The sequence below is a fragment of the Pseudonocardia sp. OZ21 genome, from assembly GCF_059359135.1.
In genome coordinates this window covers 1-55,763 of sequence record NZ_JCADBN010000021.1, presented here as the reverse complement: position 1 = coordinate 55,763, position 55,763 = coordinate 1, and the positions used below count along the sequence as shown (strand labels likewise).

Genomic DNA, 55,763 nt, shown 5'->3' with positions numbered 1-55,763 from the left:
GTTCGACCGCACCGACGAGACGGAGATCATCCAGCTGGCGGCCGATTCTGTCACTGCTTTGGGCGCAGCTCGTACCGAAGGTGCCTACCTGCTCCGTGACGATCTGAAGCGCGTCGGCGACGGCAGCACCGGTCTCCAGCTTGGGCTGCGCTCCCTGGCAGGGTCGGACGGCTCGGTCCACGTCGCGGGCGCCCGGTGGGCCTGGGCCTACGCGCTGCGTGCCGTCGGCGGCCATGCCGGCTACCTCGTCGTCACCGCGGACGATGAGCTGGTCGCCGACCAGCAGTACCTCCTCAGGACGCTCGCCCAGCAGGCCGGTGCCGCTCTGAACGTTGCGCGGTTCACCCGGCGCGAGCGGTTCAACATGACCGAGCTGCGGAACCTCAACAACCGACTCATCGAGCTGAACGAGCAGCTCACCAGCGCCGTGGCCGACCTCGAGCGACGACGCCGCGCCTACGAACGGCTCACTGCCGTGGCTGCCTCCGGCGCGGGCGAGGCGGGGATCTGCAGCACGCTGCACGACCTGACCGGCCTGCCGGTCGCGATCGAGGACAACTTCGGCAACCTGATGGAGTGGTGCGGGCCGGGCCGACCGACGCCCTATCCGCGAACGTCGCCACGCCGTCGGTCCGAGCTGCTCACCGCCGCCCGACGTAACGGACGTCCGATCCGCCAGCGCGACCGGCTCATCGCGCTGGCTCAGCCCCGCAACGAGGTGCTCGGCGTACTCGTGCTGATCGACCCGGATCACCGGGCCGAGGAACACGATCTGTTCGCTCTCGAACACGCGTCGATCGTCCTCGCCATGGAACTGGCCCATCGTCGCGGTATGGCCGAAACCGAGCTGCGTCTTCGCGGCGACCTCGTCCATGATCTACTCACCGGCACCGACGACGACAGCGCTCGGTTCCGCTCCAGTGCGCTGGGGCACGATCTGTCCCCACCGCATCAAGTGCTGGTCATCCAGTGGCCAGGGGCCACGAGCAGCGAGGTGGTAGCCCGCGCCGTCGAGCGCGTGGCGGCCACGATGCTGGAGAGTGGCGTGCTGTTGAGCCAGCGGGGCGGAGCGGTGGTCGTACTCACCCCAAGCCCGGAATGGGACGGAACGGGGCGGTGGCAGGAGATGTACCGCTCGATGAGTACGAGGCTTCAGAACGGGCACGGTGCGATCGGTGTGGGCGGGCCGGCCGACGTGCCGTCCAAGCTCCCTCGCGGTTACTCCGAGGCCATTCGAGCCCTTCGCATCCGGCAGCACTCGATGGAGCCGAACGGCGTCACCGTCTTCGACAACCTCGGCATCTACCGTCTGCTGGCCACCGGCGACGGCGAGCACGACCGTGAGCTCCGCGAGTTCGTTCGCGAGTGGCTCGGCGCGTTGGTCGACTACGACGCGGCCAACCGCTCCGACCTCGTCACCACGCTGTGGCAGTACTACGAATGCGGCGGGAACTACGACAATACGGCTCGCGCACTCACGATCCACCGGAGCACATTGCGGTACCGGCTCCGGCGGATCCGTGAGCTCACCGGCCTCGAGCTCAGCGATGTGGAGAACCGGCTGAACCTGCATGTCGCGACGAGGGCATGGCAGATCCTGCGAGGGTCGGAGTGAATTGAGCCTGATGAGGTGTGCACACCGCGCCACCTGACGGAACGTCCCCACGGACGGGACCGCGTGAGCCGTCGGTCGAGGAACCGCACCTGGACAGACGCTGTCAGATAGCGTGCAGAAGCCGGCCGACCGGCACCAGGGGGACCGATGGGTCTGGGCCCCGCGGGTCCAACGCCGGCGGGTCGCCGTATGCGCCGAGGGTCGGGAGGGCCCGGGATGTGCGGGCGCCGCGGGAGCGGGTATGTGTCGCCCAGACAACACACCGATCCAAGGAGCTGGGCAATGGGCCTCGATGTCGGAGGGTCGGACGCGGGAAACACCGACTGGGGCCCTGCGCCCGCGCTGTCGCCGTCGGTGAACCACCGGTCGATGCGCTTCGTGGAACGCTGGCAGGCCGGGAACGATCTCATGACCGTTGTCGACTTCGACGGGCACTTCGTCTGGCAGAACAGTATGTGCGCGAGCTGGATGGGCTGGTCCCGGGCAACCATGGGCTGCGTGGACTGGTGGGAGTTCATCCACCCCGACCACCAGGACAGCCTGGTCACCATCGCCGAAGCCCTGATGAACGACGCAGAGTTCAGGAGCGTGCCGGTCCTCGCGCTCCGTGCCAACGGTCGGTTCGACTGGCTGATGTTCGATCTCATCGGTGACCGTGGAAATGAGCGAATGTTCGGGCTCGCCAGGCCGATCGACCTGGACGGGCGACAGACCGAGCAGATCGCCGTGGGCGAATGGTGCCTGACCTCGGGGTTCACGGCAGATGACCGGGCTGCCGAGCTTCTCGGGCTGCCTCCCCACACGCCGGTCCCAGTGAAAGACCTGCTCGAGCGCGTGGCAGCGAGAGACCGGACCCAGCTGCGGCGGGCGCTGCAGGTCGACCTGGCAGGTGCCGAGCCCATCGGTGAGACCGTGCGCATCGCCGATCACGAACACGATCGAGAACGGCTCGTTCGAGTTGCGGGCGGCCCGACGAGGACTCCCGACTCAGGCCCCCCCGCGCTGTCACGGCCTCGTGCGGCAGGCCCGAGGCAATGTCGGCACGAGTCCTCCCACAACAGATGATCAGCTGAGTCATCCCGTGCACGGGCCGCATCCGAACCATGACGGTCGGTGATTCGCCCCGGCGGGCTCGTATACGTGGTCGCAGCGCGACACGTACGTTTGGTTGATGCTCTTCAGCCGTCGAGTTCCCCTTTGGAGCCGGACCCGGCCGTAGCTCACGGCTGTGGGTAGTGGAGGCTCGCGTGACCGTCGCAGGCAGCAGGTCCGATCTTCCCGCCGTGTACAACGCTCCCAACGCCGAACCCGTGGCCGACATCGGCGGAATACCCGTCGCCCGCCATGGACATCTCTGCGTCCTGTATCGAGAGCAGGCCGAACGTGACCGGCTCGTGCTCGGCCTCGTGGAGAAGGGGCTCCGGGCCGGGGAGAACTGCCTCTACGTCGCGACAGAAGCCGGAGATGCGGCGCTGCGGGAGAAGCTGGCCGCCGATAACCCGGAAGTCGACACGACCTGGTTGGACGTACGTGAACCGGCCGGGAGGTCTCGAGGTGACGCCGGGTTCACCCCTGACGGCATGTTGGACATGATGGGCGACTGGTCGGAGGACACGTTCGAGCGGAAAGGAACCCGATTCGCACGAGCCGTCGCCGACATGAGCATCGCCGTGCCGCATGTCGGCGGGGCCTCCGCCGGTGGCGTCGCCGGCTACGAGGCTCGAGTCGCCCGATGGTCCCAGGCATACCCGCAGATCGGCGTCTTCTTCTTCGACCTGAACACCCTCAGCGGCGACACCCTCGTGTCGATGGTTCGCTCACACCGCCAGCTCTGGGTGGGCGGGGTCGTTCTCGACAGCCCGTACTTCGTCGACCCCAACCAGAGGGATGACGCTCGCGGTCGTGGCGGGCCGGCAGAGTAGGCCGAACCGAGCACTGCTCCACGGACGCGGGCCGGCATGGTCACGCCGTCATCGAACAACCGCCCGCCCGTCCCGGCGGGTGCAGTCCGTGCACCGTACGTCGGCCTCTGAGGCCCATGCCCCGGGCACACGTGCGGTCGCATGATCTGTTCGCCGGGTGTCTGCCCGAGCCCCTGCTCAGCTCCAGGAGGTCTGCCATGCACGCGAACCGTCAGTCCGCGCTGCTCGACGACCCGGCCACCGACCCGCTGGTGCTGGGGGTCCGCACCGTACGCACGGTCATCGTCGTCCGCGCCGTCCTGGCGCTGGCGTTCGGCCTCGTCGCGCTGCTCTGGCCCGACCTGACGGTGTTGGCCCTGGCCATCGCGTTCGGCGTCTACGCGATCCTCGAAGGCGTGGCCGGCGTGATCGACGCGGTCCGTAACCGCGAACGGTCCCGTTGGTGGCTGGGCCTTCTCAGTGGCCTCGCGAGCGTCATCGCGGGTGTGCTGGCGCTCATCTGGCCGGGCATCACCGCGCTCATCCTCGCCGTCATCGTGGGCATCTGGGCGGTGGTGGCGGGGGCGGCACAGATCGCCACGGCGTTCCGGCTGCGGATGGTCGGTGGCCGCACCTGGCTGCTCGCGCTGGCCGGTGTTCTCTCGGTGATTGCGGGCATCGCCATCCTGGTCTGGCCGTCGGCAGGTGTGATCGGGCTGACGGTGCTGCTCGGGGTGTTCGCGGTGGTCTACGGCGCGGCGCTCGGTGCTCTGGCCGTGGCGCTGCGCTCGCCGGTTCCGTGACAGAGCCGGAACTGGAGGGCCCGACCTCGGTCTTCCGGTTGGACCCGGAGCTGCTGGACGCCGTGGCGGCGAGGCCGACCGGCGGGCCGACGCGGCTCTGGCCGAGCAGGTGTCCACAGTGCTGCCGTGGCATGCGGCGCTGCCGACGGACATCGCCGCCCGTCTGACCCGGCTTGTCCGGCATCTCGGAGGGGACGACGCCCTGCTCCGGTGGCTCGACGAGCACCCGGGCCGGCCGCGGGTCGTGGCGCGGGCCTACCGCGTGATCGGGCTGCTCGACCAGATCAGCGCCTCGCCGGCGGTCGTCACCGCAGTGCAGGAGCTGCGCGAGCGCACGCCGTACCCGCGGGGCTCGAGGACTACCTCGTGCCCGACACCGACTCGGGAACACTCGCCTCGCTCGCCCAGCAGATCGAGAGCCTGCTCGGTGACGACCGCGCCGACGACGCCGTGGCGCTCTCAGCCGCGACGATCGACGTAGTGCGGGACGTGGTGCCACGCGCGGTCGAGCTCGACCCGGAGCTGCGGGGGCTGGAGGAGGTGCTGGGTCAGCTCCGGTGCGAGATCGTGAGCCTGGTGGGCGGGCCCTCGCACAGACAGACCTCAGGGGCAGCGAGGGGTGTGATGACTGGGGGGAAGTGGTTCTACTGCCTCAGGCACCGCACGGTCGAGCCGCTCTATGGCTGCCGCACTCTCGACCCGCCTCCGGCCCTACCCGGATCGGGAGACCGCGGCGCGCGCCCTGGAGATCGCCCGGGAGCGCACCGAGGCGGCCGACCGTTACGACCTCGAGTGGTGGGAGGGCGAGGACAATGAGCCCTTTCCACTTGCGGTCGGACGAGGACGGCCTTGGCCAGGTCCGTGACTCGGTGAGGACCGCAGCGGATCTTGCGGAGAATTTTTCAGCTCTTGAGCTGGGCGTTGGCCCGTTCACCGGGTCCGCGTTGCCGAGCGTGCGCGGAGTTCACCGCCTTCTGATTGCGCGAGAGGCGCTGACGCCGGCCGCTCTCGGGGGCGGCGGGTCGGCGTCGCTGAGGAACCTCGAACCCGGAGCTGCGGTAGCCGTTGTCGGCGATCGTCCGCACCCCAGCGGCGGTGAGAGCGTCGAAGAGACCGTGCTCACGGGCCGCCCCCATGTCGTGGCAAGCGCCGGGTAGCGCTGGCGAGGCCCAGATCAGCTGGCCGGCGGGGTCGGCGAGCACCTGCCCGTTGACCCCATGGGCCTTGTGTTTGCCGGAGAAGTACGTGCGGTCGGGGCCGGAGGCGATCTCCAACGACCTACGTCGAGGCGCGCCGCCTATAGCCGTCAAGAATCGCATAGGCCAGCAGCTGGATCCTGTTTATCGCGATGTTCAGGTCGTCTCCGGTGCCGGCGGACGAGCCCGGCCAAATTGTTCAGGGCTAGGGTGGACAGCGGAATCGCGGCGGGTAAGACAACACAGCGACACCAGCGAGCTGACCCAGCTAGGCAAGTCAACTTGCCCGTGGGTGGCCTCCAGGCCGACCGCGTCGATGCACTTGTCCGGTCCCCGCCCACCGGTCAGCTCCAGCAATGTCGACCGGACGTCGACCTCCTCGAAGTTCATCGGGGTGTGGCCGGCCTGTTCGGCCATCTGCAGCCGGTAGGGCTCCTTGTCGATGGCGATGACTCTCGCGGCGCCGAGGACCCGGGCGCTGTCCATGGCGAACTGGCCGACCGGGCCGGTGCCCCACACCGCCACCACGTCGCTGGGCTGGATGTCGCACATCTCGGCACCCATGTAGCCGGTGGGCAGGATGTCGGATAGGAACAACACCTGCTCGTCGGTCAGATCGGACTCGATCTTCAACGGACCGACGTCGGCGAACGGCACCCGCGCGTACTGTGCCTGACCGCCCGCGAAGCCGCCGGTCAGATGTGAGTAGCCGAAGAGCCCGGCGACCGGGTGACCGAACATCTTCTCCGCGATCCCCGCGTTGGGGTTGGAGGCCTCGTGTGTCCCGACGAACGGGAGTCGTCCACGTCGCTGATCGGCGCACCGTGTTCCACGCCCGCCGGCTGTGCCACACCCGGACCGGGACTCGTCCAACCGAGCCTCGGCGGCCGCCGGCTGCACCTCGTCCTGCCTGGCCTTCACCGCCTCCCGGCTCGAGTCACGGGCAGCCTCCGTATCCGAGCGCACCCTGTCGGACGTCCCGGTGTACTGCGAACCGCAACCTGAGCCGGGTACCCAGCCGGAATCCGCCTATGCCGTCGATCGACGAGTGCCGGGGGCGACGACACCGCCGACCGCGTTCGGCGTCCGAGCGGCACCAAACGGACCTTTCGATTGACCGGAGGAGCGTCCTGGGTAGACCGAGGCATGAACGCTTGGACTGAAGAACGCCGGTGCGGCGATTGGGCCCGGCTACCGGTGATGAGCTCATGACCCACGATGAAGAGCACCGCTCGGAGATCGTCGTCGGGCTGGTGGCGACCCCGCCGGACCACCCGGCCCAGGTCGCCGCGCGGCTCACCGCCGAACTGGCCGACCGGCTCGCCGAGCGGGTGGACGCCGACGTGCGGTGGACCGTCCAGCAAGGCTGGGGCGACGTGGCGCCGCGCCGCGACGGCGGCGCTGAGGCGCTGCTGGACGATCTTGCCCGCCGGCGCGCCGACGAGAAGTGGGACGTCGCGGTCTGCCTGACCGACCTGCCGCTGCACACCGACCGGATGCCGCTGGTCGCGCAGATCTCCGCCCAGCGCGGAGTCGCGATGGTGTCTCTGCCCGCCCTGGGGCTGCGCCAGCTACGAGCCGTCCGCACGATCGTGCCTGATCTTGTCGGTCGGTTGCTCACCGACTCTTCCGACCAGCGGGTGCCCCCGGCCGGTCGGGAACCGGCCGGGTTGACAAGCCGGGTGCCCGCCATCGGCAGGATGCTCGGCGAGGGCGACGCCGGGGAACTGCGCTACGTCGCCTCGCGGTTGATCGGCCGGGTGCGGCTGCTGATCGGGATGGTCCGTGCGAACCGCCCGGGACGCGCCTTGCTGGGCCTGTCCAAGCTGCTGGTCGGCGTGCTCGGCACGGCCGCGTTCTCGCTCACCACCGCCACCATCTGGCAGGTGGGCGATGCGCTCGGCGGACTCCGCCTCACCGTGATCATGCTGCTCGGGTTGACCGCGCTGGTGGCCTGGCTGATCGTCGCGCACGATCTGTGGGAAAAACCGGACCGGGAGACACCGGCCGAGCTGGCCCGGCTGTTCAACGTGGGCACGATCCTCACCCTCACCCTGGCCACGGCGGTGTCCTATGTGGTGCTGTTCGTCGGGACGCTGCTCGTCGCAGCGCTGCTGATCGACACATCCGTGCTGGAACAGACCCTGCGGCGGCCGGTCGATGTCACCGACTACCTGACACTCGCCTGGATCATCAGCTCGCTGGCCACCGTCGGGGGCGCGATCGGCTCTGGGCTGGAGGACGAGGAGACGGTGCGGGCCGCTGCCTACGGATACCACCCCGAACCCGATGGCTGGCAGGACCAGAAAGACCGGTAACCCGACCGCAGGGTAGGCACACCCCCCGAGCCACGACCGAACCGCTGGCCGGGCTGTTCGTCGGCGCCCTTCCACCGCGATCTTGCAGACCATCCTCGCCCCGAACCACGTCGAGGGAACCCACTACGCAGGATGGAAATGGCTCAAGGAGGAGAACGCTTGACCCTGCCACTCGGGATCGACGATCACTCCATGGTCGGGGTCACCGCCATCTGCTGGCGGCGCTGGGGCGCCCGACCGCGCCACGAGCAGCCGGGTGCTCTTCGCGTTCTGCGGCAAGGGAAGCGCCGCGAACCCAATGTTGGCCCCACCCGTCGTGGCGACCTACTTCGAACTCGGATCGCGGCCGCGCCGCCGCGCGAGTTCCCGCCTGCCGTACGTCGCGTCTTGGACGGCCTCCTCGCTCTCGAGGCTGGAGCCGAGCGCCCCAGCCACGATGCCGACCGAGCTCGCCAGCCACACCAGCTTCAGGTAGGCGCCGAACGAGGCGGGCTGGTGCAACTGCGCGGAGAAGTAGCCGGGATCGATCAGCGCTAGCGCCGCGACCAGCCCGGCGAGGTAGAGGAGTGCGTACATGCACGTCACCCCGAAGACGATCGTGACGGCGGTGGCGGCGTTGTAGAGCACCGCCACCGCCCGGTCGTCTGCGCGGTCCCAGAAGTGGTTGTAGATGATCAGCCAGGTCGCCATGGCCAGGATCGCGACAAGGGAGATGACCAGCAGCCGCAGCGGCGCCAGCGAGGCCGCCATCTCCCAGAAGTCCGTGGTCATGATGGAGTATGCGGCCACAGCGGCGGCCGCCGCGGTGGCAGTGGACAGGTGGGGGACGAGCCGCCACGGGCGGTTGTCCCGCACCATCCCGGCGAGCAGCCGCAACCTGCCGCGCAACCCGACCAAGGCGAGATGTGCGTCGGCGTCATCCTCAGCGCTCATGTAACGCAGCGAGCTGAACCGCGGGATGCCCGGTGGGCATCCCCCCTTGGACCTGCACTCGTGCCCGGTGAGTGCCCGCACGAGGTGAACAGTGGCCTGGCGCGCCCGTCGGTGCACGCCCAGGGCTCCGAGCCCGGGCAGCGAGACCATCCCGCTGCGCGCGCGTGCGATCAGGACGGTGGCGACGGGGCGAGTCCCAATGCGGCGAGGCAGGTCGGTCAACACGATCATGACGTCCCACCCTTGCCGCGTGCGATGCTCCTGCGCGAGCGACTCCACCGGGACTAGGCCCTGGTCGTTGAGCGGGATCTCGCGGGTCTCGGTGCTCACGACCCACTCGGTCGCGTCGTCGACCTCTGCAGCCAGCACGCCGGGCAGGCCGGACACAAGGGCGGCGGCGAGATGGGTAGACACACCGGGATCGGCCAACAGGCCGACCCGGACCCGGTTGCCGCGTTGTCGACCCTCCCGGGTGGATCCGCCGCCGCCCGCCGAGTCGTGTGAACGGTCATGTGCTCGGTCGTCCATGGCCGCCCCTCCCCAAGCTAACCCGGCTGCGATCACCGCAGCGTTCGAAACCACCCAATGGGACGGCGCGCCCTTGGCTCTGTCAACGCCGGGTTGGGACTGAGCAGTTGTTGGCGCAGGCCAGGGCGTGAGGCATCGAGCTGGTCGGCCCGAAACGGGCTGCACGAACAGTTGATCAAGAACGTGCTCGAGACCGCCCTGGGGGCGGAGATGAGCGAGCACCGGGGCTATGACAAGCACGACCCGGCCGGGCGCGACGGCGGAGACTCCCGCAACGGCTCTGCTGCTCTTCATCGTCGCCGAGCTGCTGCACACCGTCGCGATCGCAGTAGAACACCGGGGTGCCCTGGACCCCCTGCCCTTCCTGGCTCGTCGCCGCCATCAGAAGCGTCCTCATCCTGACCGCAGCCGCCGAGAAGTCGTTCCGGTGGAACCCGCAAGGGATCGAACTACTCATCCTGATCTCGTCGTGGCCCTTACCGCTTTGGTGTGGCGGCACTCCATTCGTCTCGACGCCGAGCTTCCCCCGGTAGCGCCGACATCGCCGACGGGAAAGAGCACGGACGATCGTCCAGGTGCTCCCCGCCGCCCCACTGCTCCGCCAGGAGCGCGCCGCAGCGGCGGACCAGGGTGACCAACGTGGTACGGCACAACCCGAACCGGTCCACCTCGTCGAGGTGGCAACCGCGACGCCCGCGGGCCGGGCGTCGTCGGGCACTGTGTTGCCCACGGCCACGCCACCCGACCCCCGCCTCCGATACCGCGCTCGAGCAGGTCCGGGCTGCGCAGGTGTTCCCGCCGCCGCATGTACCAACGACGTTGCGGCTCGTGGACATCGTGTCCGAGGACCACGGTGTGGGCGCAGACGGCGGTCCAAAACGGCCGCGGCGCGGCGACCCGGATGCAGGGATTTCTGCCCGGGATGGCATACCTCAGGCGGCGTTGGCGGGAGTGGTCCGGACGGCGGTGGCCGGGTACGGCGTGGAGCTGATCGAGGGCCAGGGGGTCTCGGCGCCGCGGCCGACCACCACGGCCGACGCCGACCTGCCCTCCCGGGCCGACTCCCGGCAACGGTGTTCGTGCCGCCGGCACCGTGCATGCGAGCGATACCAGGGCAGACCATCGTCCTACGGGAAGCCGCTCGCTACGAGGAGAGCACATGACGAGGACCGCTCCCACCCGCCAGGACTCGGGCTTCTCCGATTCCTTCGCCGCCACCGTCGAGAAGGAACGCGTGCTCCTGGTGCGTTGCGTCGAGACGGCCTACGAGTCGTTGCGACTGATGCCGGGGGTGGACACCTCCGGGCGCACCCTCGTGTGGTTCGCCGGCCACCTGCTGCAGGCCCACCGCCGGGCGACCAGCACCGACTGAGTCCGTCGCCCGGCCGTAACCCCCAGCACAGGAGGTGGTGCCACCGCCGTCACGCTGCATAGCCTGAGGTTTCTCCGCGGACCGGTGGCCCGGTGCTCCCCGCCCCGCCCGGCCCGCGCGGATCGTCGAGGAGAACGCGTGACCGCTCGTTACCCGCTGGTGCCGGTGCCGTGCAAGCACTGCCCTGCCACCCGGCGCATCGGTGCCGTCCACCACCAGCCCGGCTGCCCCGCCGACAGCGGGAACCTCGCCTTCTTCGGGCACCCGGACCTGATGGAGCTCGACCTGCACCTCGCCGACTTCTACCCCGAGCTGTAGGCGGAGCCGGGCCCTTTCGTGGTCCGGGCGCCTGCCAGGTCGACAGCCGGAGGGGTGCGGAGCGCGATGCCGCCATCGGGCGTCGATCCGGCCTGATCACGCAGTGCGTGGTCCAGCCAGCTGCGCAGGGCCGGCGCCTGCACCTCACCGTATCGCCGGGCCACCACCACGCCTCTGCGCAGCACCATCAGTGTCGGGATGCCGCACACGTGGAAGCGCCCTGACATCCGGGGCGCCGCCGCAACCTCCACCTCCACCACTTTGATCTCCCCGGCCCGTTCGGCGGCCAGCCGTTGCACGACCGGTCGCACCATGCAGCTCAGCCCGCACCAGCTCGCCCACAGGTCCACGAGCACCGGCATCGACACCTGCTCCGCCACGTCGCCGAACTCGTCGTCGCCGGCGCCGGCGATCCACGGCAGGGCCTGGTGGCACTTCCCGCATCTCGGGACACCCGCGGCAACAGCGGCCACCCGGTTGCGCTGCCCGCAGTGCCGGCAGGTGACGATGCGCCTGCCGTGCGCTCCTCCCGCGTCGTCGTCCAGGTGGAGCGCCGGGACCACCCACTGGAAGGCGTCCTTCAGGCGCACCAGCCAGGGATCGTGGGACACGTCGAGGACCTCGCGGTCGTCCCGGGCCATCGGCTGATCCTCCCCACAGGTTCTCTGCGGCGAACAGTCGCACGACCGGGGCACTCGTGCACCGGTCCGCAGGCTGCAATCTCGCCCTCCGTTCTCGGCCCGGCAGGTCCGTCCCGGAGGTCACCCGGGGGCCTCTCCGCCGAGCCCCGCTCACCCCGGCTGGCTCCGCCGGGTGGACTGCGGCTGGGTTTCTGGTCCCGTCAGGCCGACGAGCGCCGCTGCCCGGCTCCGGGAAGGTCGCGGTGCCGGCGCAGTGAGCGCCGCGGCGACCGCAACGGGAACAGACGGAACGGGGAGCGACTCATGGGCTCGGAGCTGCAGGGCAAGACGATCGCCATCCTGGCGACCGACGGGGTCGAGCGCGTGGAGCTCGAACAGCCACGGGGAGCCCTCTACGGCGCAGGCGCGCGGAGCGACCTGCTCTCGATACACCCGGGCGAGATCCAGGCCCGCCAGTTCGACATGGTGTCCGCCGGGACGTTCCCGGTGGACCGGCAGGTGTCCGACGCGAACGTCGACGACTACGACGCCCTGCTGCTCCCGGGCGGGACCGTGAACCCGGACCAGCTGCGCATGAACCCCGGCGCCGTGGAGTTCGTCAAGGCCTTCGTCGCCACGGGCAAGCCGGTGGCTGCGATCTGCCACGGCCCCTGGACGCTGGTGGAGGCCGATGTCGTCCGCGGGCGCCGGTTCACCTCGTGGCCGAGCGTGCGGACCGACCTGCGCAATGCGGGGGCCGAGGTCGTCGACGAGGAGGTGGTGATCGACGGCCAGTTCACCACCACCCGCTCGCCTGCCGACCTTCCGGCGTTCTGCCGGGCGATCGTCGAGCAGTTCGCCGGCGCACGGGTGTCGCGCTGACGTCACTCCGGGCAGCCGCCACCCTCCCGGTGCGTCAGCCGGCCGGGAGGGGCGGCAGCGGGAAGCGGAGCGTCGCGGCGCTCAGATGATCGCGCAGCGGCGTCTCCGCACCCACATGCTCGACGCTCCCGCCCTCGTCGATGACTGCCTGTACGAGCTCGTCGACGACGTCCGGAGTCCTGCGCAGCGGGTTGCCGCAGATCGGGCACCGGTCGCCCGACGTCGCCATCCAGCCATCGTCGGCACAGACCACGCCTGGCCGCATGACCTCGTCGTGGACCAGGAGCAGCTCGACCGCGGCAGTGGCGCCGGCCCACAAGCAGTCGTCGAGACCGACGGCGGCGAGCCCACCAGCGGCGTGCTTCTCCAGGGCCTCCGCCACCAGCCGCTCCTCCTCCGCCCGCTCGTAGCGGTCGACGACCTCCTGCGCGAGGTCCCGGATCGTCCCGAGGTCCTCCTCACGGGGGTGCACCTGGAACGTCCCGGCGACGCGGTCACGTACCTCTCGCGGCAGGTGGTCCAGGACCTCCGGGATCTCGTGCTCGTGGCCGCCGACGGCGACGATGTCGAACTCGCGCCGGCGGAGATCCTCGGCCAGCCGCTGCGCGACGGCGCGATAGTGCCGCTTCGCCAGTAGTTCGGCCTTGTTCCTCGTGGCGACCTCGCGCATGCCGTACGCGTAGTCGGGCTTGCGCAGCGCGCGGTCCCGCAGCTTGCCGCGCTCGACCATCTCGTCCTGGTAGAGGTCCCAGAAGCGGGCATGCGCGCGGTCGACCACCACGACACGGCAGCGGTGGTACTCGTCGAGCACCGCCACCAGCGGACGGACCCACGGCGTCGCGTCGACCACGAGGCGGTCGCGAACCGGGCGCGGCAGCTCGACGACCTCGAACAACCCCCGCCCGGAGCACGAGAAGAACGCGACGGCACGCGGGCGGAGGTGCTCCTCCGCCACGGCCTCCATGATTCGTTCAATGTCCCCGCGCAGGGACAACCGGGCCTCCCGGTCCAGGTCGGGGTCCTTGGTGAGCAGGCGGGCCTCGTGGAGCACCCCGTCCACAGCGCTCGGAAAGGCGCGGCGGTCGTCGGGGTCGATGCTGACGTACACCGACAGCACCGGCAGACCGTCGCCGTCCATCCCCAGGATGCGGTTGACCGTCTCGATCTCGAGCATCTCCGTCCTCCTCAGGCGATCGGAAGCTCGCCGAGCGTGACCGTGATCGTGAAGGGTTCTGCCGTCGGCGGCCGTGTCCCCGTCAGCCGAACGGCGTCACCCGGCCGACGTGAGGCGATCTGCGTCTGCAGGTCCTGCGCGGTCCGGATCTCGTCGCCCTCGAAGCGGGTGATGAGGTCGCCGACACGCACGCCGGCCTTCGCGGCAGGCCCGTTCGGATCAAGGGCGGCGACGCCGACCCCGACCGGCTGCCCCTGGTCGTTCGTGACGGTCAGCCCGGTGATCCCGAGGGCCGCGCGTCCTGAGTTGATCACGCGCCCGTGGTCGATGATCTGCTGGGCGAGGTCGCTCGCGATGTCGCCGGGGATCGCGAACCCGATCCCGGCTGCCACCCCGCCGATGCCCTCGTTCACGGCGGCGACCGAGGGGATGCCGACGACCTTGCGGTCGAGGCTGACGAGCGCGCCACCGCTGTTGCCGGGGTTGATCGGGGCACTCGTCTGGATCGTCTGACGGAGCACGGTCCCGGGGAAGCCGATCTGCGGCTCCGGTGGCTCCGAGACGGTCCGGCCCAGTGCCGAGACCACACCCTGCGTCACGCTGCTCTCCAACCCGAGCGGGCTGCCCATCGCCATGACGATGTCGCCCACCTGCAGGTCACGAGCCGCGCCGAACTGCGCGGGCACCAGGCCGCCGGTGTCCTGCACCTTGATCACCGCGATGTCCTCGGGCGGCCAGGAGTACACGAGCGTCGCTGTCCGCACGGCGCTGCTGTTCGCGAACCTGACCTCGAACGTCTTCCCCGAACCGACGACGTGCGCGTTGGTCACGATGTGCCCGTCGCGGTCGAAGACGACGCCGGACCCCACCGATCCCGGCTGGCTGATCTCCACCACCGAGGGCAGGACGGCCTGGACGACCCCGGCGAACTCCTCCGACAGCCCCTCCGCGAACTGCGGGGCGGGTGCCGTGTCATCGCGGCCGGCGCACCCGGCGAGGGCGGCCGTGGCCGTCAGGAGCAGCGTGAGAAGGAGGGCCCACGCCGAGCTCGTACCCGGATCCCCACGTCGAACAGGTCGCATCGGTCCGCCTCCTCGATCTCGGGACGAGTGTCGGTTCCTGCTCGTCAGCAGCACGGACGTTGCCAGCACCAGCAGGGCTTAGTGCACAGCCCGGCAGGACGAACTACGGGCTTTTCGCCGTCCCGGCAGGGCAGCGCGGGACGCTCCACCGCGGCGCACAGGCACCGGCCGGTCATGAGCATTCAGGCCGTCGTGTCACGCGTGCGGCCCTGACCGAGGCCCGCGCCTGCCTCACGGTGGACGCGGGGAGCCCACGAGCCGGGCGATGATCGGGCCGGCTGTCGCGAGGGCCATGACGTAGGCGGCGACGAGTGCGCCGAGCCCATGATCCGCGGGCGAGGCGACCAACCCGACGACGACGATCGAGAACTCACCGCGGGCGATCAGCGCGCAGCCCGCGCGCAGCTGCCCGCGGCGGTCCACTCCGTCCCGTCTCGCCGCGTAGGCGCCGGCGAACACCTTCGTGAGCGCAGTCACGGCCGCAAGGACCAGGGCAACCGGCAGGACCGGCACGAGATCGGCAGGATCGATCGAAAGGCCGATAGCGAGGAAGAACGCTGCGGCGAACATGTCGCGGATCGGCGTGAGCACCTCGCGCGCCCGTTCGGTGATCTCGCCCGTCAGGCTGAGTCCTACGAGGAACGCCCCGACGGCCGCGGAGATGTTGATCAGCTCGGCAAGGGCGGCCACGAGCAGGGTGACGCCCACGATCCGCAGCAGGAGCTGCTCGGGCTCCAGATGGGTCAGGAAGCCGCCGATCCGGTGCTTCCAGCGCCGCGACGCCAGCAACGCCATGAACAGCGCTGCCAACGCGACGAACACGCCGAGCAGCGCTTGCCACCAGGTCCCACCGGCCGCCACGACCGTCAGCACGGGAAGGTAGATCGCCATCGCAAAGTCTTCGAGCACGAGCACTGCGAGGACGGCCGGGGTCTCCGGGTTCCGCAGTCGTCGCAGGTCGCCGAGAAGCCGGGCAACGATGCCGGACGACGACACCCACGTGACCGCGGCCAGCGCAAGGACCCCGACGGGGTCGAGACCGAGGAGCAGCCCGGCGATCGCGCCGGGGGTGGCGTTGAGAACGGCGTCGACCACGACGGATGGCAGATGGCGCCGCAAGCTCTCGGCGAACTCGTCGCTCGAGAACTCCAGCCCGAGCATGAGCAGTAGCAGCACGAGGCCGATCTGGGCGCTGGACTCGATGTAGGCGCCCGAGCTCGGGACGAGCGAAAGGCCGCCCTCGCCGATGGCGAGTCCGGCCAGGAGGTACAGCGGCACAGGAGTCAGCGACAGCCGGCGCGCGATCGTGCCGAGCACGCTCAGCACGATCAGCAGGATGCCCAGCTCGAGCAACAGCGCGACCGACGCGGACACGCCGGGTCACCGAGCGCGGGCCTTCGCCCGCGGGCACAGGTGCGCGCGGAACCAGTCTCGGCACATCTCCGCCAGGACCACTTGCGCCCTCGGTTTGTCGATCACGTGGCCTACGTCGTCGAGCACGGCGATTCGGGTGGGCCCGGCGATGCGGTCAGAGGCGTCCTCGTTGCGGGCGCGTAACTGCGCGTCGTACTCGCCCACGACGAGCAGGGTCGGCGCCCGCGCGATGAGGAGGAACTCGCCTGCGAGGTCCGGCCGGCCCGACGGCGAGGCGACCGCCCGCACCCAATGCGGCCTTGCCGCCGCGGCGATCAGGCATGCGGCTGCGGCGGCGTGGGCGCCCAGGACGCCGCCGGGAAGGCTCGCGGTCGCGTGATCGGACGCCAACCGGTCGATCATCGCGATCACGCGCACGCCGAGGAGGTGTGCATCGAACCGCAGCTGTGCTGTCGCGGCATCGATCCGCTGCTCCGCTTCGGTGAGCAGGTCCACCCGGACAGTGGCAATCCGCGCCGCGTTGAGCTCGTTCGCCACACGCACATCCCGCTCGTCGTCATGGCTGCCCCCTGGCCCCCGCGCGAAGAGCACGAGCCCGGTCGGGTTCGGCGGCACCGCGACGTATCCGTCGAGGTCGAGGCCGAGAATGTCGAAGGTGCGGGACTGCGGTACGGCCGTCATCGCAGGGACTGTCCTCGACCGGACCGGTCCTGGCACGGACCTGGCATGGCCAGGACGGGCGCTCGGTTCCCCCTGCGAGCACCGTTGCGGTCTCGATCGCGCCACGGGGTGCAGGACAGCCCGGAGCGCGCTGTATGACCCCAGGGAACCGGCTGATGACTGCTCCTGCGGGACCGAAGCAGGCGGAGAAGTCCGTCCTGGCGGGCCAACGCGCCGGGCGGCCGGCGATGCGACGGTGATGTATGAACGTCGCCGCGCACGATGAGCGCCACGCGCTGCTCGAGGAGCTGGAGCTGCTGCGGAGGCGCAGGCGCGAGCTCGAGGAGAGTCTCGTGTCCGACGATCACCGGCCGCACGACTTCGGGGATCAGGGGGAGACCACCGAACTGCGGGATGAGATCGACTGGCTCGACCGCCGCATCCGCGACCTCGCGCACTACCTCTGGGAGGCGGGGCGGCCCGACGGGGACGCGTCCGAGCGGGTCGGCCTCTACAGCGTGGTGACGGTCCGCTTCCCCGACGGCTCCTGCGAGACCGTGCAGGTCAGCTGCTTTCCCGACGAGGACGTCCCGGTCGTCACGCCCGAGAGCCCACTGGGGCGGGCGCTATTCGGGGCGCAGCCGGCGAAGAGGTCGCCTGGACGGCGCCAGAAGGGCGTCTGCATGCCCGTGTCGAGCGGATCAGCCGTCCGCTGTAGCTGCCCTCCGGACGACCGCCGGTGCGCCTGGTCACGGCGGCTGGTGGCCCGCGCTCAGGATCACCGCGTCGACCGGACCGGCACGTCGGCGGCATCGGATCGGCCCAGGAGGGTGACGGCGTTCCCCGAGGTTGGCCCCGCGGGACCCGTTCAGCGTTCCGACCGCGCTGAGATGGTGAGACGAGGCGTGCTCGGTCGACGAGCCCTCGCGTAACGGGGACCCAGCATCGGGAGGTGCCGTGCGACCGCAGGACATGATGTCGTTCGAGGAGGCACGAGACCGGTCGTACGAGCTGCTCGGTGACGTCCGTGACCTCCTCACCGCCGAGTTCGAGCCCGACAGGATCCCGACCGGACTCGCCGCAGCAGCCGCGGCGGAAGCGCTGCGGCACATCAGCGCCGCCGAGGACGCGCTGGACCGGACAGGACTCGGATGAGGACGCACCGGGAATCCGCTGCTCGGGGCCTGCCACTGACCGAGGCGGCCGACGAGGGGCCGCTCGCCCCGCATGTCCTCGTCGTCATGGGTGCGACCGGCGACCTCGCCCGGCGCAAGCTGTTCCCGGCGTTGTTCCACCTCTGGCAGCTTCACCTGCTGCCCGAGCGTTTCCGCCTCATCTGCTCCAGCCACACCGCACCGGCGACCGAGGATGCCTTCCTGCCGATGGTCCACGCGGCCGTGGAGGTCTACCGGGGGACGATCGACGACGCCGCGTGGGAGGAGTTCGCACGCCGGATCAGCTTCGTGTCCACGTCCGAGGACGACGGAGCCGCATTGGAAACAGCGGTGGTGGAGGCGGCCAAGGAGACGGGCAACGACTGCGAGATCTTGTACTACCTCGCGGTTCCGCCGACGGCGACGGCGAGCGTGGTCCGTATGCTCGGCACGTTCGATGTGCCCGGTTCGACGAAGATCGTCCTCGAGAAGCCGTTCGGCAAAGACGTCGAATCGGCCCGCAGGCTCAACGAGACCCTGCATGAGTTCTTCGAAGAGCGCCAGATCTATCGAATCGATCACTTCCTCGGCAAGGAAGCCGTGCAGAACATCCTCGCGCTGCGCTTCGCCAACGGAATCTTTCAGCCGGTGTGGAACTATCAGCACATCTGCTACGTCCAGATCGACGTGCCGGAACAGATCGACATTCAGGGTCGGGCGGACTTCATGGAATCGACCGGCACGTTCCGGGACATGATCTCCACCCACCTGTTCCAACTGCTCGGCTTCGTGGCGCTGGCCCCGCCGGCACGCATGGACGCGGACTCGTTGCATCACGAGATGATCAAGGTTTTCCGCGCGATCCGCCCCATCGATCCGGAGCGCGTCGTGTTCGGCCAGTACGACGGGTATCGAGACGAAGCCGGTGTCGACGAGGCCTCGACTGTGGAGACGTTCGTCGCCATGGAGGTCTACGTCGACGACTGGTACTGGATCGGTGTCCCTTTCTACCTGCGAACGGGAAAAGCGCTCGCCGAGAGCCGGCGCACGATCACGATCGGCTTCCGGGAGCCGCCATTGAAGATCTTCCCCGGGGACGTGAACGACACCTGCAACGAACTGGTCCTCGAGCTCACCGACGACCCGACGATCTTCGCCGACGTCCGGGCGAAGGTGCCCGGCAGCGCGTTCAGGCTCGGTCGAGGCAGAATGCGGCTGGACCTCGTCGAGGCGTTCCCGGAAGCCGAGCCGCTAGAGGCCTACGAGCGCCTGCTCCTTGATGTCATGCGCGGCGACTCGATGTTGTTCATCAGCACGGAACAGGTCGAGTTGCTATGGCTCCTGTGCGACCCGTTGCTGCGGAACCCCCCGCGGCCGGTGCATTACCCACGCGGCTCGTGGGGGCCGAGCGAGGCCCTGCGTCTTCCCACCGAGCAGGGGTGGCGGTTGCCCGACTCGTAGCGACCGGGTGCGTTGGCGTAGAGCACGAACCGCCGGCCTGGCCAGCAGCACCACCCTCGACGCCTAAGGCGCCCCGCTGACCCGAGCCGGCAGGACCGCCACCCCGGCCCCCGGCGCCGCTGGGCTTCCACGGCCAGTACCGGCTTGCACGAAGCGGTCGACGCATCGTTGCGGCCGCGCCGCAGAATGCAACGACTGGCGAGCGTGGAGCAGATGTGGAGCGCGGTGTTGTGTGGGGGAGCCCTGGGCGTGCCTGACATGCGCTGTGCTGCACCAGGCCGACCAGCCGAATCTCGATTCCGCTGGCCAGAGGGCTACCGCGATCGTACTGGGGTCAAGGGGTCGCGGGTTCAAATCCTGTCGTCCCGACGGCATGATGGGCGGTTCCCTTTCGTCGGGGGCGCCCATCAGCATTTCTACCTGCGGAAATGCTGTGCAGGTGGGATCGCTGCCGGCCTTGGACGGAAGCCGGGCGCGGCTGGCTTTCGATCATGCTCTCTTGCTGAGTGACTATGCGAGTGACTGTCGGGCTCGTTGTGCGGGAACAGGTCGTCCATCGCGGTGGTGCCCTCGTCGAGCACGGCCTGCAACTGATGGCGGTAGACCCGCTCGGTGACCGCGGTGCCGCTGTGTCCGACGAGACGGGAGATGTCCTCGATCCGGACTCCTGACGCCGAGAGCAGGGACACGAAACTGTGGCGGAGTTCGCGGGGCGTCCAGGCTGTGGGGTCAAGGCTGGTTGTGGCGATCACGCGGCGGAACGACCGACGCACGTTGTGGGCGTCGAGTGGGGTGGCGTTGGCGGTGGCAAACACCAGTGCGTCGGCTGGTGGTGGGTGTGGCAAGCGGTCGCGGTGGCGGCGCAGGGCATCCACGCAGCGTTGCGGCATCGCGAGTCGCCGGCGTGATGTGACGGTCTTGGTGTCGCTGCCGGCGCGGACGGAGCGGTAGACCGCCACCGAGGGGGGTATCGGCGGGCTGGCGTCCGGACGCCCCTCGAGGTCGACCTCGCGCCAGCGCAGCGCGCGCAATTCTTCGGTTCGGGCGCCGGTCAGCAGCGACATCACGATGTACGCGTGGAGGGGGGAGTCCTCCGCTGCGGCCAGGACAGCTTCGGCTTGCTCGAAGGTCAGCGACTTCGACGGCCGCCCCTGGAGCCCGGTCGGTACGTCGCACAGGGACACCACGTTCCGCTTCACCTTGTCGCCTGCCATCGCGTGTCGCATCGTGCGGTTGAGCAGCGAGTGCATGAGCCGGAGCGTGCGCGTGCTGACCCTGCGAGATTCCGCGCTCAACCAACGGTCGACATCGTCCGCCGAGAGGTCGCGGAGCCGGCGTGCCCCGAGCGGCGCAATGATGTGCGTCTCGGCGATGGTGTGGTAGTTCGCGGTCGTGCTCTCCGATCGGCCCACAAGTCCGAACGCGAGCCAGTCCCGCACGGCGGCGGCGACGGTGTAGTTCTGGGCTCCTGTGACAGTGAGGCCGTCCTCCTGCTCGCGGAGGATGGTGCGGAGCTTGTTCTTGGCATCCGTTTTGGTGTGGCCACTGGCCTTACGTGTGATTCGCTTGCTGCGGGAGTCGAACCCGAGGCTGGCTGTTGCGATCCATCGCTGCCGTTGCTCATCCCAGTGCAGCCCGCCCTCGCCCCGGCCTCGACGAGACGTCATGACGCCGCGCCGAAACCATTGGCATCGGCCTCTCGTTCGAGAAGTGCAACGTAGTCGGTGATCGCGGAGGCCGGGATCAGGCGTGTTCGTCCTTCGCGGACCGATCGGAGTCGTCCGCTTCGGAGGAGCTCGTATATGACGCTGCGCCCAAGCGACAGCAGGTCCATCGCCTCACTGACTCGGTAAAGTTCCTTCTGACTCATTCCTGTTTCCGCGCCTTCGGCGGTGCTCAAACGGCGCTCGTTTGCCTTCATCGATTTCTCCAGCAGGTACGATGGACGGAGCAGGGAAAGTCGCCCATTAGCCTGCCGATGCGAGTGCTCGCCACGTGGTCTGTTCGTGGCGATCTGGTGGTGGCTCGCAGCCTTCACGAGGTCGAAGCATGGTCGCTGTGACCACGCATCGGTACTGACGTTGATCAACTGTGGATAACTGTCGTCAAACCGCCTGGGAGGGGGCTGGCATCGAAGGTGCCGTGACGAGCCCGCATCTCGGCGCGGATCAGAAGGAACTGCAGACGTAGAGCAACCGGTTCGCCACCGCCGTAACCACAGCCGGTCCGGCAGCTCGAACCCACCGTGACCTGCTTACTGTCCCCGGGTGAGCGAAGGGATGGGTATAGCAGGTGTCGAGTACCCGGTGCGCCCGATGATCGCGGTGCCGGCACTGCGACTCCCCACAAGCCACCCTGGCGGCTGGGCCGTGGAACCGAAGATGGACGGTTTCCGGTGCATCGCCCACCGCGGTATGAATCGGGTTGCTCTGCAGTCGCGCCAGCAGCGCCCGCTGGGCCGGTACTTTCCCGAGATCGTCTGTGCCGTCGGCGAGTTGGGCGTCGACGTGGTGCTGGATGGTGAACTGGTCCTGTGGCACGAGGCCCGGATGGACTTCACCGCGCTGCAAGGGCGGCTGCACCCCGCTGAGTCCCGAGCCCGGGAGCTGTCCCTCACCATGCCGGCGTCTTACGTGGTCTTCGACGTCCTGGCCCTCGACGGCAAGGACGTCCGTTCCCGGCCCTACAGCGTGCGTCGGGCACTGCTCGAGGAGCTGCTCACCCGCCGGCTCCCGCATGGCCTGGTCCTCATGCCGATGTCGACCGAGCCGGCCGTCGCGCGGGCGTGGCTGCTCAACCACTCCGACGCCGGCATCGAGGGCGTCGTGGCGAAACGGCTGGACCACCCCTATCGCGCGGGCGGCAGGATGTGGCGCAAGGTCCGCACCCGCTTCACCGCGGAAGCCGTCGTCGGCGGCGTCCTGGGCACGCTGGTACAGCCTGAGGCGCTCATCGTCGGTCGGACTGATCATCGTGGACGGCTACGGGTCGCCGGCCGGACCACCCCGTTGTCCCGCGCTGCCCGCGACGACATCGCCGCGGTGGTGACCGCGGCCGGTGCCGAGCATCCGTGGCCCCCGACCATCGCTTCCAGCCGGTTCGGGCAGCGACCCGCTGAACCGGTGACCTACGTGCAGGTCGAGCCGACGACCGTCGTGGAGCTCGATGTCGACACGGCGTTCGAGGATCATCGGTGGCGCCACCCACCCAAGTTCATCCGCGTCCGACGGGACCTGCGGCCGAGCGACGTGTCCATGGCGCTACCCGTGTCCCGACACCGGTCGGCCTAGCTCAGCTGTCGAGGCGCGGTGCCACGGCTGATCTGTCGGCGGCGCTGTCCGCTGATTTCGGTCCGGTGGTCCTTGTTGTGGGCCGACGCAGTGTGGCATCGCCGCCCGGTCTGGTGGCCGATGAACCCTGGCCGGCCTGCGCCGGGTGAACCCGCAGCTTGGCCCGACCAGACGAATCTGCGTTCTCGAGTGCTGGTCCACGCCGGGCAGGCCAGCCGGAACCCCCGGCCGACCCGGGTGAGCGCTGCCAGGCGGATGCGTCCCACCCCGGGACCCACCGACGCCGCACCCGCAGGGCACGCGGCCACCACGAAGGAGCCCGTCCATGACCGACGACCACCAGCACGACGAGCACGACCAGCACGACCAGCACGAGGCGAACGAAGGCATCAGCGCCGAGCACGACGGCAACGAGACGGCCCCCGCTGCTCCGCTCGGGGAGCTGCTGCAGGTCGACCCACGCCAGCTGATCATCGGCGCGAACGTCCGCGGCGCGGTTGTCCTTGACCGGGACTTCGTGCGGTCGATCCGTGACCGCGGTGTCCGGGAGCCGATCCAGGTCCGCCGCCGCCCCGGCGACGGGGCGTTGGTGGTGCGGAAGGGCAAGCGCCGCACCTTGGGTGCGATCGAGGCCGGCCAGTCCCTGGTGCGGGTCCTGGTCGAACCGGAGGTCGATCCAGCTGAGGAGGACGGCGCTGGGCAGATCGAGCGGATCGTGGACCAGCTCGAGGAGAACCTGCATCGGTCGAGCAACTCGGAGGCCGAGGAGGTGGCGGCCCATCAGCAGCTGCTGGACCTGGGGTTGACGGCCGGGCAGATCGCCCGCCGGACGCACACCGCGGTGAAGCGGGTCAAGGTCACCACGTCGGTGGCGCGCAGCGAGCTCGCCGCCGCGGTCCTCGCCCGCTACGACATCCCGCTGGACCGTGTCGCGGTGATCGCCGAGTTCGACGACGGCACCGAACACGGGGTCGAGGCGGTCAAGGCGCTGACGGTCACAGCACAGAGTGATCCGGCTCAGTTCGACCACGTGGCGCAGCGGCTGCGCGACCTGCGCGAGGAGAAGCGCCTGGTGACCGAGCGGGTCGCCGAACTGACCGCCGCCGGTGTCCCGGTGGTCACCGAGCACACCGACCAGGCCGTGCACCTCGCCGGGCTGCGGCCCACCGTGGAGGATCCCAGCGGAACCGAGCTGACCCTCGATGCTCACCAGGACTGCCCGGGACACGCCGCCCTCGTCGAGCTGCGACGCGCCTGGGGCACGCAGGAAGCCACCGTCACGACCGCGTATGTCTGCACCGACCCGGACGGGAACGGGCACATCCCACGGTGGGACCGCTCGGGCACCGCCACTGAATCGCGCACCCGGCAAGCCGGCCCGATGAGCGAGGCCGAGAAGGCCGAACGCCGCCGGGTCATCGCCAACAACAAGGACTGGGACTCCGCGACCACGGTCCGGCGAGACTGGCTACGCACCACGTTCCTGGCCCGCAAGACGGCACCGAAGGACGCCGTCCGGTTCATCGCCGCCACCCTGGGCCGCGGCAGCCACGACGTGCGCAAGGCGATGGAGTCCGGTCACTGCACCGCCCGGGGGCTACTCGGTATGGATACGGCTGCAGGCTTCGGCTCACCCAACCCCATCGCGGTCGCGGCGGAAACGGCGTCGTCGACGCGAGCAACGATGCTGGCCCTGGCCGTCCTGCTCGGTGCCGTCGAGCAGGGCACGGGACGGCACAGCTGGCGCAACCCCAGCGGGGAAACCCAGGCCTACTTCACCGCGCTCAAGGGCTGGGGCTATCCGCTCTCCCCGGTCGAGCAGCTCGTGCTCACCCCGGACGGCGCCACGGTTGACGAAGCGCTGACCGCTGATGCCGCCACTGGCGAGATTCAGCCCGGCGATGACGCAGATGCGGCGACGACGCAGCCCGACACCCAGAACGCAGTCCAGGACGCCGATCCGCAGGCGATCAGTGAAACCGCTGACACGCAGCTCGCCGCCGTCGACGACGACGAGGACGCGGGCAGCCAGAACAGCGCGGTAGAAGGCGCTGACGTGGCCTGAACACGGGTGGTCGGTGAGGTCATCCGCGGCCTCACCGACCACGAGCGCAGTACCTGCTCGAAGGATCGGCGAGGGAGGGAACGCTGGCAGCTTGCCAACTCCATGCAATGGACGGAAGTCGAGGCACAGAGCCCGCGGGACCAGCTCCCACCCGTCGGCCTGCGCTTCACTAGCGGGCGCGGTGCGACAGCGTGAAACGCCTCGACCACTGCCGGCCCTGGTACGGCCGCGATTCGGCGCGGGGGATGAGCCACGGGCGTCGCGAAATACGCCCCGGAATCCTGGAGGTCGCCAGACGCGCCCTCAAGATCTGGTTGCACTCAAGGGTGGCGCTTACGGGGGAACCTCCCGCGTGCCTGGCTGCTGACGAGCACGCACAACGGTTGGCCGGTGTCAGCGTCGGGCGCCGCTGGGAAGGCAGCACACCGGGGCGGGCCAGCACCGACGAACCCGACCCGCACCATGCCGGTGAGATCGCGTGCAGATCCCTGGCCGGCCGAGAGCGGTCATCGCGATCCCGCCCGCATGGGCGAGCCGGAACCGCCGCCGTCCCTGCGGGCCACGCCTCCGGCGTGCTGAAGCCGGGCCGCGTCATCCCGACGCCGACCCGGAGGCCCGCATGCCGCGCACCCGCCACTCCACCGACTTCTTCAGCTCTCCCCGGCGCGAGTTCGCCGACCGCTACACCCGCAGGGAAGCGCTCGCCCGCGTGCTCATCGAGCCCGCTACGGACGCGCCTGAAGGGAGGCGCTGGTAATGGGGAGGAATCAGATCGAGGCCTATGACAACTCCCGCAGCTGGATCCTGCCCGACCACGTCTGTTCGAACATCCCGCTGCGGGGCAGCGTGGGCATGCTCGGCGCGCACAACGCCGCGCGTGGGCTGCTCGTCGAGATCTGCCGCCACACCGGCGCGCACCCGCTGGGCCTGCACTACCACGAGGCCTCACATCGCCGGGGCTGGCTCACCGTCGTCACCGTGCTCGCCGGGAGCAACGGCAGCTTCCTGCTCGTGACCACCCGCAGCTTCAGCGACTGGCGCCGGACCGGTGATGACGGCTGGCGTATCTGCATCAACGGCCAGGACCTGCCCACCGAGGACCGCAACCAGACGCCATCGGTGCCGATGCAGGCTGCCATCGTCGACCGCTGGCTGAACCCCTGACCGACCGTCGGCGCGGGCCTGCCGTGGGCCCGCGCCGCACACATAGCACGCGTGACCCGCCGCCCGGCGGAGCCGCGACGCCGAGGTCTTGTACCTACTCGAGGCGCTGCGGGATTGACTACCGGTGTGCGCGGACAAGCGCGTGTGCGGGGGGCCGGAGCAGACCTTGCCGAGCTGGTGATCGCACGTGCTGTCGTTCTGGGCGCGGGATGTCTGTTGATGACGCCCGAAGGTCAGCACAGTGCGGGTGGGGCGAGCGCCGATGAACCCGGACCGGCCCATCCCGGTGAGATCGCGTGCGGTCGCGCCGCCGTCTGCCGATCAGTGGGCGATCACACCGGGATGAGCGAGCCGGAACCCCCGCCGTCCCCTTCCGGGGACCCCACCACACCGTGCTGAGGCAGGGCCGCGTCACCCACTGACACCGAGCCCAGGAGCCCGACATGAACGAGATCACCATCCACGGCAACCTCACCGCCAACCCCGAACTGCGCTACTCCGCCGGCGGTGTGCCGGTCCTGACTCTCACCGTCGCGGTCAACCGCAGCCGGTATGACCGCCGCAGCGGCGGTTACACGAACCTGCCCCCGGTTTTCCACCGAGTCGTCGCGTTCAACCAGCTCGCCGAGAACGCCGCCGCCAGCCTGATCAAGGGTGCGACCGTCACCATCACCGGCCAGCTCGCCGACGACCTCTACCTCAAAGACGGGGAGCGTCGCCGCGGGGTGAAGCTCGAGGCCGCCGAGATCGCCGCCAGCCTCCGCTACGCCACCGCCGAGATCACCCGCAACAAGCGACCCGACACCGACACCGGCCCCGCTCCTGAGCCGCTGCCCGAGTCGACCACCGAGGACACCGCCGCCTGAGCCGCGGCCGGCGGCCCGGGCCACCCGGTCCGGGCCGTCGACCGTGCTCGGCGTATCGAGCGTCTGCGCGCAACTGGCGGGCGCCGGATCAGGTCGCGTGCAGCGTGGTCGGCTCGTGGTCTCGCGTCGGCCCGACACGGTGCCCGAGAACCCGGGCCCGCGACACAACCCCGACCGGACGCTGGCCTCCAGCTCCTCGTGGATCGCGGGCCCGGAACCCCGGGCAGTTTCCGGCGTGCCGACGCGAGCAGACACGAGCCAGACCAGCAATCGGAGCTCGCTGTGCGGCACACGTCCCAGCCGCGGCGGTAGTTCGCCGTCAACCCGAGACCCGGAGCCCAGCCTGATGGCCACCACGCCCGACCCCCGCACCGGACCGAAACCCGGATCCGGGCAGGCAAAGACGACGGGTACTCGGCTGGGCCGCGTCGCCGCGACGGGGGGCCGAGGCGGGCCGCTATGTGTTCCCGGTGCATCCGTGCAGCAAGCTGCCCGCCGTGAAGGACTGGGAGGCCACGGCTACTCGCGACCTCGAGCAGATCAAGCGCTGGTGGGCTCACCGGCCCTACAACATCGGCATCGCTACCGGAAAGAGCGACCTGGTCGTCCTCGACCTCGACCTCGCGCACGGCTATCCACCACCCGAGTCGCCCGGCGTCCGTGGCGGGTTCGACGTAGTGGCCCGGCTCGCAGCCGGAGCCGGCGAGCCTTGGCCAGCGCAGACCCTGGTCGTGGCCACGCCAGCGGGCGGGACGCACTGGTACTTCCGGCAGCCCACAGGAGTCGAACTGCGCAACACCCAAGGCGCGGCCGGCCATGGCCTCGGGTGGTGTGTGGACACCCGAGGCCACGGCGGTTATGTCCTCGGTTCCGAGTCGGTCCGCCGGGAGGGCTCCTATCGCGTGGTCCGCCGATACCCGATCGCGCCCCTTCCCGATTGGCTCGTTGCCGCCCTGTCCCCGCAGCCACAGCTCCCCGCTGTCGGCACACCGGCGCCGGCGTCTGGCAGCCGCGCCGCGGCGTACCTACGGGCCGTCCTCACCGGAGAACGCGCCGCCGTCGCGGCGGCCGGTGTGGGGGAGCGGCACATCACGCTGCTGCGGGCAGCGCGCCGACTCGGGCACTGGGTGGGAGGCGGCGCCTTGGCCGAGACCGAGGCACGAACGGCGCTGACCGAGGCCGCCGGGCACTTCGTCGGGGTCGCGGGCTACACCGCAGCACACGTCGAGCGCGACATCACCGACGGCCTCACCTACGGCGCCCAACTCCCACGCACGATCGAGAACATCTCGAACCCGACCCATCCAGCGAACTCGACCAACTGAACCGAGGACCGAGATCCGGTCCGTTCCTGCGCCCGGGCCAAGAAGTTCGGGAGTCCATCAGTTCTGCCCCCTGCCACTCCAGTGCTCGGTCGCTGGGCTCCCCAGGGGCCACCCAGGTCGCCGGGCCGGTGGAGATGGTGTGGTCGCGCCGTGGTCGGGCTCGAGTGCCGCGTGGCCATTTCGTGGTCGGTCCGCGCGAAGGTGGCCGCGTATCAGCACGGGTGGCGGTCATGTGACGGGTCGGGCCTCCGTTGCACAGCTCAGGTGGATCGCCCGGAGGTCAGCACACCGGGGCGGGGGCGAGCGGCGATGAACCTGGCCCACCCATCCCGCCGAGATCGCCCGCACGCTGAGCCGTCGGCTGGCGGTTGAGTCGGCGATCACACCGGGATGAGCGAGCCAGAACCCCCGCCGTCCCTACGGGACCCCCACCCCGGCGCGCTGAGGCAGTGCCGCGTTCCCCCAACGCCGAGCACCGGAGGCCCTCATGACCACCACCCACGAGATCACCGAGTCCGACACCCGCGCGACCCGCCTCACCGCACTCGAGGCCCAGGTCTGCCAGGCACGCAACGAAATCCAGGTCGCCGCCCTCTGTGGCGAACCGACACTCGCCCTGGACGCCATCGCGTCACTGGCCACGCTCCTGCAGCACACCCTGCAGGAACTCGCACTGCTCGCTACCGAACTCCACCCGAGCTGAGCCGGCTGCGGGTCCCGCCACCACTCCCGGCGGGACCCGCAGCCGCGACACGCTGTCAGACCCGACCTCGCTGGCATAGCTCCTTCGAAGCGCACCGCAGCTGGTGGGTGCCGTGGCAGCCGGCGCGATCCCTCGCCAGCAGTACTGGTGTTCCAGGGCCAGGTGGCGGAGCGTCGATGACCGCCCGTGGAGGGGTCCAGAGCTTCGAACGCGCAGATGGATGGCAGGTCCATGTTTGAGAGCAGCGAGATATGTCGGAAGTAATGCTTCCGGCCAGCCCCCGACGGGAAACGCGGAACGAGGGCGTTCCGGTGGGATCCCGTTAACGGCGTTGAACCGTGGCCGAGTGTGGGTTGAGTTCAGCGATCAACGAGCAGCTGGGATCGAGGCCTTACATCCCGGACCGAGCCGGTGGTTTCAATGCTGTCTGGCACGCTGGTGCCTTCGAGCCACGACTACGTGACGTCAGCTCCCGGCAACTGCCAGGCCGCTCTGCCACGGCATGTCGGCATCCCTCGGGCCGTCGGGTGAACCCAGCGCTGGGCCGTTGGTAACCGGCACGACGCGCAATCGTGGGGGCGGACGCTCGGGAGCCGAGCAGCGCCGCTCGCGCTGGCTTAGAGAGCGGACAACACGTACTATTCGGGCAGGTGTGCCGGGAAGCCTGCTCCCCAGCCGTACGAACCGCTCCGGTCCCCCGGACAGTCGCGATCCCCGATGACGGCTGCCGACCACCCTGTGTAGAAGTTCTAGCCGCGATGCTCGGGAATCGCTACCCACCGTGACTGATCGTCAGTCCTTTGTCATGTTGCCCGGCGCCCGGCTCGTCGCTCAGGCCTGATGTCCGTCGGCGGTCAGGGCGGCGAGGACGTCCCGGTGGTCCAGCCACCCGATGGGTTCGGTGGTATCGGCCGGCGCCACGGGGAGCCCGGTGGCGTCGTGGCTCTGAAGTGCGAGTGCTGCGGCGCGCAGCGGTGCGTCGGGCCTCAGTGAGGGCAGCATGGCGGCCAGGTCCGCGGCGCGCGGTTCGTCGTCGCGTGTGGGCCAGGGGTCGTCGAGCGTTGCGGCGGTGACGGCGCCCCGGTAGCCGCTGTCGTCGAACACGGGGAGAGCTCCGTAGCGGGCGCCCGCCAGGCGGGCGAGCAGCTCGGGACGGTCGGCTTGCGCATCGACCGGTTCCGGGAGGGGCCGCATGGCCTCGGCGACGGTGAGGCGCTGCAGCGGGTCGTGGGCCCCGTCCTGGCTCGCGTCGGCAGTGGCGGCGTCGATGTCGACGCCCCGCCGGAGGAGCTTGAGGGTGTAGATCGTCCGGCGGGAGACGAGGTGGCTGGCGCCCGTGGCCAGGGCGACGGCTGTCATCAGCGGCAGGATGATCGAGTACTCGCCGGTGAGCTCGAAGACGATGACCAGCGCGGCGATGGGCGCGTGGCTGGCGCCGGCGAACACCGCGGCCATCCCGACCAGCCCGTATGCGCCCGGGGAGATGCCCAGGTGGGGGAAGGCGGCCTGCATGGCGAGGCCGAAGGCGGTGCCGGCCATGGCTCCGATGAACAGGGAGGGGGCGAACACGCCTCCGGAGCCGCCGATGCCGATCGTGAGGCTGGTGGCGAGCATCTTCCCGATCAGCAGCAGGAGCAGGAAGCCGATGGCGTACTTGCCAGTCACTCCGTTCTCGAGGATGGGGTAGCCCACGCCGTACATCTGCGGCAGCGCGAGCAGTAGGGCTCCGAGCAGCACACCGCCGACGGCGGGGCGCAGCCACTCCGGCCCGCGCCAGAGCCAGTCGCAGGCGTCCTCGATGGCGTAGAGCACGCGGGCGAAGAGCCATCCGATCAGCCCGGCCGCGAGCCCAAGGGCTGCGTAGAGCAGGTACTCGACCGGGGAGTGGAGCGTGAATGCCGGCAACACGAGGAACGGCTCACTGCCCAGCACCGAGCGTCCGACGACAGCTGCGGTGACCGAGGAGAGGACCACCACGCCGAAGGCCTCCGCGGTGAAGCTGCGCAGGATGATCTCGAGCGCGAAGAACACCCCGGCGACCGGGGCGTTGAAGGTCGCGGAGATGCCGCCGGCGGCTCCGCAGGCCACGAGCAGTTGCAACCGGTGCGGCGGAACGCGGAGCCACTGCCCGATCGACGAGGCGAGGGCCGACCCGATCTGCACGATCGGACCTTCGCGGCCGACTGAGCCGCCCGAGCCGATGCACAGGGCCGAGGCCAACGACTTGACCACCGCGACCCGCGCCGGGATCCGACCCCCGTTGCGGGCGACGGCGACCATGACCTCGGGCACGCCGTGCCCGCGCGCCTGTGGGGCGAAGCGGTGCACCAGTGGCCCGTAGAGCAGGCCGCCGACCACGGGCGCGAGCAGCAGGAACCACGGCCCCAGAGCGGGAAGCAGGGGGTGTGCCGCCCGTCCCGCGTCGCTGTAGTCGGCCCGGCCCGTGAAGAGTTCGGTGAAGCCCAGGATCAGGTAGCGGAACACGACAGCGCCGACGCCGGCACCGGCGCCGATGAGCACAGCCAGTCCGACCAGGCCGGGTTGCGATTCCCGCAACCAGTCGTAGGCCCTGCGCCGCCCGCCTGGCAGGAGCCGGGTCGGGGCCGGCTTCGCAGGACTTTGCACCAGGCTATCTTTGCATCGGGCAAAGATAGTTGCGGTCCGTTTTGTCGGGAGAGGCTCGGGATGTGACGAAGACCGACGCAGGAGTCGGCGACCCTGCCTCCGCCCGAGGTGGTGAACTCGTCGACGCCGTGATGACGGCGAGCCGTGTGCTCGTGGGCATCGCGGCCCGGTCCCTCGCGGCGGCCGGGGACGTCAGCCTGCCCCAGTACCGGGTCCTGGTTCTGATCGCCGGCCGTGGGCCCCAGCGCGCGATCGATCTGGCGAGTGCACTGGGATCAACCCGTCTTCGGCGACGCGGTTGATCGATCGGCTCGTTCGCGCCGGTCTCGTCCGCCGCCAGCGGTCGAGAGCCGATCGCCGCTCGTACCAGGTGGCTCTTTCGCCGCAGGGCCGCGACCTGGTGGCCGAGGTGACGCAGCGTCGTCGTGAGGAGTTCGAGCGTCTCCTGTCGAGCCTGCCGGCAGGTCAGCACGAACCCGTGATCGCCGCATTGCGTGCGATCGCCGACGCGGCAGGGGAAGCTCCGGAACGCGACCTCGCCATCGGGCTCGGATGGTGAGCCGACCGCAGACGGAAGGCAACTGTCAGCTGGCAGCGGCGCCCGGCGGGCACCCCGTGCAGAGACCGGTACTCGTTATCGAGCCGGTCGAGCACACAGAAAGGACGAAGCGGTGTCCAGAAACCCGACGTTCTACCGCCGGGATCAGGTGGTCGGCCCGGAAATCGAGCCATACGCGTACCTCCCGCCCGGTGCTGGTCTGGCACACCTCGGGCCGGTCGGCAGCAGTCGGAGGCGACGTACCTCGATCGCCTCGCGGTCGACGGCTGGTTCCGGCCGGTGGGTCGTGACCGCGCTGAACCTCCTGGCCGGTTTGTGGCTCGTCGTGGCGCCATCCGTGCTGGACTACGACAACACCGTCCCGGGATTCGGCGTCGCGTGGAATGACGTCGCGATCGGTATCGCCATCGCGCTCGTGGCCGTGGTGCGGATGATCGACCCGTTCCGCGGCATGACACTGGCAGCGGTCAGCTTCGTACTCGGGACGTGGCTTGTCGTAGCCCCGTTCGTCCTCGCCGTTCATGAAAAGACCCACGCGGGCGCCGCGATGTGGAACGACATCGTGGTCGGGCTGGTCGTCGCCGTCCTCGCGCTGGTCAGTGCCGCGCTGCTCCGGCCCCGTCCCCGTGGAACTCTGCGGTCCCACCCTGACGGTCGGCTTGCGAATCGGCTCGCGGGCGCTCGGCAGCGCACCCGTTGAGTCCGGCATCGGCCAGGATCCGAGAGAACGTTTCGATCGGAGGAGCCATGCGCCGACCAGTGAGCCCAGGAGGCGGCCGTTGCGAGTTGACGCGCCGGCTGAGTGCCGAGTATGACGGCGTCCTGCCGCAGGTGACCGTCGAGGCCGAGGTCCGGGCCGCCGAGGTCGAGTTGCGTGGTCAGGTGCCGCTTGGCTCGCTGGACGAGATGGTTCACCGCCTGGCCGGGTATCGCCTCAGCGAGCGGGCCGGAGCGGGACGATGACGGCCGCAGCTCCGCAGGGCGATCCGAAGTCGGTCGCAAGAGGAGGAGGGCCGGGCGTGGATGCACGTCTCCTGCTGGTCGAGGACGACAAGCGGATCCGGCTTGCACTCGCACTGGCCCTGGCCGACGAGGGCTGCGAGGTGGTGGAGGCCGGGTCGGGCGAGGAGGCGCTGGACCTCCTGGACTCGAGAGAGGTGGACGTCGTCCTGCTCGACCTGATGCTGCCGGGCGTGGACGGCCTGCAGGTCTGTCGCACCCTCCGTGAGCGTGGTGACCTGCCGATCATCATCGTGTCCGCAAGGACGGACTCTGCGGACGTGATCGGTGGGCTCGAGGCGGGGGCGGACGACTACGTCACCAAGCCGCTGGTCGCGAGCGAGCTCGCCGCGCGCATCCGTGCGCTGCTGCGTCGTCGACAGCCCGCCGGTGCCGGGCACCGGCGGGTGTTGTGTGTCGGTGACGTGGAGGTCTTCCCGGACGAGGACATCGTCCGTCGCGGCGGGGCCGATGTTCATCTGACCCGCACCGAGTTCCGCCTGCTGGTCGAGCTCGCGAGCGCCAGCGGTCGGGTCGTGACTCGTGAGGAGCTGCTGAAGAGGGTCTGGGGCTACGACTACTTCGGCGACACCCGGCTGCTGGACGTCCACATCCGACGGCTCCGGCGCAAGATCGAGCATGACCCGGACGATCCGGAGTGCGTGCTCACGGTCCGCGGGCGCGGGTACAAGGCGAGAGTCGACGGGTGAGGGAGCAGGGCTTCCGTGCAGCTCGTGCGGCTGTCGTTGCGGTGGCGGGTCGCGTGGGCCTTCGCCCTCGGGTCGCTCCTGGTCACGGGAGTGCTCGCCGCGGTCACTTGGAACCTGGCAAGTAGCTACATGCTGCGTCAGCGCGAGCAGAGCGCGACACGCCAGGCCACGGTGAACGTCCGGTTGGTCGACAGCTCCCTGCGGTCCGGGGCGGACGGGCTCGAGGAGCTGCTCACCGGGCTGACGTCGGGCTCCGATTCGACGGTGCTGCTCTCCCGTCCAACGGGCTGGATCACCAGCGGTCGTCAGGTGGATTCCACCGCGTTGCCTCAGCCACTGCTAGCCTTGCCGCGCAGCGGGGTGCCCGCCCGGCAGTGGCTCGTCGTGGCAGGGATTCCGGTGGCCGCGGTCGCGCTTCCGGTGGCGGGCGGGACCGACGTCTATGTCGAGCTCTTCCCGCTCTCGGAGCTGGATCGGGCGTTCCGGTTCCTCAGCACGGTCCTCGCCGCCGGCGTCGCGGCGAGCACGGTGCTCGGGTTCGCGCTGGGTGCATGGGCGAGTACGCGGGCGCTACGTCCACTGACCCAGCTGACGAACGCCGCAGCCCGAATGGCGCGCGGCGATCTGAGTGCCCGCCTGCCCGAACAGGCGGATCGTGAACTGGCGGCACTCGCGTCGACGTTCAACGCCACTGCCGACGACCTAGAGGCGCGCGTCAGTCGGACGCGCGGTTCGCCGGGGACGTGAGTCATGAGCTCCGGTCGCCGCTCACCACGATGGCCAACGCTGCGGCGGTACTGCAGCGCCGTCGCGGCGAGCTCGCCGGTACCGCCGCGCGTGCTCTGGATCTTCTGCTGTCGGAGGTGGCCCGGTTCGAGCGGATGGTCGTGGACCTGCTGGAGATCTCACGCGACGACCAGCAGACCGACCCGGTGGACGAGGAGGTCGTGGACCTCGCGGAGCTGGTGTGCCACGTCATCGATATGCGGCCGGGTGCTGCGCCGCCTATCGAGGTCGAAGAACCACCGCCACTCGTCCAGGGCGACCGGCGTCGGCTCGACCGCGTGGTCGCGAACCTCCTGGACAACGCCGATCGCTACGCAGGCGGGCCGGTCAGGGTGGCGGTGCTGCGCCATGACGGACGGGTACGCCTCGAGGTCGACGACGCCGGCCGCGGGGTGGACGAGGAGCTTCGTGAGCGGGTGTTCGAACGGTTCGCCCGCGGCACTCATGCCCGGGACCGGGACCAGGACGGTGGTAGCGGGCTCGGTCTCGCGCTCGTCGCGCAGCATGTCCGCCACCATCGCGGCTCCGTGTGGATCGAGGACCGCCCGGGTGGCGGTGCGCGGTTCGTCGTGGACCTTCCGGAGGCGGAGCGATGACGCGGACAGCGGCGGTTCCGACACTGCTCGTCGTGGTGTTCCTGGCCGGCTGTGGGGTGACCACCGAGTCCGAGCCGGTGCCGTTGACCGAGTCGGCGGTGCCACTGGCACCGACACCCCTGGTCACCCAGCGAACGCTCTCGGTGCCGCCGCTACCACCGCCGGCCGTCGCTCCTTAGCCGACTCCGGCGCCCGCCCCGAGCCTGACGAGAAACGCACCGCCGTCGGCGCCGAACACCTCAGGGTGAGACGGCGGGGAAGTGCCGGCGACGCCGCCGTGCAGCGGTTGCTTCGTCCCGCGAGGCCACGGCATGGAGTCCGACTGCTCGACCGTCCGGCCGCCGGCCAGAGAACCCTTCCCCTGGTCGGCGGCCACCGGACGTCATCGCGCCGCCCGCGACGTTTCCGCGTCGTGGCTTGCGGCGCGACGGAGTTGCAGCATCCGCGCACTGCCGGGGAGCGCCACGAGCAGGGCACCCGCGACCGCGGAGAAGAGCAACGCGACGCCGGTCGGTAGGGCACCGGTCCAGGCCAGGAAATTGATCTGCACGGGAGCGCGGTTCTGCAGGATGAAGATCAGCAGGAAGGCCAGAACCACTGCCGAGAGGATCATTCCGACCCAGAGCCCGCTCAGTCGACTTCCCTTGATATCTTTCCCGGGTCCCTGTGGTGTGGTCGGTCGCTCTGCCGAGGGTGGCGTATCACTCATGACAACCCGATCCGATAGACCGATGCCGGAGGATTCTCCTCATGGCCACAACCCCACACCGCCGGCGGGGCCTTCCGGCCCACGCTCGGCCGGGGGCTGCTCATCGCCCGCTGCGCGGGCCATCCATCCCAGCAGAGCCACGGTACCGGCGATGCACAGGGCGGCGATGGATCCGGTCAGGGCGATGAGTCCGAGAACTATTGACAGCAGCGCCCATAGGGGCACGGTCGTGTCCCCGGGGAGGCCCGCGGGTGTCGACGCCTGCACCCGATCGCCGTGGACCTCGGGTCCGTCCGACTTCCGCCACTCCGGTCCATCGCGGCTCAACATCGCACCCACCTCCTGCGAGGCAGCACTACCCACGCCCGTCCCCGGCGACGCCGGATTGGGGCTGTCGGCAGGAGAATGTCAGGTAGGAGTGGATGCTGGCCGATTGTCGTCCCCGCTTGTCAGCGGGGGACGTCCGGAGTGTCGACCGGTACCTCGAGGAGCAGGTCGCCGGCGCGCGCGAAGCCGAACACCACGGGGTAGGTCAGGCCGGAGCGGATCGGCTCCCGAAGTCCGGTGAGGCCGACCATGTTGTGGCCGTCCTCGTAGGAGGTGCTGACTCCGGCGGCGCCGACCTGCCCTGCGGTCAGGGTGTGGCCTGCCGGGACAGTGAGGCCGTCGGCGACGAGGATGCTGCCAGTAGCGATCGGACTCGAGACCCGGACGAGCCGGTCTGGTTCCCGGCCGTGGTTGATGATCGTGACCGAGAGCGGGGCGGTCGCCCCGGCCTGGTAGACCTCGTCACCGGTGATCGGGGGGCTGAACAGGAACTCGACGTCAGCCACCGTGATCTCGCCGATCCGCCCGATGGCGCTGCTTGTGACGGCCGGAGTGTCCTGCACGGCCTCGCCGCACGCGGCGACGGGAAGCGTCAGTGCCGCCAGCGCCGTGACGAGCGCAGCGCTCCATCGGCGGGAGGCAGCCGGGCGGCCGTCACGGCCTGCCCGGCGGCGGGGCGTCAGCATTGTCATGCCGATGCAGTACCCGGGCCGCGGCGTGTGACCAGGTCTCCTGCCTGACGATGTCCTGTCAAACAGTGGCAGGGTGTCCCTGGCCGGCGCGTCGTGCCGCGGTGCAATTCCTTCGGCACATCAGCCGCCACCCTCATGGATCGGGGTTGACGGTGCGATCTGAGATGCCACTCATCCTGGTCGGGCGACGGTGGCGCCGCGGTCGACGCATGCGCGGCAGGGTCAACTGTCGCCTTTGCTCAAGATCCGCTTGCCGATGGATCGAAGAGTGGACCTGGGTGATCGTCACTGGCTTTCGCCCCGACTGTGTGGCCTGGCACCGTCGGGGGTACCGGACAGCATGGCCACGCCGTCGTCCAGGCGCCGGGCGGTACGCGGACTCGGCTCCCGCCACGGATCCGCGGCTTTCTTGCGAGTACTGGAGGGGCTTCGGTGGATCTGGTCCTCGTTCTGGTTCCTCCCGGCCGTCCTGTGCCTGGGCGCAGCGGCACTGGCGGAGCTGTTGGTCACCACATCCCAGGCCGGACCTCGAGTCGATCTCGGCCCGTTCAGCCCGCTGTTCTATCGCGTCGGCGCCAGCGGTAGCCGCGATCTGCTAGGCGCGATCGCCGGATCCATGCTCACGGTGGCGTCCACCACCTTTTCCATCACGATCGCCGTGCTCGCGCTGACATCCTCGACGTACGGAGCGAGGCTGGTACGGAACTTCATGAGGGATCGCGTCAACCAGGCGGTCCTCGGCGTTTTCGTGGCGACGTTCCTCTACTCGCTCCTCGTCCTGCGGTCCATCCGCACGGTGGACACAACTGCCGACGGTTCGGAGGAAACCCGGGAGTTCGTACCGCACCTTGCGGTCAACGTCGCCGTGGTCATGGCGGTGATCTCGATCGGCTTCCTGGTCTGGTTCATCCACCACATCAGCGACTCCATCCAGGTGTGGAAGCTGTCGGCCCGGGTCCGGGACGAGCTGTGGGGGACCGTCAACCGCCTCTATCCGGAGCGGATCGGTACCGATGCCGCCGGAGACGTTCGGGACGGAGCCGCTCTTTCGGCGGTCGAGGACGCCGCGCCTGTCGTGGCGCCGCGGTCCGGGTACGTGGTGGCGGTCCGGCAGGAGGGACTGCTGGACGCGGCCCGCAAGCACGACGTCGTCGTCACGCTCTCCGTCCGACCGGGGCAGTTCTGCGTCGACGGAACCGAGCTGGCGTCGATATCCCCCGAGAGCCGTGTCGATGCACGAATGCTTCGGGACGTGGTGGCGACGATCAACCTTGCCGACTCGCGGGGTCCCGAGCAGGACGTCGAGTTCGCCACGAAGCAGGTGGTCGAGATGGCCGTCCGGGCGCTGTCGCCCGGGACGAATGATCCCTACACAGCGATCAACGCTCTCGACAGTCTGTCCGCGGGGCTCTGTCTGCTCGTTTCACGCCCCATGCCCTCGGCGGTCCGCTATGACGAGTCCGGGGCCATACGGGTGGTCGCGCCAGCGGTTCCGCCTGCTGACGTCCTAAATCTCGTGTTCGACGCCGTTCGGATATATGCCATTGAGCACCCCGAGGTCCTGGGCAGTGCCGTGGTTCTCGCCGACCGCCTCGCCGCAGCAGGCGGCCGACGACTCGGCCGCTCGCTCATCGTCCAGCTCGATCTTCTCCTGGACGCCTACGCGCGCAGGCGCCCATCGCCACGAGACCTGGACCGGCTGCGTGACAGCGTCGAGCTCGTGCGGCTCCGGATCGAACCCGGGAGAGACGTGTCCCCTGGAACGACTCGGCGGACGTGACGGTCGGGGCGGGGCCCCGACCGTCACGCGCCGCGCCGTCAGGGGCCGGGGCATGACGTCGCTCCCGCCCCTCCCGGCGACCCGATCACTGTCACGAGGTTCGACGGTTCCCATCGCTGATAGGCTGCCTGTCGGCGTCCACCTCGATCTCTTCCTTGCGGACCTCGCCGCTGACGGTCTCCTCGCCGGTGACCGTCCGGGTACCGAGCCGCACCCGCTCGACCACCTCGGCCTCCTTCTCCACGACGGGCCGCTCCTCGTGCAGGACGACCTCACGTTCCTCATCCGAGATGGTCGGAGCGACCTCGTCTGCCGCATTGGCGCCGCCGGCCGGTTCGCGTTCGACGACGACCTCCTCGTGCGAGACCGGCACGGTGACCTGCTGCTGCTCGGTGACCACGTGCTTGCGCAGACGCACCCGCCCGGTCTCACGAGTCCGCGTGCCGGCGCTGAGCCGCTCCTCGGAGCGCGTCATCGCGTCGTCCGCGGAAGCGCTGGAAGCGCCCGGACGGTCCCCGCCGGGCGACCCCGCCCTGCCGGTGGCGGTCATCCCTGCATTGCCGACGGAGTCGCTGGTCCGCGATGTCCCGGTCTCGCCGCCGTAAGGAACTTCGTAGTGGCGGAACAGTTCCGCCTCCTCCGACGGGCTCAGCTCACGCCCCGGGTCGTGGTGGGGCGCCGTCTTGAGTTGCTCCTTGTCGTAGGGCAGCCGTAGATCGTCCCCGACGAACTCGGCCTGTGCCAGCGGCACCAGCGAGACGCGGGTCCCGAAGAGCCCGCTCACAACTGCGACCCATTCCGGACGGCCGGACTCGGTGTCGTAGTAAACCGCATGCACGCTGCCCAGCTTCTCCCAGTCGCGGCCGACTACGGCCGCGCCGGCGAGCCGGCCGGGATCATGAATGTTCATCGACATGATTCTTTACTCCATTTCTCATTGAATCGGCTCAGGAAATGAGCCGCTTTATGCGGCGACCTCGGTGTCGCGCGGAGCGCAAGTCAGCGCTCTTGTGGCGATCACCTGGTACGGGGCCTGCCCCGCCTCCCACCTTCTCGGGTTCGCTGCCGACTCAGTGCTGGGTTTCCCACAGTCCCGCGCCGTTATCTGGCGGTCGCCTGACGATGCCGATATCGAGTGTTCGATCACCGGCGCACGGCCGCCGGCTCGTGATCCGTCAACGACGCCAAGGTCCGGATCCGCGTAGGTGCGCCTCCCGGGCCGGGTCGAGTCGAAGCTGACGGTCACCTGACAAGAAGCAGCCTCGTGTCCGCGCCGACGCTTGTGCTGCCTGGTTCCGGTACTGAGGCCTCCGGTGTCACCGTGCCGGCCTGGGACGCCGTACTGCTGTTCGTCGGCGGTCTGCTCGATCGCGAGGACACCAGCGGCCGTTGCCGTGGAGCTACCTCTGAGATCCGCGTCATGACCGCAAGCTGCCCGACAGGTAGACCTCTGGCGTTCGAGGGCATCCGAATGGTGTCGGCCACCTCGCTGCGGTGGCCACGGTCATCGAACGGGAGAAGGCCCATGCCCGAGTACAGGAAGTTTCGCCGCAGGAACCAGCCGGTCGGACTCAACCCGGACACCGATACCCAGGCGCGCCACACCACAGGGGCCTCCGATCTCGAGCGGGTCGGCGGCCCGGGACCCCACAGCGTCCTCGCCCCGCGGCGGCGTGGCGGCGCCATCTCTTCCGGTGTCAGCGCGGTGAGCCTCGTGGCGGGCATCTGGCTCGCGCTCGCGGCGGTCGCGCTGAACTACGACATATCCGGCCCTAATCTCGACGCTTACTGGAATGACATCGTCATCGGAAGCGCGATTGCGCTCGTGGCGGTGGTGCGGATGGTCACGCCCTTCCGCACCGCTGCGCTCGGGTTGATCAACGTCGCCCTGGGTGTGTGGTTGATCATCGCGCCGTTCGTTCTTGCCTACGGCGGCGCTGCCCTGTGGAACGACGTCGTCGTCGGGGTAGTCGTCGTGGTGGCCGCATTGGTGAGCTCGGCGCTGTCACGCCGACGGCCGCCGGAGGGCGTGAACTACGGGGAGCCCGGAAGCCAACCGTGAGATGCGACCGGGCACCTGACGTGCGTGTGGCCTCTACGGCCGGTTCCGGTCACAGCTTCCTTCAGCGCGGGCGTCCCGTCTCCGCTTGCGTCTGACCCCCCTCTTTCCCGCCGAACCCTGAATGCGGGACCGGGTGTCTCTGCGGCCGCGGGCGGGCATACCGGTGCGCACAGGCCGGCCGACCCGGCGGAGGAGCCGCGACCAACGCGATCGACAAACGGCCGGTGGCGGCAATGAGGGAAGGGTGACCGGATGGACACGGGCGGGTTCGCTCCGAACCTGCTCGACGCCGTGCTCGTGTTGTTGCTCGGCTATGTGTTGATCCGTGGATGGCGGCAGGGCGCACTCTCCCAGATCGCGGCGTTCGGCGGGTTCGGACTCGGCCTGCTGGCGGGGATATGGGCGGCGCCCCGGATCGCCGGATTGCTCGTCGACGAACCGGGGCCGGGTCTCGTCCTCCTCACCCTCGGGATATTGCTCGTTGCGGTGCTGATCGGCCAAGCGATCGGGTTCGCCGTGGGTCTTCGTCTGCGCGGGGCCGCGCAGCGGCTCGGTGTCGGCACGTTGTGGATCGTGGCGCGGGCGTAGCTGTGGGCGCCGCCGGGCTCGTGTTCGCTGTCTGGCTGCTGTCGAGCCTGCTTGCCCGGGGCCCGGTTCCCGCCCTCGCACAGCAGATTCGCGGTTCACAAGCAGTCCAGGCCATCGACGCGGTGCTGCCGCCTGTCCCCGATGCCGTCGGCCGCATCTCCGCATACCTCGACGACCAGGGCTTCCCGCAGGTGTTCACCGGTCCGGGCCGCGGCGGAATCGCGGCGCCTCCGGTCCCGGCCACCGCCGACGAAGCGGTTCGGGCGGCGGCCACCGCCGGGCAGCCGAGCACCGTGCAAATCAGCACAGCCGGCTGCGGCGGTGTGATCGGGGCGGGCTCCGGGTTCGTCGCCCAGCCCGGGTTCGTCGTCACCAACGCGCACGTCGTCGCGGGTTTCGATCAGCTCAGCGTGCGGGACGCCGCGGGTGAGCACAGCGCCGTCGCGATTCACCTCGATCCAGCACTCGACCTCGCCGTGCTCGCCGCCCCCGGTGTCCAGGCCCCCGCAATCGGTTGGTCGGGCACCGCCGTCACCAGCGGCACCGAGGGCGCGACGCTCGGGTTTCCCGGTGGACAGTCGCGAATGGTGGTGCGCCCGGCGACCGTGCAGGCCCGTCTCGACGCTGTCGGCCGCGACATCTACGGCGGGAGCCGGGTGCGGCGGGAGATCCTCGCCCTCTCGGCTCCGGTCGAGCGTGGAGACTCGGGCGGCCCGTTCGTCACGAGTGCGGGTCTCGTCGGCGGCGTCGTCTTCGCCGGTGACCCTGGTGGTCGCACCGGATACGCACTCACGGCCCGAGAGGCCCGCCCCGTCGTCGAGGACGCCATCGACCGCAATCAGGAGGTCGGCGTCGGCGCTTGCCGCTTCTGACTGACGAGAACCTGTCGGAGATGCACGGGGGCCGACGACAGTACGTGCTGCTCGCTGCCGAAACGCCGGAGCCCCACTACACGCCGCCTCCGCGCGCGCCCAATAGGTGGGAGGCGCGGCGCGGCCAGGTCGCGCCAGGAGGACGTCAGGTGGTGTCCCTGGTGACCGGATCCCCTGGGGCGCCGTCTGGACCGGGGCCCTCACCACCTTGACTCTCAACATCGTCCTGCAACTGCTGTTCTTCGCGCTCGTTTGGCTTGATCTCGGTACGGGCAGCTCGACGACAAGCGCCATCGTCAGCGGGGTGCTCGGCCTCGTTGCGTTCCTCCTCGGCGGACTCGCCACCGGAGCGTCCGTCATGTGGCACCGCATCAATGACGGCATGTTCAACGGTGTGGTGAGCTGGACCCTCACGGCAGCCCTGCTCCTGGGCCTCGCGCTCGCCGGTGGGGGTGTGCTGCTGGGTACCTTCGCCAATGTTTTCGGCGTCTTCGGTACCGTCGTCGGGCCAGCTGCCGTGAGTGTGGCGCGTAACTCCGCCGGGTGGGCCGTCCTGGGTTTGGGGCTGTCGGTGGTTGCGAGTGCGCTCGGCGGTGCTCTCGGTGCGCAGCTCTGGCCGCGTCGGGGTGCGCCTGATGCGGCCCGCCCCTGACGACGTCACCGACGTTCGTGCCCAGGGCGTGGACCGCCCACGAGACCGGGCGAGCGAGCTGCGTCACGATGGGGCGGTACCGGGTCGTGGCCCGAACCCGCCGCGTTTCGATCGGCTCCGACAGGGAAGGCGTAGGCCGTGAGGTCCTGCGATCATCAGGCCCACCAGGTCGGTAGCCCGTGCTGAGCGTCGTCCTGGCGGTCCTCGCCGCGGTCGGCAACGCGGTCGCGTCCGTGCTGCAACGCCGGGCCGGTGCCGATGTACCGGAGGATCAGGGGGGCGGCCCGATCCGGCTGCTCTGGCAGCTCGCCCACCGGCCGGGCTGGGTCGGCGGCATCGCCGCGCTCGTCGTCGGGTTCCTGTGCCAGGCCGCGGCGCTGGCGACCGGGCCCATCGCGCTCGTCCAGCCGATCCTGGTGCTGGAACTGGCGTTCGCGCTGGTCCTGGCCCAGGTGGTTTTCCGGTCGCCGTTGCACCTGCGTGAGTGGGGAGCCGTCATCGGGATGTCTGCTGGACTCGTTGCCCTTCTCTGGGCGCTGAAGCCCGCCAGGGAAGGCCCCGCACAGGCCTCAGCAGGCAACTGGATCCTGGGTATCGGGGTCATGTTCGCGATCAGTGTTCTCTTCGCCGTGATCGGGTTCCGAGCGGCAGGCACCCGGCGTGCGGCGTACCTCGGACTCGCCACGGGGGTCGGTTTCGCTCTCACCGCAGTGCTGCTCTCCGGGATCAGCGCGGTCTACGTCAGGTCGGGGATCGGAGGTGTCCTCACGTCGCCGCAGACCTACCTGCTGATCGTGCTCGGCCCCGCCTACTTCTTCTTGCTGCAGAAGAGCCTGCAGGCTGGCAGTCTCGTTGCCGCGCAGCCTGCGCTCACCCTCTCCAATCCGGTGGTCGCGGTGGCGTTCGGGATCGTCGTGTTCGGGGAGCAGGTCCGCACGGGTGGCTGGCTGGCACTTGCCGTCGCGGGCGCGGCGGCCATCGCCGTATGCACCGTGGTACTGGCCCGATCTCCGCTCCTGAAGGGTGACGGGAGCGCCGAGTTCGACGCTGGCTCCAAGGGCCCCGCCCGACGTCCTTCCTGACCCATCTACCTCCATCGAGGGAGCGGCGTGGTCTTGGTTCTGACATTCGACGTGGTGCTGCTGGCGACGCTCGCGCTGTCCGATTGGCCGCGCAGTCGATCCTGTCCACCGCGTTGGTGTTCCTGGCGCTGGCCGCCGTGGTGACGTGGGGGTCGGGACCAAGGTGCTCGAGCTCGTGCTCGGTCCGGTGTTCGGCGGGATGACGGGAAACCGCCGTCGCCGTCAACCGGGGAGCGTCGAGCAGTTCGGGGCAGGCGTCGTGGGCGGCGCCGGGGCTGAGATCGGCGCGGTGAGGATCTGCGGGGCGGTGCCGTCGGGCGGCAGGGGCAGCCGGTACGAGACGTGTCGTGCGACATGGCCGCCGCCTACCGGGTACATCGGTAGCAGGGTCAGCGCACCCGTGCCCTGTCACGTCGTGCGTCCCCGCGTAGCTGGAGCATCCTCGCGGCACCCGGGAGCGCCACGAGCAGCACCCCGGCGATCGCGGCGAAGAGCAGGGCGACGCCCGTCGGTAGGGCGCCCGTCCACCCCAGGAATACGATCTGCACCGGCGCACTGTTCTGCAGGATGAAGATCAGCAGAAAGAGCAGGACCACTGCCGAGAGGATCACGCCGATCCACAGCCCGCTCGTTCGGCCCCCTGAGGAGGCGATTGCCCGGCCCTTGACGCCCTTCACCCGCTCGGCGTTCGATGGCTTCTCACTCATCCGACACCCCTCTCACTGCAACGGCCTGTGTAGCCGGTTGTGGCGGCAGCTCAGCGAGTGGCGCGCGTCTCGAACCTGCGTCTCGGCTGCTGTTCCCGCCGATCCACAAGGCTCCATGACTGCCACCGGAGCGTCGTCGTCGCGTCTCGTTGCTGCGACGGGAGCAGGGTGCAGGGGGAGATGCGTGCTCTCTCGGCCCCCTCAGCGCCAGAAACCCGGACCGTTGACCGGCCCCCCCAGGCGATCCAGGCCGGATCTGGCCGTCCCCGTATCCGGGACGTGCGTCAGGAAGACGATGAGCCCGGCGATGGCTGTCAGGGCGAAGACCAGGATGGATCCGGTGAGAGCGACCAACCCCAGAACGATCGAGGCCAGGACCCACAGGGGTTCCTCCGTCCCAGTGGGCGCAGTGCCTCTCGGCGTGCTCTCGTCCTGCCACCTCTTGCACGAGTCGTCGGCCCTTCGGTCGAAGCCTGCATCGTCCGGTTCCGCAGTTGTCATCGTGCCCACCTCCTTCGAGACCGGGATACCCCGGGATGCGATCGGAGCGATGGCAGGTCCTCCACCTTCAAAAAGTCGTCAGCTCTCGCGGAACGCCTGCTGACCGCTCCCGCCGGACCGTAGGGGCAGAGGCCGGCGTCTTCACCGCAGGAGGCCGACGGCCGTCGCGCATGTGTCACTCAGGACGGGATGCTTGCTCCCCCCGGTTGAGCGAGTCGGGCTGCCCAGCCGTACTCGCCGCTCCGGCCATCCTGCGGTCCTGGTTGCTCAGCGCGGGCCGTCGGCGACCTTCTGCAGTTCCAGCGTTGATCCGGGCTAACGCCGAGCGGGCGCGAGAGATCGTCAGCGCTTGGTCAGGCATGGACTTCCCTTCGATCCATGTGCAACGACTGCCGTTCGTCGTCCTTACGGGAGCGGCCCCGTCACATGGGCGGACTCCCCCTCCGGGCGCTCCGTGCCGGCCCGGCGTCCATAGGACCGGACCGCTGCGCTGGAGGTCAGCGTGTGCACGACCACCGACACGCAGATGGCCAGCGAGCCGGCAGCGAAGAGCCGCTCGTAGCCCGGGAGGGTGTATCTCTCGGCGAACGCGAGGTAGTAGATGCCGGCGACGCCCAGTGGGCCGAACCACGCGAGGAACGCCCGAGAGCGGGAACCGGTGTCGCCGCCGAGGAACGCGACCCACGCCACGGGAGGACGGCGCAGCAGGAGTACCCAGCCGGCGAAGAGCAGACCCGGTACACCGAGCGACACCCACTGCGACCAGGGCACAATGGTCCCGAAGGTCGCAAACACCGCGACGACGCCGAGCCGGCTCGCTGCGCTCTGCATGTCGCCGACGGGTTCGCGGATATCGTCGGGCAGGGCCAGGGAGAGAGCGAGTACGGCGAAGAACGCGCCCAGCACGCCACTGCCGCCGACGAGGTGCACGAGCGCAAGGGTGACCAGGCTCGTGGCGACGCCCAGCAGTGGCAGGTAGCTGCGATCGATCAGCTCGCGCGCCACGGCTCCCCGCGCGAGCCGGGCGGCGCTCCACCCCAGCAACGGTCCGACCGCCACCGCCACCGCCAGGCCCAGCTGCCGGGCGGCCTCGACCGCCCAGTGCGACAACGCCGAGCCCAGCGGCTCGGTGGCGACCAGGCCCGCGAGCAGGACGAACGGCAGCGCCAGCCCGTCGTTGGCCCCCGACTCGGCCTGCAGGGTCCGTCGCAGGCGACGTGGCAGCATCCGTTCCGCCAGCACCCCGCTCACCAGGCCGGATGACACCACCGGATCAGTCGGGGTCAGCGCGGCACCCAGCAGCAGTGCCAGCCCGAGCGGGACACCCAGCAGCAGCACGGCACCGGTGGCGGTGGCCAGCCACATCCCGGCCATCACGACGGTCAGCAACAACACCAGCCGACGGGAGTTGGCTCGCAGGTCCTCCCGGGTCAGCTGCAGCGCGATGTCCGCCACTCCGAGGGCGAGCGCGACGCGGCACACCTCCTCGAGGAGGTGTGTCCTACCCACCTGGGCGGCGGGGTCCAGCCAGGCCAGCGCGGCCGGGCCGGCAGCGGCACCGACGGCGAGTGCAACGAGCACCGGGGAGAGCGAGTGCCGCTTCAGGAGCCGGGAGGCGAGTCCCAGCACAAGAACGGTCCCGGCGAAGAGCGCCAGTACGACGTCCATCTTCGGTCTCGGGACTCAGGGCACCGGCAGCTGCTCGACGGCGGGGTCGTATTGGAACTCCTCAACCGGTTCGTCGGTGATGATGAGGAGGGAGTCGTCGCCGTGGTCCTCAGCGAGCGCGGCGGCGACCGTCGCTCCCCTCCGTCCGGTGTGATTCTCTGCTGGATGCCGCATGTTCGAGGTCTTCCCGGGCCGGGGGAGACGAACCTGACGAACACCTGACAGAGCGTCCGGCGCCAGGCATTGCGATGCTCATGTCCGGGACCGCCGAGGCTGATCCACCACCTTGCTGACGTCGCCGCTGCGGAGCTTGTCCCGGTACACCGCTGCCTCCCGCTTCACGACGGGCGCCAGCAGGTACAGGCCGACGATGTTGAACAGGGCGAGCAGGAACAGCACCGCGTCGGCGAAGCTGAGCACGGCGTCGAGGGTGAGTACCGAGCCGACGACGACGAACAGGCAGAACACGATCTGGTAGACGCGCTCCTTGACGTGGCTCCTCCCGAACAGGTACGTCCAGGCCTTCTGCCCGTAGTAGGCCCAGGTGATCAGGGTGGAGAGTGCGAACAGCGCGATCGCGACGGTGAGGACGTAGGGGAACCCGGGCAGGACGGTCTCGAAGGCGTTCGACGTCACGAGGACCCCGTCCGGGGTCTCGCCGCCCGCGATGGCGCTCGCCTGGGCGTCGTTGTAGAACGGGGTCGCCGCGATCACGATCGTGAGTGCCGTCATCGTGCAGATGACCACGGTGTCGATGAAGGGCTCGAGCATGGCCACGTAGCCCTCGGTGATCGGATAATTCGTCTTCACCGCGGAGTGCGCGATCGGCGCCGAGCCCAGACCGGCCTCGTTCGAGAACGCGGCGCGCTGGAACCCGACGATCAGCGCGCCGACCGCTCCGCCCGTCACGCCCTCGGGGCTGAACGCACCGGAGATGATGGCCCCGAACGCTGCGGGCACCGAGGTGACGTTGACCGTGATCACGATGAGGCATGCCGTGACGTAGATGATCGCCATCGCGGGCACGAGGCGGCTCGTGACCCGCCCGATCGACTTGATCCCCCCGAAGATCACCGCCCCCACGACCAGCGCGAGCAGGATCCCGAAGGTGAGCGACGCGCCGCCCCAGCCGAGGAACCCGTCCGTGCCGCCGGTGACGTCCTGGAGCTGCGCGAACGTCTGGTTGGCCTGGAACATGTTGCCGCCGGCGATACCGAAGAACAGGATGAAGACCGCCGCGCCGGCTGCCAGCACTCGGCCGACGATCCGACCGGCGGCGCCCGGAATGCGTTCGGCGACCCCTTTGCGCAGGTAGTGCATCGGTCCGCCGGACACCGAGCCGTCCTCGTGGTACTCGCGGTACCTGACGCCGAGCGTGCACTCCACGAACTTCGTGCACATGCCGAGCAGGCCTGCGAGGATCATCCAGAAGGTCGCCCCGGGTCCGCCGATCGTCACCGCGACGCCGACGCCGGCGATGTTGCCGAGCCCGACCGTCCCGGATACCGCCGAGCTGAGCGCCTGGAAATGACTGATCTCGCCGGGCTCGTCGTCGCGACTGTATCTGCCGCGCACGATCGCGAGGGCGAGACCGAACTTGCGGAACTGCACGACACCGAAGTAGATGGTGAACACGGTCGCGGCGACGACCAGCCATCCGACGATCCAGGGAAACGTGATACCGAAGACCGTGACCTCGGCGAACACGAATGCCGCGAGCGCCTCGGAGATGGGCTCGAAAACTGCGTTGATCGCATCCTCGATGCGCGACAGCGGCGCCACGGTCGCCACTACATGCATGCTGTCGGTAGGCGTCACCGTCATGGACTCAGCAGAAACCCCGGCGACATCTCCAGCAACCGCAGGTGGCAGATCGTCAGCTCACTGTCAGGGAGTGGAGGTGGACTGCGCAGAGCCCACCGCTTTCTACCCGACGGTCACCTGACGATCCCGCGTCTGCCTGTCGTCAGTGGCTGGGCACCGATGCGGCGGATACACAGCGCCCGGGCGGCGCACGTCGCCGGGAAGCGAGGACCGATGGCGGTGCCGTGCCGAAGCGCTTCTGGCGGTCCCGGATGAGCGCACTCAGCTCTTCCGGGCCGAGAACGATTGCAGCGGAGCCGGGCGGGGGCGCCGGAGCCGCGATGGCGAAACGCGGCGGGGACGGGGTGGCGCGCACCGAGCACATCGCCCGGCGCCTCGACCGCCCCATGGGCACACTCGGGCCTGGTGTTCCTCCTTGTCGTGCTCGGGCAGGTGCTTGCCCGGGACCCGGGGGTGGGCACCGCGCTCACGGTGTCGGGATGGGTGCTGTGGTCGGTGTTCGTGGCCGAGTTCGCGTTCCGCGCAATCGTGGCACGCGACCGGCGACGGTTCTGGGCGCGGAACTGGTGGCAGCTCGTGTTCCTCGTAGTGCCGTTCCTCCGCTTCGCGCGGGTGCTGCCGTTGCGGCGGGCCGCACGTGTCAGCAGTGTGCTCTCGGCAGCCGTTGGCGGGTCGAGGTCGGCGGCCCGGTTGCTGTCCGGACGGATCGGCTGGCTCGCGGCCGTCGCCGCCGTGCTGGTCCTGTCGGCGAGTCAACTGCTGTTCGTGGTCGGTGCCTACAACTCCTACGCGATCGCACTGCACGACACGGCCCTGGCCTCAATGACCGGCGAACCGCTCGCCGCGGCGGGCATGCTCGCCCGGGTTCTCGAGGTGGTGCTCGCGGTGTATGCGGCGGCCGTGTTCGCCACGGTGGCCGGTGCTCTCGGGGCGTTCTTCCTCGACACACGTACCGCGCACAGGCGCTTGTAGGAGTCCTGCAGGAGGCCGAGCAGGCCGGGGCGATGCGGCGCTGCTGGCAGGCAGAACCGTCAACGGATCGGCAGGCCCGGTTCAGCATGCCTGAGGCGCGCCGGCAGCGGCTGCGTCACGAGACACCACGATCATACGGCCCAGGACCTGGTCCTCTGGGACCGGTCATCGTCGAAGTCATCATCGGGCTCGGATTCTTCGCCCTGCTCACTGCACCTACTGATGGCCTCGGGCGGGCGGGACGTGGTCGCGGTCCCGGAGACGGGCTCAACTGCCCGGAAGTGAAGAAGATGCGTCGGCGGTCAGCTGTCGATGGCGTCGGTCCGCGCCCTGATCCGTCGTCCCGGCCAGCCGCTGGCGCGGCCGACGAGTGAGACCAGGGCGGGGACGAGGAGGGAGCGGACGACGAACGCGTCGATCAGGACGCCGACCGCGACGGCGAATGCGAGTTCCTGGAACGGTCCGACGGGAATGAGCGCGACCAGGGCGAAGCTCGCCGCGAGGGTGATACCAGCGGCGTTGATGGCCCGAGTGGAGCGGGGTACGGCGACGGCAAGGGCCTCGGGCAGCGTGCGTCGCCGCGCCTCCTCCCAGATGTAGCCGACGCTGAAGATGTTGTAGTCGGAGCCGAGGGAGATGAGCAGGACCGCCGCGGCGAAGGGGACGTAGAAGGTTGGGCCTTCGCGGCCGAGCACGTCCTGGAAGAACCACGTCGTCAGCCCGAGGGAGGCGCCGACGGCCAGCACGCTGGTGGCCAGGAGGTAGAGCGGGGCGACGATGGCGCGCAGGAACCAGATGAGCAGTAGCAGGTCGACCAGGACGACCGCGATCGCCACCCGCCACAGGTCGGCGGCCGCGGTGTCGATCAGGGAGAGTCCGAGGGCGGTGTCGCCGGCGTAGGAGACCTCGGCACCTTCCAGTCCTGCGGCCGCGAGCAGCTCGGGCATGCGCTCGCGGACCTCGCGGAGTCCGTCGATGGCCTCGGCGGCGAGCGGATCGCTGTCCAGGGTCAGCAGGTAGCGCACAGCGCCGCCGCCGGGCGAGGAGAAGAGCCCGAGTTGGAGGGGGAGTGGCTGGTCGCCGGGACCGAGAACCCCGGCCACCGGTGGCTGCTGCTCCAGCAGCCGCTCGAGCTCGGCCACCTCTGCGGTGGAGGGGATGGACGCGTGGTACTACACAACGACGACCGCGGTGGAACCGCGCCTCTGAACCCGCTCACGTCAGCCGTCATGGTGGGCGCCTACCAGTCCGCGCTGATCAGCACACCGGGGCAGGGACCGCTCCGGGAACGTGGGGGATCTCGCTCAGGCGTCATCCGTTCCCGCGGTTCCTGCTCGCGGATGCTGCAGGCCGCCCTGGGCATCGCCTCCTCGTCCTCACCCTGATCGGAGTGTGGGGCTCTGCGCCGAGTGCTCGGCCCGCCGTCAGGAGATCGTCAGGTCGGCCCGGGTCTCGCGTCCGTCAGGTGGGGTAGGTCGGGAGGATGTGGTTCGACTCGTGGAGCGATCTGGTTCGGATCCTCGTGGTGGGGCCCCTGGCATACATCGTGCTCGTAGCGGTCCTCCGTATCTCTGGTGCACGGACGTTGTCCAAGCTGAACGCGTTCGACCTCGTCGTCACGGTGGCGCTCGGCTCGACGTTGGCAACAGTGCTGCTCAACTCAACCGTCAGCCTGGCGGAGGGAGCGCTCGGTCTGATCGTTCTGGTACTGCTGCAGTTCGTTGTGAGCAGGTCGTCCATGCGGTGGCGCACGGCTGAGCGAACTGTGAAGTCCGAGCCGGTCCTGCTGTACCACCGGGGCTTCCAACGGGATCAGATGCGCCGTGCGCGGGTGACGGAGGACGAGGTGCGGCAGGCTGCCCGCGGTACGGGGCGAGCGTCGCTGGATGATGTTGCGGCCGTCGTGCTGGAGACCGACGGCACATTGAGCGTCTTGTCGACGGTTCCGGAGCTCCTGGCCCGCCACGGCTGACGGTACCGGTTGGAAGGGTTCTCGACAGATACGCGGGGATCGGCCGTGGGTATCCGCGTTGGAGCGCTATATCGACGACTGCGTCACCGAACTGAGTGTCACGCACACCGAGCTGAGCGACCAACGACGAGACTGGGAGCTGCTCCGCTCACTGGATCGAGCACGGTTGGCCGGCGGTAGCCCCATCAGGGTCCCCCGGTGAGTCCTCGACGGTCGAACATCACTGGGGGCGACGGAGGTACGCCTTTTCGTCGGATCTGGGTGAGGGTCGGCCTGGTGGTGCGGGTGAGCGCCTTCAGAACGACGTGGTTCAGGACGGCGTCGATGCGCAGGAAGAGCCGGCGGCCGCAAGGCGCTCGTGACGGCCGAGCTGACGGCGTCCCCGCCGTCGCCGCGTATACCGGCGAGGCGGTCACATGCAACGCGATCCCCGGCGATGGGATGACCGAACAACAGTGATCAGCGGACCGTACCCGGGAACCGCACCTGGAACGGCTGCCGGTCCCATGAGATCCGCGAGTCTCGCCATGTCGACCTTGCGCAGGTAGTGGTCGTAGAGGTAACCCACGTGGCGAGCGCGGACGTTCCCGCCGAACACGTCCGGCATCACTACGGAGATCGCGTTGGGGTTGTACTCGTTGTCAGGCCGGTGAACGAGCCGGACCTCGACACTGACGTACTCCTCGAGCTCCCGACCGCCTAGCGAGATCGCGAAAAAGCGGGTGAGGGCGTCGTCCGCATCGCTCCATGTGCTGAAGGACCTGTAGTTTTCTTGATCGCCGGTAGGCGGGAGGACAACGCGGTCTCCGACTCGCTCAACTGAATACTCCCTGCTCACGGCTCGGCCTTGAGGTCTAGCCTGTGGGCACCGGATCTTCCGACCGTGACGAGTGGGTACGCTCCAGTCCACAGTGGGACAACACTCACATCTCGGTGTCGCTCCAGCCCAGTGATCTCTTACATCGCTGGAACCGCGGAGGCCTACGCCACCCTCTGGGAGGTGTGGCCGGGTGGGACTGAGATGGTGCTCGTCCGGTTCGTGGCACTTGTCCGGCAGCGGTCGCAAGTGTCGAGATGCGGTCGAACCTCGTTGCAGCCGGATGAAGTATTGCCTGTCAGTGGTCTTCGCGTATTCGGTCGGGGCAACTGCGGCGTTCACGCGACAACGATTTGGCAGCCCGTGAAGCGTTGACTGCGGGACTTGTGGAGCTCATCTCCGAGAGGCGTCTCGAGGGAGCGCAGCGGCGTCGGGCGCAGGCACCAGTGCCTCGGCGTCGGCAGGTTGTGGTCAGGTTCTCCGACGCCGAGTTCGTATTGGTCCGTGAACGTGCGACCCTAGCTGGCCTTGCGGTCGGTGCCTGGATCGGGCAGACGGCGATCGACGCCGCGGAGTGCGGTACAAGCACGCCCTTTGGGCTTCCAGATCTGCTGCGGCTGCACGCTGATGTTGCGCTCGTGGCCCAGCTGTCCGCGGACGAGGTCTTTTCCGAGCGGGTGGCGCGTCTGCTTGCGCGGCTGGATGCGGCGATCGACGTGGCCGTCTCGGAGCTTGAGCGCGGTGGTCGGTGATCACAAAGGTGGTGCACGGCTGGAGGGTCGGTGGACTGATTGCCTATCTGATGGGGCCGGGGCGGGCTCAGGAGCACGTTCGGCCGCGGGTGATCGGCAGCTGGGACGGCCGGGACGCGGGTTGGCAGCCCGAGCAGACCGGGCCGGGGGAGTTCGATCGCGACCTGGGGCCGCTGATTCGAGCGGTTCGGGCGCCTGCTATCGCTGCTGGGCTGCCAGAGCGCGACGGCGACGGCAAGCGCGGGTATGTCTGGCACTGCTCCGTCCGGGTCGCGGCGGGGGACCGCGTGCTGTCGGACACGGCGTGGGCCTCGGTCGCCCGCGAGCTGGTCGATGGCGCGGGTGTCGCGGCGCGGGGGGACGCCGGCGGACCGCGGTGGGTGGTGATTCGGCATGCCGACGACCACGTCCACATCGCGGTGGTGTTGGTGCGGCAGGACACCTGTCGGAGGTTCTGGCCGAGCCGGGACTATCCGCGTCTGAGGGAGACGGCGCGGCGGATCGAGGGGCGTCTGGGCCTGACGATGACCGCTGCTGCTGATGGGACGGCAGCGCGGGCACCAGGGCGGGGGGAGATCGAGAAGGCGCGTCGCCAGGGCCGGGAGCCGGCCCGGGTTGAGCTGGCGAGGGCGGTGCGCGTCGCTGCGGTGGCGGCTGATTCACCCCTGGCGTTCATGGGGGCACTGGAGGCTGCTGGCTATCTCGTGGAGCTGCGCCGGGCGCCGTCGGGTGATCCGCTGGGGTACAAGATCGCGCGTCGAGGGGACACGACGGCGTCGGGGGAGCCGGTGTTCTACAGCGGGAGCAAGTTGGCCCCGGATCTCTCGCTTCCGCGGTTGCTGCGTGCGTGGAACGAGGGGGCGGAGGGCTCGGCTGCGGCGGTGCCGGCGGAGGCGGCACGGCGGAGGGTGGATGGAGCTCGTGCTGCAGTGGCTGCTGCGCGACGTGGTCGAGGTGCTGAGGATCCGGACGGGATCGCGCACGCCGCGCGTGATGTGGTGACTGCACTGGCGGGGCATGTGGACGAGCTGGGTGCTGCCGCGGATGCCTTCGATCGTGGGGCTCGGTCCCCGCGGGGCGCACCTGTTCGGCACGGGCCCTCGGCCGCGGGGCTCCGGCGAGTTGCTCGCCAGCTGGTACATCGCCGCCGCATGGTCGGCGGGGCGAACGATCCCGGGCCGGCTGCAGTCGCACTGACCGTCGCCTTGGCTGCCTTGCTGCGCGAGATCGCTGGATGGCAGCGGGATCGCGATCGGGAGCACCAAGCGGCGGCGTCACGGGTTGCAGCAGATGTGATCAGCAGGTGGGCCGAGGGTCGGATGGTGGTGCCGGCATTCGCTGCGGCTGTGTCCGACCACGAGATGGTCACGCTTCGGCCACGGCATGACCGGCCTGCGTCGCGACGCTCCGGCCAGCCGCGCGACTGATCCACGTGTCGCGCCACGACTGTGCTCGGAGGCGGAACGGATGCAGCGAACGCGCCAGACGGTCAGCGTGATCGTCGCGCTGGCTGGTCTGCAGGACACCACGGTGATGGCACATCGGCCGGGTACCGACGGTGCGGCGGTGAGCGTGCGGGTCGGGGGAGCGCTGGTCTATATGCACGATGCCGCTACGGTGGCCACTTTCGCTCGGACCTGGGATGAGATGAAGCCTTCGGCATCGTTGCTCGTCCGGGCGACCGACCCGAAGAGCGTGGCGCCGATACGGGGTATGGCGGAGCCCGCAGTGATGTTCGAGGCAGTTGACTCCCCGCCGGTATTCGCGCGCTTGGAACGGCCGGTCGGGCAGCCCAGTCGTCTGAGGGTGACGCTGGGTCGAGTCATGTTCGACGTTCGTGACGAGGCCGCCTTCCGCTCTACCGCTTGGCGTTCCGCCGCGCCGAAGAGCTTGCAGCATCCGCGTTCCTCCACGCGCCTGACCTGGCCCCACGCGAACAAGCCGCGCGCACCGCAGCCCGTGCCCTGCGAGCAACGACCCCTCGGACAGGTCGCCCCACCGTCTCTGAACGCTCTGGCAGGACTGCGCAGCCCCCTCGGGTTCCCGCTGCGCGCCCGCGGCGCACGCATGGAGGTGCGTTCGAATGACCGCTCCGGACTATCCGTTGCTGACGCTGGGTGGCTACGAGACGTACCAGCTCGCACACATCGCCACGTACATCGCCGAGCGTCTGGCGCGCCATCGGGGCAGCGGGCGCGGTCGGGTGGGGCGGGCAGCGCGGGCAGAGGCGGTGCGGGATCTGGCTGGTGCGGCCACGGCGCTGGACGCCGCGGTCGGCGCGACGGTTCCTACGGCGAGTGGCTTGCTGCCCCGACCACTGGATGCCTCCACCTACGCCGCCGCCCGAGAGCTTCTGAGCGCCGGACCCCGGTCAGCAGAGGTCGTTTCGCTTGCGGGCGCAGGTGGGCAAGGCTGGGCAGTGATCGGCAACGTCCCCGGTATCGGAGCGGTAGGCGCCGCTACTGAGACGCGCGAAGTGGCGGAGGCGCTGCGTGCACACCTGCTCACCAGGCCGGTCGACGAGCTGGCACCCTGGGCCGTGACGCTCGTCCGAGACGCTCGATGGCGGTGGTGATGACCTACGACCACGTCGTGGTCGTCCAGCAACGGAGCCGCCGTCGGTCAGCGCGGCAGCGGTGTCCGCGGCGGTGGTGCGGACTCGGCGACCGCGCCTGGCACCGACCAGGCCGAGCTCGCCCATCAGCCG

57 protein-coding genes and 4 pseudogenes (1 of these 61 running past the window's edge) are annotated in these 55,763 nt (G+C 69.6%); 39 read left to right on the top strand and 22 right to left on the bottom strand.

All coding sequences use genetic code 11. The features are described 5' to 3' along the window. The 4 genes from AC5L35_RS32865 to AC5L35_RS32850 form a co-directional block, all read left to right on the top strand. Positions 1-1,615 carry the 3' portion of a PucR family transcriptional regulator gene (locus tag AC5L35_RS32865; protein ID WP_495063638.1) on the top strand. It extends 80 nt beyond the left edge of the window, so 1,615 of the gene's 1,695 nt are visible here — the last part of the coding sequence; the start codon falls outside the window, past its left edge; the stop codon is at positions 1,613-1,615. 282 nt (positions 1,616-1,897) lie between these two features. Beyond that, a complete protein-coding gene (locus AC5L35_RS32860) occupies positions 1,898-2,680 on the top strand; it encodes a PAS domain-containing protein (RefSeq protein WP_495063637.1) in 783 nt (260 codons plus the stop codon). 245 nt (positions 2,681-2,925) lie between these two features. Next, a complete protein-coding gene (locus AC5L35_RS32855) occupies positions 2,926-3,537 on the top strand; it encodes an MEDS domain-containing protein (RefSeq protein ID WP_495063636.1) in 612 nt (203 codons plus the stop codon). Positions 3,538-3,734: 197 nt separating this feature from the next. Then, complete coding sequence (locus AC5L35_RS32850; protein WP_495063635.1) at positions 3,735-4,319, top strand: HdeD family acid-resistance protein; 585 nt, start codon at positions 3,735-3,737, stop codon at positions 4,317-4,319. 459 nt (positions 4,320-4,778) lie between these two features. On the opposite strand, the gene AC5L35_RS32845 is transcribed toward AC5L35_RS32850, so the two are convergent. Continuing rightward, the gene (locus AC5L35_RS32845) at positions 4,779-4,913 is read right to left on the bottom strand and encodes a hypothetical protein (protein ID WP_495063691.1); all 135 of its coding nucleotides are present in this window, start codon (positions 4,911-4,913) and stop codon (positions 4,779-4,781) included. Between the two features lie 30 nt (positions 4,914-4,943). On the opposite strand from AC5L35_RS32845, the pseudogene AC5L35_RS32840 reads away from it, so the two are divergent. Further along, positions 4,944-5,184 (top strand): annotated as a pseudogene (locus AC5L35_RS32840) (hypothetical protein). On the opposite strand, the pseudogene AC5L35_RS32835 reads toward AC5L35_RS32840, so the two are convergent. Beyond that, positions 5,162-5,572, bottom strand: a pseudogene (locus tag AC5L35_RS32835) (transposase family protein); the annotation flags it as partial. The pseudogenes AC5L35_RS32840 and AC5L35_RS32835 sit on opposite strands and share 23 nt — an antisense overlap. Positions 5,573-5,671: 99 nt before the next feature. After that, on the bottom strand, positions 5,672-6,256 hold the full coding sequence (locus AC5L35_RS32830) for a zinc-binding dehydrogenase (protein ID WP_495063634.1): 585 nt from the start codon (positions 6,254-6,256) through the stop codon (positions 5,672-5,674). A gap of 467 nt (positions 6,257-6,723) precedes the next feature. Between AC5L35_RS32830 and AC5L35_RS32825 the strand changes: the two genes are divergently transcribed. Beyond that, positions 6,724-7,833, top strand: coding sequence for a 5,10-methylene-tetrahydrofolate dehydrogenase (locus AC5L35_RS32825; protein ID WP_495063633.1), 1,110 nt, complete (start codon positions 6,724-6,726; stop codon positions 7,831-7,833). A 324-nt stretch (positions 7,834-8,157) separates the two neighbouring features. Here AC5L35_RS32825 and AC5L35_RS32820 read toward each other — a convergent pair whose 3' ends face one another. Continuing rightward, entirely contained in the window at positions 8,158-9,180 is a 1,023-nt protein-coding gene (locus AC5L35_RS32820) for a hypothetical protein (protein WP_495063632.1), read from the bottom strand. Positions 9,181-9,425: 245 nt separating this feature from the next. On the opposite strand from AC5L35_RS32820, the pseudogene AC5L35_RS32815 reads away from it, so the two are divergent. The 3 genes and pseudogenes from AC5L35_RS32815 to AC5L35_RS32805 form a co-directional block, all read left to right on the top strand. Next, positions 9,426-9,576, top strand: a pseudogene (locus tag AC5L35_RS32815) (IS256 family transposase); the annotation flags it as partial. A gap of 877 nt (positions 9,577-10,453) precedes the next feature. Then, positions 10,454-10,666 (top strand): hypothetical protein, encoded by a 213-nt coding sequence (locus tag AC5L35_RS32810; RefSeq protein WP_495063631.1) that lies wholly within the window; start codon positions 10,454-10,456, stop codon positions 10,664-10,666. Between the two features lie 138 nt (positions 10,667-10,804). Beyond that, complete coding sequence (locus AC5L35_RS32805; protein WP_495063630.1) at positions 10,805-10,984, top strand: hypothetical protein; 180 nt, start codon at positions 10,805-10,807, stop codon at positions 10,982-10,984. On the opposite strand, the gene AC5L35_RS32800 is transcribed toward AC5L35_RS32805, so the two are convergent. Continuing rightward, positions 10,969-11,625, bottom strand: coding sequence for a thioredoxin family protein (locus tag AC5L35_RS32800; protein ID WP_495063629.1), 657 nt, complete (start codon positions 11,623-11,625; stop codon positions 10,969-10,971). The two genes, AC5L35_RS32805 and AC5L35_RS32800, sit on opposite strands and share 16 nt — an antisense overlap. 303 nt (positions 11,626-11,928) lie before the next feature. Between AC5L35_RS32800 and AC5L35_RS32795 the strand changes: the two genes are divergently transcribed. Further along, positions 11,929-12,486 carry a type 1 glutamine amidotransferase domain-containing protein gene (locus AC5L35_RS32795; protein WP_495063628.1) on the top strand — a complete coding sequence of 186 codons (558 nt, stop codon included), beginning with the start codon at positions 11,929-11,931 and terminating at the stop codon, positions 12,484-12,486. Between the two features lie 34 nt (positions 12,487-12,520). Here AC5L35_RS32795 and AC5L35_RS32790 read toward each other — a convergent pair whose 3' ends face one another. The 4 genes from AC5L35_RS32790 to AC5L35_RS32775 all read right to left on the bottom strand — a co-directional run bounded on the left by AC5L35_RS32790 (position 12,521) and on the right by AC5L35_RS32775 (position 16,653). Next, positions 12,521-13,660: a baeRF10 domain-containing protein gene (locus tag AC5L35_RS32790; RefSeq protein ID WP_495063627.1), complete on the bottom strand. Its 1,140-nt coding sequence runs from the start codon at positions 13,658-13,660 to the stop codon at positions 12,521-12,523. An 11-nt stretch (positions 13,661-13,671) separates the two neighbouring features. Further along, positions 13,672-14,742, bottom strand: coding sequence for a S1C family serine protease (locus AC5L35_RS32785; RefSeq protein WP_495063626.1), 1,071 nt, complete (start codon positions 14,740-14,742; stop codon positions 13,672-13,674). 231 nt (positions 14,743-14,973) lie between these two features. After that, positions 14,974-16,116: a cation:proton antiporter gene (locus tag AC5L35_RS32780; protein ID WP_495063625.1), complete on the bottom strand. Its 1,143-nt coding sequence runs from the start codon at positions 16,114-16,116 to the stop codon at positions 14,974-14,976. Between the two features lie 6 nt (positions 16,117-16,122). Further along, entirely contained in the window at positions 16,123-16,653 is a 531-nt protein-coding gene (locus tag AC5L35_RS32775; RefSeq protein WP_495063624.1) for an alpha/beta hydrolase, read from the bottom strand. A 386-nt stretch (positions 16,654-17,039) separates the two neighbouring features. Here AC5L35_RS32775 and AC5L35_RS32770 point away from each other — a divergent pair, with 386 nt between their 5' ends. The 3 genes from AC5L35_RS32770 to zwf are packed head-to-tail and all read left to right on the top strand — an operon-like array spanning position 17,040 to position 19,391. Beyond that, the gene (locus AC5L35_RS32770; protein ID WP_495063623.1) at positions 17,040-17,708 is read left to right on the top strand and encodes a hypothetical protein; all 669 of its coding nucleotides are present in this window, start codon (positions 17,040-17,042) and stop codon (positions 17,706-17,708) included. A gap of 25 nt (positions 17,709-17,733) precedes the next feature. Continuing rightward, positions 17,734-17,931, top strand: a complete 198-nt coding sequence (locus AC5L35_RS32765) for a hypothetical protein (RefSeq protein ID WP_495063622.1) — start codon at positions 17,734-17,736, stop codon at positions 17,929-17,931. Continuing rightward, a complete protein-coding gene (gene zwf / locus AC5L35_RS32760) occupies positions 17,928-19,391 on the top strand; it encodes a glucose-6-phosphate dehydrogenase (protein ID WP_495063621.1) in 1,464 nt (487 codons plus the stop codon). Before AC5L35_RS32765 ends, zwf begins: the two co-directional genes overlap by 4 nt. A 416-nt stretch (positions 19,392-19,807) precedes the next feature. On the opposite strand, the gene AC5L35_RS32755 is transcribed toward zwf, so the two are convergent. Continuing rightward, on the bottom strand, positions 19,808-21,058 hold the full coding sequence (locus AC5L35_RS32755; RefSeq protein WP_495063620.1) for a site-specific integrase: 1,251 nt from the start codon (positions 21,056-21,058) through the stop codon (positions 19,808-19,810). Further along, positions 21,055-21,312 (bottom strand): excisionase family DNA-binding protein, encoded by a 258-nt coding sequence (locus AC5L35_RS32750; protein WP_495063619.1) that lies wholly within the window; start codon positions 21,310-21,312, stop codon positions 21,055-21,057. The genes AC5L35_RS32755 and AC5L35_RS32750 overlap by 4 nt, the downstream gene beginning before the upstream one ends. Positions 21,313-21,658: 346 nt before the next feature. On the opposite strand from AC5L35_RS32750, the gene AC5L35_RS32745 reads away from it, so the two are divergent. The 7 genes and pseudogenes from AC5L35_RS32745 to AC5L35_RS32715 all read left to right on the top strand — a co-directional run bounded on the left by AC5L35_RS32745 (position 21,659) and on the right by AC5L35_RS32715 (position 28,804). Next, positions 21,659-22,681, top strand: coding sequence for an ATP-dependent DNA ligase (locus tag AC5L35_RS32745; protein WP_495063618.1), 1,023 nt, complete (start codon positions 21,659-21,661; stop codon positions 22,679-22,681). Positions 22,682-23,006: 325 nt separating this feature from the next. Further along, a complete protein-coding gene (locus AC5L35_RS32740) occupies positions 23,007-24,746 on the top strand; it encodes a ParB/RepB/Spo0J family partition protein (RefSeq protein WP_495063617.1) in 1,740 nt (579 codons plus the stop codon). A gap of 619 nt (positions 24,747-25,365) precedes the next feature. Further along, the gene (locus AC5L35_RS32735; protein WP_495063616.1) at positions 25,366-25,503 is read left to right on the top strand and encodes a hypothetical protein; all 138 of its coding nucleotides are present in this window, start codon (positions 25,366-25,368) and stop codon (positions 25,501-25,503) included. Continuing rightward, entirely contained in the window at positions 25,503-25,910 is a 408-nt protein-coding gene (locus AC5L35_RS32730; RefSeq protein ID WP_495063615.1) for a hypothetical protein, read from the top strand. The genes AC5L35_RS32735 and AC5L35_RS32730 overlap by 1 nt, the downstream gene beginning before the upstream one ends. 443 nt (positions 25,911-26,353) lie before the next feature. After that, on the top strand, positions 26,354-26,776 hold the full coding sequence (gene ssb / locus AC5L35_RS32725; protein ID WP_495063614.1) for a single-stranded DNA-binding protein: 423 nt from the start codon (positions 26,354-26,356) through the stop codon (positions 26,774-26,776). A gap of 455 nt (positions 26,777-27,231) precedes the next feature. After that, positions 27,232-28,101, top strand: a pseudogene (locus tag AC5L35_RS32720) (bifunctional DNA primase/polymerase); the annotation flags it as partial. Positions 28,102-28,588: 487 nt separating this feature from the next. Continuing rightward, positions 28,589-28,804, top strand: a complete 216-nt coding sequence (locus AC5L35_RS32715; RefSeq protein ID WP_495063613.1) for a hypothetical protein — start codon at positions 28,589-28,591, stop codon at positions 28,802-28,804. Between the two features lie 831 nt (positions 28,805-29,635). Here AC5L35_RS32715 and AC5L35_RS32710 read toward each other — a convergent pair. Then, entirely contained in the window at positions 29,636-31,429 is a 1,794-nt protein-coding gene (locus AC5L35_RS32710; protein WP_495063612.1) for a chloride channel protein, read from the bottom strand. Positions 31,430-31,491: 62 nt separating this feature from the next. On the opposite strand from AC5L35_RS32710, the gene AC5L35_RS32705 reads away from it, so the two are divergent. From AC5L35_RS32705 to AC5L35_RS32670, 8 genes are all read left to right on the top strand, one after another. After that, complete coding sequence (locus tag AC5L35_RS32705; RefSeq protein ID WP_495063611.1) at positions 31,492-31,731, top strand: winged helix DNA-binding protein; 240 nt, start codon at positions 31,492-31,494, stop codon at positions 31,729-31,731. Positions 31,732-31,799: 68 nt separating this feature from the next. Further along, a complete protein-coding gene (locus tag AC5L35_RS32700; protein ID WP_495063690.1) occupies positions 31,800-31,988 on the top strand; it encodes a hypothetical protein in 189 nt (62 codons plus the stop codon). Positions 31,989-32,274: 286 nt separating this feature from the next. Next, positions 32,275-32,688 (top strand): SPW repeat domain-containing protein, encoded by a 414-nt coding sequence (locus tag AC5L35_RS32695; protein ID WP_495063610.1) that lies wholly within the window; start codon positions 32,275-32,277, stop codon positions 32,686-32,688. A gap of 86 nt (positions 32,689-32,774) precedes the next feature. Then, positions 32,775-32,951, top strand: coding sequence for a hypothetical protein (locus AC5L35_RS32690; RefSeq protein WP_495063609.1), 177 nt, complete (start codon positions 32,775-32,777; stop codon positions 32,949-32,951). A gap of 56 nt (positions 32,952-33,007) precedes the next feature. Continuing rightward, complete coding sequence (locus AC5L35_RS32685; protein WP_495063608.1) at positions 33,008-33,697, top strand: response regulator; 690 nt, start codon at positions 33,008-33,010, stop codon at positions 33,695-33,697. Positions 33,698-33,712: 15 nt separating this feature from the next. Next, on the top strand, positions 33,713-34,444 hold the full coding sequence (locus tag AC5L35_RS32680) for a HAMP domain-containing protein (protein ID WP_495063607.1): 732 nt from the start codon (positions 33,713-33,715) through the stop codon (positions 34,442-34,444). Further along, positions 34,441-35,079: a sensor histidine kinase gene (locus AC5L35_RS32675; protein WP_495063606.1), complete on the top strand. Its 639-nt coding sequence runs from the start codon at positions 34,441-34,443 to the stop codon at positions 35,077-35,079. Before AC5L35_RS32680 ends, AC5L35_RS32675 begins: the two co-directional genes overlap by 4 nt. Next, positions 35,076-35,258: a hypothetical protein gene (locus AC5L35_RS32670; protein ID WP_495063605.1), complete on the top strand. Its 183-nt coding sequence runs from the start codon at positions 35,076-35,078 to the stop codon at positions 35,256-35,258. Before AC5L35_RS32675 ends, AC5L35_RS32670 begins: the two co-directional genes overlap by 4 nt. A 203-nt stretch (positions 35,259-35,461) precedes the next feature. Here AC5L35_RS32670 and AC5L35_RS32665 read toward each other — a convergent pair whose 3' ends face one another. Together AC5L35_RS32665 and AC5L35_RS32660 are read right to left on the bottom strand one after the other, a co-directional pair. After that, a complete protein-coding gene (locus AC5L35_RS32665; protein WP_495063604.1) occupies positions 35,462-35,677 on the bottom strand; it encodes a LapA family protein in 216 nt (71 codons plus the stop codon). Between the two features lie 560 nt (positions 35,678-36,237). Continuing rightward, a complete protein-coding gene (locus tag AC5L35_RS32660) occupies positions 36,238-36,807 on the bottom strand; it encodes a copper chaperone PCu(A)C domain-containing protein (RefSeq protein WP_495063603.1) in 570 nt (189 codons plus the stop codon). A gap of 409 nt (positions 36,808-37,216) precedes the next feature. Between AC5L35_RS32660 and AC5L35_RS32655 the strand changes: the two genes are divergently transcribed. Beyond that, positions 37,217-38,587 carry a DUF2254 domain-containing protein gene (locus AC5L35_RS32655; protein ID WP_495063602.1) on the top strand — a complete coding sequence of 457 codons (1,371 nt, stop codon included), beginning with the start codon at positions 37,217-37,219 and terminating at the stop codon, positions 38,585-38,587. Positions 38,588-38,678: 91 nt separating this feature from the next. On the opposite strand, the gene AC5L35_RS32650 is transcribed toward AC5L35_RS32655, so the two are convergent. Next, positions 38,679-39,503 carry a DUF2382 domain-containing protein gene (locus AC5L35_RS32650; RefSeq protein ID WP_495063601.1) on the bottom strand — a complete coding sequence of 275 codons (825 nt, stop codon included), beginning with the start codon at positions 39,501-39,503 and terminating at the stop codon, positions 38,679-38,681. 348 nt (positions 39,504-39,851) lie between these two features. Here AC5L35_RS32650 and AC5L35_RS32645 point away from each other — a divergent pair, with 348 nt between their 5' ends. The 5 genes from AC5L35_RS32645 to AC5L35_RS32625 all read left to right on the top strand — a co-directional run bounded on the left by AC5L35_RS32645 (position 39,852) and on the right by AC5L35_RS32625 (position 43,843). Then, positions 39,852-40,649: an SPW repeat domain-containing protein gene (locus AC5L35_RS32645; RefSeq protein WP_495063600.1), complete on the top strand. Its 798-nt coding sequence runs from the start codon at positions 39,852-39,854 to the stop codon at positions 40,647-40,649. 252 nt (positions 40,650-40,901) lie between these two features. Further along, positions 40,902-41,237, top strand: a complete 336-nt coding sequence (locus tag AC5L35_RS32640) for a hypothetical protein (RefSeq protein ID WP_495063599.1) — start codon at positions 40,902-40,904, stop codon at positions 41,235-41,237. A gap of 122 nt (positions 41,238-41,359) precedes the next feature. Beyond that, positions 41,360-42,109 (top strand): trypsin-like peptidase domain-containing protein, encoded by a 750-nt coding sequence (locus AC5L35_RS32635; RefSeq protein WP_495063598.1) that lies wholly within the window; start codon positions 41,360-41,362, stop codon positions 42,107-42,109. A 208-nt stretch (positions 42,110-42,317) separates the two neighbouring features. After that, positions 42,318-42,761, top strand: a complete 444-nt coding sequence (locus tag AC5L35_RS32630) for a hypothetical protein (protein WP_495063597.1) — start codon at positions 42,318-42,320, stop codon at positions 42,759-42,761. Between the two features lie 179 nt (positions 42,762-42,940). Further along, positions 42,941-43,843 (top strand): DMT family transporter, encoded by a 903-nt coding sequence (locus AC5L35_RS32625; RefSeq protein WP_495063596.1) that lies wholly within the window; start codon positions 42,941-42,943, stop codon positions 43,841-43,843. A gap of 222 nt (positions 43,844-44,065) precedes the next feature. On the opposite strand, the gene AC5L35_RS32620 is transcribed toward AC5L35_RS32625, so the two are convergent. From AC5L35_RS32620 to AC5L35_RS32600, 5 genes are all read right to left on the bottom strand, one after another. Continuing rightward, complete coding sequence (locus AC5L35_RS32620) at positions 44,066-44,221, bottom strand: hypothetical protein (RefSeq protein ID WP_495063595.1); 156 nt, start codon at positions 44,219-44,221, stop codon at positions 44,066-44,068. A gap of 11 nt (positions 44,222-44,232) precedes the next feature. Continuing rightward, on the bottom strand, positions 44,233-44,550 hold the full coding sequence (locus tag AC5L35_RS32615; protein WP_495063594.1) for a LapA family protein: 318 nt from the start codon (positions 44,548-44,550) through the stop codon (positions 44,233-44,235). Between the two features lie 906 nt (positions 44,551-45,456). Beyond that, positions 45,457-46,719, bottom strand: a complete 1,263-nt coding sequence (locus AC5L35_RS32610; protein ID WP_495063593.1) for a cation:proton antiporter domain-containing protein — start codon at positions 46,717-46,719, stop codon at positions 45,457-45,459. 15 nt (positions 46,720-46,734) lie between these two features. Then, positions 46,735-46,893, bottom strand: a complete 159-nt coding sequence (locus tag AC5L35_RS32605; protein ID WP_495063592.1) for a hypothetical protein — start codon at positions 46,891-46,893, stop codon at positions 46,735-46,737. A gap of 78 nt (positions 46,894-46,971) precedes the next feature. Beyond that, positions 46,972-48,543 carry an alanine/glycine:cation symporter family protein gene (locus AC5L35_RS32600; RefSeq protein ID WP_495063591.1) on the bottom strand — a complete coding sequence of 524 codons (1,572 nt, stop codon included), beginning with the start codon at positions 48,541-48,543 and terminating at the stop codon, positions 46,972-46,974. Between the two features lie 405 nt (positions 48,544-48,948). On the opposite strand from AC5L35_RS32600, the gene AC5L35_RS32595 reads away from it, so the two are divergent. After that, positions 48,949-49,515: a hypothetical protein gene (locus AC5L35_RS32595; RefSeq protein WP_495063590.1), complete on the top strand. Its 567-nt coding sequence runs from the start codon at positions 48,949-48,951 to the stop codon at positions 49,513-49,515. A 302-nt stretch (positions 49,516-49,817) separates the two neighbouring features. On the opposite strand, the gene AC5L35_RS32590 is transcribed toward AC5L35_RS32595, so the two are convergent. After that, positions 49,818-50,657, bottom strand: a complete 840-nt coding sequence (locus tag AC5L35_RS32590; protein WP_495063589.1) for an MMPL family transporter — start codon at positions 50,655-50,657, stop codon at positions 49,818-49,820. Between the two features lie 341 nt (positions 50,658-50,998). Here AC5L35_RS32590 and AC5L35_RS32585 point away from each other — a divergent pair, with 341 nt between their 5' ends. Beyond that, a complete protein-coding gene (locus tag AC5L35_RS32585; protein ID WP_495063588.1) occupies positions 50,999-51,487 on the top strand; it encodes a DUF421 domain-containing protein in 489 nt (162 codons plus the stop codon). 412 nt (positions 51,488-51,899) lie between these two features. Here the strand turns inward: AC5L35_RS32585 and AC5L35_RS32580 are convergent, their stop codons facing one another. Next, the gene (locus AC5L35_RS32580; RefSeq protein ID WP_495063587.1) at positions 51,900-52,325 is read right to left on the bottom strand and encodes a hypothetical protein; all 426 of its coding nucleotides are present in this window, start codon (positions 52,323-52,325) and stop codon (positions 51,900-51,902) included. Between the two features lie 446 nt (positions 52,326-52,771). On the opposite strand from AC5L35_RS32580, the gene AC5L35_RS32575 reads away from it, so the two are divergent. The 3 genes from AC5L35_RS32575 to AC5L35_RS32565 all read left to right on the top strand — a co-directional run bounded on the left by AC5L35_RS32575 (position 52,772) and on the right by AC5L35_RS32565 (position 55,631). Then, positions 52,772-53,056 (top strand): hypothetical protein, encoded by a 285-nt coding sequence (locus tag AC5L35_RS32575; protein ID WP_495063586.1) that lies wholly within the window; start codon positions 52,772-52,774, stop codon positions 53,054-53,056. Continuing rightward, positions 53,053-54,483, top strand: a complete 1,431-nt coding sequence (locus AC5L35_RS32570) for a relaxase/mobilization nuclease domain-containing protein (protein WP_495063585.1) — start codon at positions 53,053-53,055, stop codon at positions 54,481-54,483. The genes AC5L35_RS32575 and AC5L35_RS32570 overlap by 4 nt, the downstream gene beginning before the upstream one ends. 656 nt (positions 54,484-55,139) lie before the next feature. After that, a complete protein-coding gene (locus AC5L35_RS32565; RefSeq protein ID WP_495063584.1) occupies positions 55,140-55,631 on the top strand; it encodes a hypothetical protein in 492 nt (163 codons plus the stop codon). The last annotated feature ends 132 nt before the right edge of the window (positions 55,632-55,763 follow it).

What these genes read in the sequence shown, in the direction of transcription:
- AC5L35_RS32650 (WP_495063601.1), bottom strand. Translation starts at nt 39,503, where the DNA reads ATGTCGATGAACATTCATGATCCCGGCCGGCTCGCCGGCGCGGCCGTA.
- AC5L35_RS32605 (WP_495063592.1), bottom strand. Translation starts at nt 46,893, where the DNA reads ATGCGGCATCCAGCAGAGAATCACACCGGACGGAGGGGAGCGACGGTC.
- AC5L35_RS32620 (WP_495063595.1), bottom strand. Translation starts at nt 44,221, where the DNA reads ATGTACCCGGTAGGCGGCGGCCATGTCGCACGACACGTCTCGTACCGG.
- AC5L35_RS32660 (WP_495063603.1), bottom strand. Translation starts at nt 36,807, where the DNA reads ATGACAATGCTGACGCCCCGCCGCCGGGCAGGCCGTGACGGCCGCCCG.
- ssb (WP_495063614.1), top strand. Translation starts at nt 26,354, where the DNA reads ATGAACGAGATCACCATCCACGGCAACCTCACCGCCAACCCCGAACTG.
- AC5L35_RS32800 (WP_495063629.1), bottom strand. Translation starts at nt 11,625, where the DNA reads ATGGCCCGGGACGACCGCGAGGTCCTCGACGTGTCCCACGATCCCTGG.
- AC5L35_RS32735 (WP_495063616.1), top strand. Translation starts at nt 25,366, where the DNA reads ATGCCGCGCACCCGCCACTCCACCGACTTCTTCAGCTCTCCCCGGCGC.
- AC5L35_RS32730 (WP_495063615.1), top strand. Translation starts at nt 25,503, where the DNA reads ATGGGGAGGAATCAGATCGAGGCCTATGACAACTCCCGCAGCTGGATC.
- AC5L35_RS32750 (WP_495063619.1), bottom strand. Translation starts at nt 21,312, where the DNA reads ATGAAGGCAAACGAGCGCCGTTTGAGCACCGCCGAAGGCGCGGAAACA.
- AC5L35_RS32785 (WP_495063626.1), bottom strand. Translation starts at nt 14,742, where the DNA reads ATGCGACCTGTTCGACGTGGGGATCCGGGTACGAGCTCGGCGTGGGCC.
- AC5L35_RS32810 (WP_495063631.1), top strand. Translation starts at nt 10,454, where the DNA reads ATGACGAGGACCGCTCCCACCCGCCAGGACTCGGGCTTCTCCGATTCC.
- AC5L35_RS32715 (WP_495063613.1), top strand. Translation starts at nt 28,589, where the DNA reads ATGACCACCACCCACGAGATCACCGAGTCCGACACCCGCGCGACCCGC.
- AC5L35_RS32610 (WP_495063593.1), bottom strand. Translation starts at nt 46,719, where the DNA reads ATGGACGTCGTACTGGCGCTCTTCGCCGGGACCGTTCTTGTGCTGGGA.
- AC5L35_RS32585 (WP_495063588.1), top strand. Translation starts at nt 50,999, where the DNA reads ATGTGGTTCGACTCGTGGAGCGATCTGGTTCGGATCCTCGTGGTGGGG.
- AC5L35_RS32740 (WP_495063617.1), top strand. Translation starts at nt 23,007, where the DNA reads ATGACCGACGACCACCAGCACGACGAGCACGACCAGCACGACCAGCAC.
- AC5L35_RS32825 (WP_495063633.1), top strand. Translation starts at nt 6,724, where the DNA reads ATGACCCACGATGAAGAGCACCGCTCGGAGATCGTCGTCGGGCTGGTG.
- AC5L35_RS32830 (WP_495063634.1), bottom strand. Translation starts at nt 6,256, where the DNA reads ATGTTCGGTCACCCGGTCGCCGGGCTCTTCGGCTACTCACATCTGACC.
- AC5L35_RS32615 (WP_495063594.1), bottom strand. Translation starts at nt 44,550, where the DNA reads ATGAGTGAGAAGCCATCGAACGCCGAGCGGGTGAAGGGCGTCAAGGGC.
- AC5L35_RS32770 (WP_495063623.1), top strand. Translation starts at nt 17,040, where the DNA reads ATGAACGTCGCCGCGCACGATGAGCGCCACGCGCTGCTCGAGGAGCTG.
- AC5L35_RS32850 (WP_495063635.1), top strand. Translation starts at nt 3,735, where the DNA reads ATGCACGCGAACCGTCAGTCCGCGCTGCTCGACGACCCGGCCACCGAC.
- zwf (WP_495063621.1), top strand. Translation starts at nt 17,928, where the DNA reads ATGAGGACGCACCGGGAATCCGCTGCTCGGGGCCTGCCACTGACCGAG.
- AC5L35_RS32790 (WP_495063627.1), bottom strand. Translation starts at nt 13,660, where the DNA reads ATGCTCGAGATCGAGACGGTCAACCGCATCCTGGGGATGGACGGCGAC.
- AC5L35_RS32795 (WP_495063628.1), top strand. Translation starts at nt 11,929, where the DNA reads ATGGGCTCGGAGCTGCAGGGCAAGACGATCGCCATCCTGGCGACCGAC.
- AC5L35_RS32670 (WP_495063605.1), top strand. Translation starts at nt 35,076, where the DNA reads ATGACGCGGACAGCGGCGGTTCCGACACTGCTCGTCGTGGTGTTCCTG.
- AC5L35_RS32755 (WP_495063620.1), bottom strand. Translation starts at nt 21,058, where the DNA reads ATGACGTCTCGTCGAGGCCGGGGCGAGGGCGGGCTGCACTGGGATGAG.
- AC5L35_RS32860 (WP_495063637.1), top strand. Translation starts at nt 1,898, where the DNA reads ATGGGCCTCGATGTCGGAGGGTCGGACGCGGGAAACACCGACTGGGGC.
- AC5L35_RS32565 (WP_495063584.1), top strand. Translation starts at nt 55,140, where the DNA reads ATGACCGCTCCGGACTATCCGTTGCTGACGCTGGGTGGCTACGAGACG.
- AC5L35_RS32640 (WP_495063599.1), top strand. Translation starts at nt 40,902, where the DNA reads ATGGACACGGGCGGGTTCGCTCCGAACCTGCTCGACGCCGTGCTCGTG.
- AC5L35_RS32600 (WP_495063591.1), bottom strand. Translation starts at nt 48,543, where the DNA reads ATGACGGTGACGCCTACCGACAGCATGCATGTAGTGGCGACCGTGGCG.